This is a genomic window from Variovorax beijingensis, from assembly GCF_007828835.1.
GTDB lineage: Bacteria > Pseudomonadota > Gammaproteobacteria > Burkholderiales > Burkholderiaceae_C > Variovorax > Variovorax beijingensis_A.
The window spans coordinates 341,850-396,893 of sequence record NZ_VIVL01000003.1 but is presented as its reverse complement, the minus strand read 5'-3'; the positions used below and the strand labels follow the sequence as shown (position 1 = coordinate 396,893).

The 55,044-nt window shown below is 68.8% G+C and carries 56 protein-coding genes (2 of these 56 running past the window's edge); 27 read left to right on the top strand and 29 right to left on the bottom strand.

Annotated elements, in window-relative coordinates; all coding sequences use genetic code 11:
* Positions 1-91 carry the end of a glutamate--cysteine ligase gene (gene gshA / locus FB547_RS12400; protein WP_145742607.1) on the top strand. Its footprint begins 1,220 nt before the window's first position, so the window shows 91 of its 1,311 coding nt (coding positions 1,221-1,311); its start codon lies beyond the left edge, outside the window; its stop codon occupies positions 89-91.
* 174 nt (positions 92-265) lie between these two features.
* Positions 266-2,137, top strand: coding sequence for a potassium transporter Kup (locus tag FB547_RS12395; protein ID WP_145742605.1), 1,872 nt, complete (start codon positions 266-268; stop codon positions 2,135-2,137).
* 39 nt (positions 2,138-2,176) lie between these two features.
* Here the strand turns inward: FB547_RS12395 and FB547_RS12390 are convergent, their stop codons facing one another.
* The 3 genes from FB547_RS12390 to FB547_RS12380 all read right to left on the bottom strand — a co-directional run bounded on the left by FB547_RS12390 (position 2,177) and on the right by FB547_RS12380 (position 4,381).
* Positions 2,177-2,944, bottom strand: a complete 768-nt coding sequence (locus FB547_RS12390; RefSeq protein ID WP_145742603.1) for a GntR family transcriptional regulator — start codon at positions 2,942-2,944, stop codon at positions 2,177-2,179.
* A gap of 62 nt (positions 2,945-3,006) precedes the next feature.
* The gene (locus tag FB547_RS12385) at positions 3,007-3,930 is read right to left on the bottom strand and encodes a polysaccharide deacetylase family protein (protein ID WP_145742601.1); all 924 of its coding nucleotides are present in this window, start codon (positions 3,928-3,930) and stop codon (positions 3,007-3,009) included.
* Positions 3,931-3,940: 10 nt separating this feature from the next.
* Positions 3,941-4,381: a nuclear transport factor 2 family protein gene (locus FB547_RS12380; RefSeq protein ID WP_145742599.1), complete on the bottom strand. Its 441-nt coding sequence runs from the start codon at positions 4,379-4,381 to the stop codon at positions 3,941-3,943.
* A 172-nt stretch (positions 4,382-4,553) separates the two neighbouring features.
* Between FB547_RS12380 and FB547_RS12375 the strand changes: the two genes are divergently transcribed.
* Both FB547_RS12375 and gshB read left to right on the top strand, forming a co-directional pair.
* Positions 4,554-5,819, top strand: a complete 1,266-nt coding sequence (locus tag FB547_RS12375; RefSeq protein WP_145742597.1) for a benzoate/H(+) symporter BenE family transporter — start codon at positions 4,554-4,556, stop codon at positions 5,817-5,819.
* The gene (gshB, locus tag FB547_RS12370) at positions 5,816-6,772 is read left to right on the top strand and encodes a glutathione synthase (protein ID WP_145742595.1); all 957 of its coding nucleotides are present in this window, start codon (positions 5,816-5,818) and stop codon (positions 6,770-6,772) included. Before FB547_RS12375 ends, gshB begins: the two co-directional genes overlap by 4 nt.
* Here the strand turns inward: gshB and FB547_RS12365 are convergent.
* The 5 genes from FB547_RS12365 to FB547_RS12345 all read right to left on the bottom strand — a co-directional run bounded on the left by FB547_RS12365 (position 6,732) and on the right by FB547_RS12345 (position 13,949).
* Positions 6,732-8,030, bottom strand: a complete 1,299-nt coding sequence (locus tag FB547_RS12365; RefSeq protein ID WP_145742593.1) for a PepSY-associated TM helix domain-containing protein — start codon at positions 8,028-8,030, stop codon at positions 6,732-6,734. The two genes, gshB and FB547_RS12365, sit on opposite strands and share 41 nt — an antisense overlap.
* Positions 8,030-10,297, bottom strand: coding sequence for a TonB-dependent receptor (locus FB547_RS12360; protein WP_145742591.1), 2,268 nt, complete (start codon positions 10,295-10,297; stop codon positions 8,030-8,032). The genes FB547_RS12365 and FB547_RS12360 overlap by 1 nt, the downstream gene beginning before the upstream one ends.
* Positions 10,298-10,434: 137 nt before the next feature.
* On the bottom strand, positions 10,435-11,202 hold the full coding sequence (locus FB547_RS12355; RefSeq protein ID WP_145742589.1) for a class II glutamine amidotransferase: 768 nt from the start codon (positions 11,200-11,202) through the stop codon (positions 10,435-10,437).
* 50 nt (positions 11,203-11,252) lie between these two features.
* Positions 11,253-12,392: an ABC transporter substrate-binding protein gene (locus tag FB547_RS12350; RefSeq protein WP_145742587.1), complete on the bottom strand. Its 1,140-nt coding sequence runs from the start codon at positions 12,390-12,392 to the stop codon at positions 11,253-11,255.
* A 72-nt stretch (positions 12,393-12,464) separates the two neighbouring features.
* A complete protein-coding gene (locus FB547_RS12345) occupies positions 12,465-13,949 on the bottom strand; it encodes a DHA2 family efflux MFS transporter permease subunit (protein WP_145742585.1) in 1,485 nt (494 codons plus the stop codon).
* Positions 13,950-14,080: 131 nt separating this feature from the next.
* Between FB547_RS12345 and FB547_RS12340 the strand changes: the two genes are divergently transcribed.
* Positions 14,081-15,388: a putative zinc-binding metallopeptidase gene (locus FB547_RS12340; RefSeq protein ID WP_145742583.1), complete on the top strand. Its 1,308-nt coding sequence runs from the start codon at positions 14,081-14,083 to the stop codon at positions 15,386-15,388.
* On the opposite strand, the gene FB547_RS12335 is transcribed toward FB547_RS12340, so the two are convergent.
* The 6 genes from FB547_RS12335 to FB547_RS12310 form a co-directional block, all read right to left on the bottom strand.
* Positions 15,379-15,609: a cysteine-rich CWC family protein gene (locus FB547_RS12335; RefSeq protein ID WP_145742581.1), complete on the bottom strand. Its 231-nt coding sequence runs from the start codon at positions 15,607-15,609 to the stop codon at positions 15,379-15,381. The two genes, FB547_RS12340 and FB547_RS12335, sit on opposite strands and share 10 nt — an antisense overlap.
* 4 nt (positions 15,610-15,613) lie before the next feature.
* Positions 15,614-16,870 carry a 6-phosphofructokinase gene (locus FB547_RS12330; RefSeq protein ID WP_145742579.1) on the bottom strand — a complete coding sequence of 419 codons (1,257 nt, stop codon included), beginning with the start codon at positions 16,868-16,870 and terminating at the stop codon, positions 15,614-15,616.
* A 46-nt stretch (positions 16,871-16,916) separates the two neighbouring features.
* Positions 16,917-18,080: an acyl-CoA dehydrogenase family protein gene (locus FB547_RS12325; RefSeq protein WP_145742577.1), complete on the bottom strand. Its 1,164-nt coding sequence runs from the start codon at positions 18,078-18,080 to the stop codon at positions 16,917-16,919.
* 4 nt (positions 18,081-18,084) lie between these two features.
* Positions 18,085-18,891, bottom strand: coding sequence for an enoyl-CoA hydratase-related protein (locus tag FB547_RS12320; RefSeq protein ID WP_145742575.1), 807 nt, complete (start codon positions 18,889-18,891; stop codon positions 18,085-18,087).
* Entirely contained in the window at positions 18,891-20,069 is a 1,179-nt protein-coding gene (locus FB547_RS12315) for an acetyl-CoA C-acetyltransferase (RefSeq protein WP_145742573.1), read from the bottom strand. The genes FB547_RS12320 and FB547_RS12315 overlap by 1 nt, the downstream gene beginning before the upstream one ends.
* Before the next feature lie 133 nt (positions 20,070-20,202).
* The gene (locus tag FB547_RS12310) at positions 20,203-20,523 is read right to left on the bottom strand and encodes a DUF2917 domain-containing protein (RefSeq protein ID WP_145742571.1); all 321 of its coding nucleotides are present in this window, start codon (positions 20,521-20,523) and stop codon (positions 20,203-20,205) included.
* An 82-nt stretch (positions 20,524-20,605) separates the two neighbouring features.
* Between FB547_RS12310 and FB547_RS12305 the strand changes: the two genes are divergently transcribed.
* Positions 20,606-21,532 (top strand): LysR substrate-binding domain-containing protein, encoded by a 927-nt coding sequence (locus tag FB547_RS12305; RefSeq protein WP_145742569.1) that lies wholly within the window; start codon positions 20,606-20,608, stop codon positions 21,530-21,532.
* Positions 21,533-21,829: 297 nt separating this feature from the next.
* Positions 21,830-22,048: a hypothetical protein gene (locus FB547_RS12300; protein WP_145742567.1), complete on the top strand. Its 219-nt coding sequence runs from the start codon at positions 21,830-21,832 to the stop codon at positions 22,046-22,048.
* Between the two features lie 18 nt (positions 22,049-22,066).
* Here the strand turns inward: FB547_RS12300 and FB547_RS12295 are convergent, their stop codons facing one another.
* From FB547_RS12295 to FB547_RS12280, 4 genes are all read right to left on the bottom strand, one after another.
* Positions 22,067-23,305, bottom strand: coding sequence for an MFS transporter (locus FB547_RS12295; RefSeq protein WP_145742566.1), 1,239 nt, complete (start codon positions 23,303-23,305; stop codon positions 22,067-22,069).
* 110 nt (positions 23,306-23,415) lie between these two features.
* Positions 23,416-25,590 (bottom strand): malate synthase G, encoded by a 2,175-nt coding sequence (locus FB547_RS12290; RefSeq protein ID WP_145742564.1) that lies wholly within the window; start codon positions 25,588-25,590, stop codon positions 23,416-23,418.
* 55 nt (positions 25,591-25,645) lie between these two features.
* A complete protein-coding gene (locus tag FB547_RS12285; protein WP_145742563.1) occupies positions 25,646-26,323 on the bottom strand; it encodes a haloacid dehalogenase type II in 678 nt (225 codons plus the stop codon).
* Between the two features lie 110 nt (positions 26,324-26,433).
* On the bottom strand, positions 26,434-27,174 hold the full coding sequence (locus FB547_RS12280; protein WP_145742561.1) for an IclR family transcriptional regulator: 741 nt from the start codon (positions 27,172-27,174) through the stop codon (positions 26,434-26,436).
* A 117-nt stretch (positions 27,175-27,291) separates the two neighbouring features.
* Here FB547_RS12280 and FB547_RS12275 point away from each other — a divergent pair, with 117 nt between their 5' ends.
* From FB547_RS12275 to FB547_RS12255, 5 genes are all read left to right on the top strand, one after another.
* Entirely contained in the window at positions 27,292-28,230 is a 939-nt protein-coding gene (locus FB547_RS12275) for a hydroxymethylglutaryl-CoA lyase (RefSeq protein WP_145742559.1), read from the top strand.
* Positions 28,223-29,413, top strand: coding sequence for a CaiB/BaiF CoA transferase family protein (locus FB547_RS12270; RefSeq protein WP_145742558.1), 1,191 nt, complete (start codon positions 28,223-28,225; stop codon positions 29,411-29,413). Before FB547_RS12275 ends, FB547_RS12270 begins: the two co-directional genes overlap by 8 nt.
* 36 nt (positions 29,414-29,449) lie before the next feature.
* The gene (locus FB547_RS12265) at positions 29,450-30,421 is read left to right on the top strand and encodes a LysR family transcriptional regulator (RefSeq protein WP_145742556.1); all 972 of its coding nucleotides are present in this window, start codon (positions 29,450-29,452) and stop codon (positions 30,419-30,421) included.
* Between the two features lie 61 nt (positions 30,422-30,482).
* On the top strand, positions 30,483-30,935 hold the full coding sequence (locus tag FB547_RS12260; RefSeq protein ID WP_145742554.1) for a DUF2214 family protein: 453 nt from the start codon (positions 30,483-30,485) through the stop codon (positions 30,933-30,935).
* Between the two features lie 4 nt (positions 30,936-30,939).
* The gene (locus tag FB547_RS12255; RefSeq protein WP_145742552.1) at positions 30,940-32,985 is read left to right on the top strand and encodes a spermidine synthase; all 2,046 of its coding nucleotides are present in this window, start codon (positions 30,940-30,942) and stop codon (positions 32,983-32,985) included.
* A 72-nt stretch (positions 32,986-33,057) separates the two neighbouring features.
* On the opposite strand, the gene FB547_RS12250 is transcribed toward FB547_RS12255, so the two are convergent.
* Complete coding sequence (locus tag FB547_RS12250) at positions 33,058-33,465, bottom strand: hypothetical protein (RefSeq protein WP_145742551.1); 408 nt, start codon at positions 33,463-33,465, stop codon at positions 33,058-33,060.
* Between the two features lie 130 nt (positions 33,466-33,595).
* Between FB547_RS12250 and argS the strand changes: the two genes are divergently transcribed.
* The 7 genes from argS to FB547_RS12215 all read left to right on the top strand — a co-directional run bounded on the left by argS (position 33,596) and on the right by FB547_RS12215 (position 41,770).
* Positions 33,596-35,281, top strand: a complete 1,686-nt coding sequence (argS, locus tag FB547_RS12245) for an arginine--tRNA ligase (protein ID WP_145742550.1) — start codon at positions 33,596-33,598, stop codon at positions 35,279-35,281.
* Positions 35,282-35,289: 8 nt separating this feature from the next.
* Entirely contained in the window at positions 35,290-36,030 is a 741-nt protein-coding gene (locus FB547_RS12240) for an SPOR domain-containing protein (RefSeq protein ID WP_145742548.1), read from the top strand.
* A 144-nt stretch (positions 36,031-36,174) separates the two neighbouring features.
* Entirely contained in the window at positions 36,175-36,822 is a 648-nt protein-coding gene (locus FB547_RS12235; RefSeq protein ID WP_145742546.1) for a thiol:disulfide interchange protein DsbA/DsbL, read from the top strand.
* Between the two features lie 197 nt (positions 36,823-37,019).
* A complete protein-coding gene (gene lptA, locus FB547_RS12230) occupies positions 37,020-37,751 on the top strand; it encodes a lipopolysaccharide transport periplasmic protein LptA (RefSeq protein WP_145742544.1) in 732 nt (243 codons plus the stop codon).
* On the top strand, positions 37,748-38,542 hold the full coding sequence (gene lptB, locus FB547_RS12225) for an LPS export ABC transporter ATP-binding protein (RefSeq protein ID WP_145742542.1): 795 nt from the start codon (positions 37,748-37,750) through the stop codon (positions 38,540-38,542). The genes lptA and lptB overlap by 4 nt, the downstream gene beginning before the upstream one ends.
* Positions 38,543-38,559: 17 nt before the next feature.
* On the top strand, positions 38,560-40,152 hold the full coding sequence (locus FB547_RS12220; protein WP_145742540.1) for an RNA polymerase factor sigma-54: 1,593 nt from the start codon (positions 38,560-38,562) through the stop codon (positions 40,150-40,152).
* Between the two features lie 10 nt (positions 40,153-40,162).
* Entirely contained in the window at positions 40,163-41,770 is a 1,608-nt protein-coding gene (locus FB547_RS12215; RefSeq protein WP_145742538.1) for a phospholipase D family protein, read from the top strand.
* A 10-nt stretch (positions 41,771-41,780) separates the two neighbouring features.
* On the opposite strand, the gene FB547_RS12210 is transcribed toward FB547_RS12215, so the two are convergent.
* From FB547_RS12210 to FB547_RS12195, 4 genes are read right to left on the bottom strand one after another with little or no spacing between them, the layout of a single operon-like run.
* Complete coding sequence (locus FB547_RS12210; protein ID WP_145742537.1) at positions 41,781-42,425, bottom strand: LysE family translocator; 645 nt, start codon at positions 42,423-42,425, stop codon at positions 41,781-41,783.
* Between the two features lie 14 nt (positions 42,426-42,439).
* Complete coding sequence (locus FB547_RS12205) at positions 42,440-43,075, bottom strand: YceI family protein (protein WP_145742535.1); 636 nt, start codon at positions 43,073-43,075, stop codon at positions 42,440-42,442.
* A 41-nt stretch (positions 43,076-43,116) separates the two neighbouring features.
* The gene (locus FB547_RS12200; RefSeq protein WP_145742534.1) at positions 43,117-43,695 is read right to left on the bottom strand and encodes a YceI family protein; all 579 of its coding nucleotides are present in this window, start codon (positions 43,693-43,695) and stop codon (positions 43,117-43,119) included.
* Positions 43,692-44,318 (bottom strand): cytochrome b, encoded by a 627-nt coding sequence (locus FB547_RS12195; protein WP_145742532.1) that lies wholly within the window; start codon positions 44,316-44,318, stop codon positions 43,692-43,694. The genes FB547_RS12200 and FB547_RS12195 overlap by 4 nt, the downstream gene beginning before the upstream one ends.
* Before the next feature lie 184 nt (positions 44,319-44,502).
* On the opposite strand from FB547_RS12195, the gene FB547_RS12190 reads away from it, so the two are divergent.
* From FB547_RS12190 to FB547_RS12170, 5 genes are all read left to right on the top strand, one after another.
* A complete protein-coding gene (locus FB547_RS12190; RefSeq protein WP_145742530.1) occupies positions 44,503-45,741 on the top strand; it encodes a class I SAM-dependent RNA methyltransferase in 1,239 nt (412 codons plus the stop codon).
* Between the two features lie 28 nt (positions 45,742-45,769).
* On the top strand, positions 45,770-46,198 hold the full coding sequence (locus FB547_RS12185) for a putative toxin-antitoxin system toxin component, PIN family (protein ID WP_145742528.1): 429 nt from the start codon (positions 45,770-45,772) through the stop codon (positions 46,196-46,198).
* Between the two features lie 245 nt (positions 46,199-46,443).
* Positions 46,444-46,638, top strand: coding sequence for a hypothetical protein (locus FB547_RS12180; RefSeq protein ID WP_261380269.1), 195 nt, complete (start codon positions 46,444-46,446; stop codon positions 46,636-46,638).
* Positions 46,639-46,722: 84 nt separating this feature from the next.
* Positions 46,723-46,989, top strand: a complete 267-nt coding sequence (locus FB547_RS12175; protein ID WP_145742995.1) for a hypothetical protein — start codon at positions 46,723-46,725, stop codon at positions 46,987-46,989.
* Between the two features lie 26 nt (positions 46,990-47,015).
* Positions 47,016-47,270 carry a hypothetical protein gene (locus tag FB547_RS12170; protein ID WP_145742525.1) on the top strand — a complete coding sequence of 85 codons (255 nt, stop codon included), beginning with the start codon at positions 47,016-47,018 and terminating at the stop codon, positions 47,268-47,270.
* 9 nt (positions 47,271-47,279) lie between these two features.
* On the opposite strand, the gene FB547_RS12165 is transcribed toward FB547_RS12170, so the two are convergent.
* The gene (locus FB547_RS12165) at positions 47,280-48,200 is read right to left on the bottom strand and encodes a hypothetical protein (protein WP_145742523.1); all 921 of its coding nucleotides are present in this window, start codon (positions 48,198-48,200) and stop codon (positions 47,280-47,282) included.
* Positions 48,197-49,924, bottom strand: a complete 1,728-nt coding sequence (locus FB547_RS12160; protein WP_145742521.1) for an FMN-binding glutamate synthase family protein — start codon at positions 49,922-49,924, stop codon at positions 48,197-48,199. Before FB547_RS12160 ends, FB547_RS12165 begins: the two co-directional genes overlap by 4 nt.
* Positions 49,925-49,981: 57 nt before the next feature.
* On the opposite strand from FB547_RS12160, the gene FB547_RS12155 reads away from it, so the two are divergent.
* Together FB547_RS12155 and FB547_RS12150 are read left to right on the top strand one after the other, a co-directional pair.
* Entirely contained in the window at positions 49,982-50,764 is a 783-nt protein-coding gene (locus tag FB547_RS12155) for a UPF0149 family protein (protein WP_145742519.1), read from the top strand.
* Between the two features lie 46 nt (positions 50,765-50,810).
* Positions 50,811-51,998 (top strand): MFS transporter, encoded by a 1,188-nt coding sequence (locus tag FB547_RS12150; protein ID WP_145742993.1) that lies wholly within the window; start codon positions 50,811-50,813, stop codon positions 51,996-51,998.
* Here FB547_RS12150 and FB547_RS12145 read toward each other — a convergent pair.
* From FB547_RS12145 to FB547_RS12130, 4 genes are read right to left on the bottom strand one after another with little or no spacing between them, the layout of a single operon-like run.
* Positions 51,988-52,302 carry a GNAT family N-acetyltransferase gene (locus FB547_RS12145; RefSeq protein ID WP_145742518.1) on the bottom strand — a complete coding sequence of 105 codons (315 nt, stop codon included), beginning with the start codon at positions 52,300-52,302 and terminating at the stop codon, positions 51,988-51,990. The genes FB547_RS12150 and FB547_RS12145 overlap by 11 nt on opposite strands.
* Complete coding sequence (locus FB547_RS12140; protein WP_145742516.1) at positions 52,299-52,793, bottom strand: nuclear transport factor 2 family protein; 495 nt, start codon at positions 52,791-52,793, stop codon at positions 52,299-52,301. The genes FB547_RS12145 and FB547_RS12140 overlap by 4 nt, the downstream gene beginning before the upstream one ends.
* A 1-nt stretch (position 52,794) precedes the next feature.
* The gene (locus tag FB547_RS12135) at positions 52,795-53,349 is read right to left on the bottom strand and encodes a CinA family protein (RefSeq protein ID WP_145742514.1); all 555 of its coding nucleotides are present in this window, start codon (positions 53,347-53,349) and stop codon (positions 52,795-52,797) included.
* The gene (locus tag FB547_RS12130) at positions 53,343-53,870 is read right to left on the bottom strand and encodes a phosphatidylglycerophosphatase A (RefSeq protein ID WP_145742512.1); all 528 of its coding nucleotides are present in this window, start codon (positions 53,868-53,870) and stop codon (positions 53,343-53,345) included. Before FB547_RS12130 ends, FB547_RS12135 begins: the two co-directional genes overlap by 7 nt.
* A 166-nt stretch (positions 53,871-54,036) precedes the next feature.
* On the opposite strand from FB547_RS12130, the gene FB547_RS12125 reads away from it, so the two are divergent.
* Positions 54,037-55,044 carry the 5' portion of an MFS transporter gene (locus FB547_RS12125; RefSeq protein ID WP_145742510.1) on the top strand. Its footprint extends 477 nt past the window's final position, so only the first 1,008 of its 1,485 coding nucleotides appear in the window; its start codon is at positions 54,037-54,039; the stop codon falls past the right edge of the window.

Below are 55,044 nucleotides of genomic sequence, written 5' to 3'. Positions count from 1 at the left end.
CTACATGTATGGCGTGGTGGGCCGCCTGGCCATGGTGGCTGCGAGCTACGAAATGGAAGCCACCGATCCGGACGCCGAAATCTACGAATGATTTTCCCGGGCGGCTTGCGCGGGCCTCGGTCGGCGGCAAAATAGCGGCCCCACAGCAAAGGAAACAAGAGGGCGGAGGGGTGCGCGCGGCGGCTGGAAATTCCATCGCGGCAGCATCTCGGTGCGTGTGACGTCTGGTTACGCGCGAGCAACCTCCCTTTTTCCCATCGACTTCGTGTCACCTCCCAAATCCACTTCCGCCGCCGCCTTGATCATCGGCGCCATCGGTGTCGTCTATGGCGACATCGGCACCAGCGTGCTGTATGCAGTCAAGGAAGTGTTCGGCCACGGCCACCTGCCGTTCACTGTCGAAAACGTCTACGGCATCCTTTCGATGTTCTTCTGGACGCTCACCGTCATCGTGTCGATCAAGTACGTGGTGCTGGTGCTGCGCGCCGACAACGAAGGCGAGGGCGGCCTGGTCGCCATGCTGGCGCTGGCCTCGCGCGCGGTGGCCGACAAGCCCAAGCTGCGCCACGTGCTGCTGCTGGTGGGCATCTTCGGCACCTCGCTCTTCTATGGCGACGGCGTCATCACGCCGGCCATCTCGGTGCTTTCGGCGGTCGAAGGCCTCGAAGTGGTGTCGCCCCACTTCAAGCACTATGTGCTGCCGGTCACGCTGGTGGTGCTGTTCGGCCTCTTCGTGGTGCAAAAGCGCGGCACGGCGGGCATCGGCAAGTTCTTCGGGCCCATCACGCTCGCGTGGTTCCTGGCGATTGCGGTGCTCGGGGTGTCGCAGATCCTGCACCACCCTGAAATCCTCAAGTCGCTGAACCCCTGGTTCGCCCTGAAGTTCATGTGGGACAACCCGGGCACCAGCTTCATCCTGCTGGGCGCCACGGTGCTGTGCGTGACGGGCGCCGAGGCGCTCTACGCCGACCTGGGCCACTTCGGCAAGCGTCCGATCCGCGTGGCCTGGTTCACGGTCGTGATGCCGGCGCTCACGCTCAACTACTTCGGCCAGGGCGCGCTGCTGCTGGAGAACCCCGAGGCCGTGAAGAACCCGTTCTTCATGATGGCGCCCGAATGGGCGCTCGTTCCGCTGGTGCTCCTGGCCACGGCAGCCACGGTCATCGCGTCGCAGGCGCTCATCACGGGCGCCTTCAGCGTCACGCGCCAGGTCATCCAGCTGGGCTACCTGCCGCGCCTGAACATCGAGCACACGAGCGTGCGCACGGCGGGGCAGATCTACATTCCGCTGGTCAACTGGGGGCTGTTCGTGGCCATCGTGCTCGCGGTGGTCATGTTCCGCTCGTCGAGCAGTCTGGCCGCGGCCTACGGCATTGCCGTGACCACCGACATGCTGATCACCACGATCCTGACCTTCTTCGTGATCCGCTACGCCTGGAAGCTGCCGCTGGTGCTGTGCATTGCGTCGACCGCGGTGTTCTTCGTGGTCGACTTCCTGTTCTTCGCGTCGAATCTGCTCAAGCTGTTCGAGGGCGGCTGGTTCCCGCTGGTGATCGGCGGCGCCGTGTTCACCCTGATGATCACCTGGAAGGAAGGCCGCCGCCTGATGGGCGAGGTGCAGCGCGCCGATGCGATCGAACTGAAGGCCTTTCTCGATTCGGTGTTCGAGAGCCCGCCCGCGCGCGTGGACGGCACCGCGGTGTTCCTCACCGCGGAACCCGGCGTGGTGCCCAATGCGCTGCTGCACAACCTCAAGCACAACAAGGTGCTGCACGAGCAGAACATGTTCGTGACCGTGCGCAACCACGAAGTGCCCTGGATCCCGATGGACAAGCGCATCGAGATCGAGGCGCTCGGCCACCATTGCTGGCAGGTCATCGTGCACTATGGCTTCAAGAACGATGTCGACCTGCCGCGGGCGCTCGACAACGCGCGCATGCGCGGCTGCCAGCTCGAGCCGATGACGACGAGCTACTTCCTCTCGCGCGACGTCGTCATTCCCACGCTGGGCAGCGGCATGGCGCCGTGGCGCGAGAAGCTGTTCGCGCAGATGCACCACAACGCGAGCGGCGCTGCCGCGTTCCTGGGGTTGCCGAACAATGCGGTGGTGGAGCTGGGCTCGAAGATCGAGATCTGACCGGCGGCGGCCCGCGCAGCCGCCGGCCCCTGCCCCGCCTCAGCCCAGTCCCAGCATCTGCCCCAGGCTGCGCTGCGAAGCGGGCCTGTCGAGGGCGATGTTCTTCTCGAGCACCAGCAGGTGCTCTTCCATCAGGCGCACGGCCTCGTCCGAATTGCCGCGCGCAATGGCATCGACCACGTCCGCATGCTCGCCATGTTCGCACGATGCATTGCCGGGCGGTTCGTAGAGCGCCACGATCAGCGAGCAGCGCGACATGAGTTCGGTCAGGTAGCGTTCCAGGATCGGATTGCGCGCGAGCTTCGCCACGCGCAAATGAAAGGTGCTGGCCAGGCGCGCCCACTCGGGCTGCGCGTAGCGGTGCATCGCCGCATGCTCTTGCTTCAGGTGGCGCCGCAGTTCGGCGATTTCGGCGCGCGTGGCGTTGCGCACGGCCATGCGCACCAGCGCGGCCTCGAGCGCGCGGCGCGCCTCGAAGATCTGCCGCGTTTCCTCGGGCGAGGGCATGGCCACGATGGCACCGCGGTTCGGACGCAGTTCCACGATGTGGTCGTGTGCGAGCCGCTGGAGCACCTTGCGCACCAGCGCGCGGCTGACGCCGAACAGCTCGCACAGCGACGCCTCCGGCAGCTTGGTGCCGGGCGCGAGGCGCTGGTTGGTCACGCCTTCGAAGACCGAGCGGTAGATGCGTTCCTCGATGTCGCCGTGGTCGTCGTTCTTCGCCGCGGCACCGTCGGTGGGCGGCAGCTTGCGCCGGGCGGGGCGCGGCGCGATGGCGGGCTTGGATGGCGAGGATGAGCGGGGCATGGAGCAGGCGATGGGGGAACCCGCCCATTATCGAACGCGTGCGGCGTGCATCCGGCTGCTCATCAGATGAACTCCGCGGGCCGTTGCGCTGCAAGCTGCTGCACGTGCGATGCGATCCTGCCCGGCGTGGTGAGCCAGATGTCGCCGCGGTCGCGCCCGCGTGCCAGGTGCGTCAGCGCCGTGCGCAGGTGGCGCAGCCGATAGGGCTGCCCGACGATGTAGGGATGCAGCGCGAGGCCCATCACCAGCGGCTGCGCGCGCGACTGTTCGAGCATCTCGTCGAAGTTGTCGACCACCATCGCGCTGAAGTCCCTGGCGTCCATGAGGCGCCCCACGATCATCGGAATGTCGTTGAGCTCCTGCGGATACGGCACCGACCAGATCGAGCCGCCGCCGCGCGTGCGCATGAGCACCGGCTGGTCGTCGTGGCACCAGTTGAGCGTATAGCCGTAGCCGGTCTCGGCCAGCAGGTCGGGCGTCACGGCGCTTTCCGAGATCCACGGCGACAGCCATCCGGCCGGCGCCTGGCCGCTCTCGCGCCGCATGCGTTCGCGGCAGCCTGAGAGCAATGCGCGTTCGTGCGCCTCGTCCCATGCGCCCTGGCGCTCCGCGTTGCTGTGGCCGTGGCCGATCAACTCGTCGCCGCGCGCCACGCAGGCCTGCACCAGTTCCGGGCAATGGTCATAGAGCGCCGTATTGACGAGCGCGCCCGCCGGCAGCGCCAGCGCGTCGAACAGTTCGAGGCAGCGCCAGGCGCCCACGCGGTTGCCGTATTCGCGCCAGCCGTGGTTCAGCACGTCGGGCTGCGGCGAGGCCGGGCCGATGCAGGCGCCCAGGCCGTCGCCGAAGGCGAAATGCTCGATGTTGAAGCCGATGTACACGGCCAGCCGTGCGCCGTTCGGCCACGCGTAGTCGGGCCGGCGTGTGATGGGGCTGTAGTCGAAGCGGCCGTGCGTGGGCAGCCGCTCGGGCCAGCGTGCAGTCATGCGCCCGCCCTCACAGCACCGCCAGCCCGGCGCGCACCAGCAGCCATTCGGCGCTGTCGTTCCACACGTCCATCCGGCTGATGAGGCCGTAGCGCACCACGTAGCGGTCGACGTAGCGATTGCCCTCGAAGGCGGTTCCGTCGGGCCAGGCGCCGTACAGCGTGCCCAGGCTGTAGACCACCGTTTCATCGGGCGTGCCGCCGGCCACCACTTCGGTGCGTTCGATCTTCTTCTTCACCCAGGCGTAGCGCTTCGCATTGAAGGCCGAGGTGTCGCCGGGCGCCCGCATCTCGCGGTTGCCGGTGAAGCGGATGCGGATGTCGGGCGCGGTGAAGCGCGACGCCGATTGCGGGTCGGGAATCATCACGAGACGAAGGAATTCGTCGACCACTTCGGCGGGCGTGGAAGGGCCCGGCAATGGTGGCGCATCGGAGGAGGCAGGCGTGTTCATGGGTTCTCCAGCATGTGGGCCATGGCGGTGCATGGCGGGAAGCACGACGGTGCTGCAGCAATTCTCGTGCCGATTGTCGACGTTAATTTATGAAAATTGTCGACAATCAATGGGCGCGCCGGCGGACCCTGGAGGCTGGGCGGGCCCACGGCGTCCCCGGCACAATCGCCCGATGCGTTTCTTCAAGGATCTGAGCCTATCGGCCTTCACCGCGGGCTTCGTCGCGGTGCTCGTGGGCTTCACGAGCTCGGTGGCCATCGTGTTCCAGGCCGCACAGGCCTTTGGCGCCACGCCCGAAGTCTCGGCTTCGTGGATGTGGGCGCTGGGCATCGGCATGGGCCTGCCTTCCATCGTGCTGTCGCTGTGGTGGCGCAAGCCGGTGATGATCGCCTGGAGCACGCCGGGCGCCGCGGTGCTCGCCGTGGCGGCCGGCAGCTATGGCATGGGCGAGGCGGTCGGTGCCTTCATCGCCTGCGCCGCGCTGGTCGTGCTGGCGGGCGCGACGGGATGGTTCGAGCGCGTGATGAACCGGATCCCGATGGCCATCGCCGCCGCGCTGCTGGCCGGGGTGCTCGCGCGCTTCGGCCTCGACGCGTTCATCGCCGCGAGAACCGCGCTGCCGCTGGTGCTGCTGATGCTCGGCACCTACCTGGTGGCCAAGCGCCTGCTGCCGCGCTATGCAGTGCCGCTCACGCTGCTGGCCGCCTTCGCCTTCGCGGCGGCGCGCGGCGAGATGAGCGTGTCCGCAGTGCAGTTCTCGCTCACCTGGCCGGTGTTCACCATGCCCGTCTTCAGCTGGCAGGCCATCGTGAGCCTGGCGCTGCCGCTCTTCATCGTCACCATGGCCTCGCAGAACCTGCCGGGCGTGGCCACCATCCGCGCCGCAGGCTACGGCGACCTGCCGATCAGCAAGCTCATCACGTTCACCGGGTTGACAACGCTGGTGCTCGCGCCCTTCGGCGCCTTTGCCTTGAACCTGGGCGCGATCACCGCCGCCATCTGCATGGGCCGCGAGGCGCACGAGGACCCGGCGCGCCGCTACACGGCCGCGGTGAGCTGCGGCGCCCTCTACGTGCTGATCGCCTTCTTCGGCGCGGCGGTCACCGGGCTGCTCACGGCCTTTCCGAAAGAACTGGTCGCCGCCATTGCCGGCCTGGCGCTGCTGGGCACCATCGGCAGCGGGCTGGCCGCCGCGGTGCGCGACGAGCCGCACCGCGAGGCCGCGGTCATCACCTTCCTGGTCACGCTCTCGGGCGTGGCCATCGCGGGCATCGGCTCGGCCTTCTGGGGCGTGGTGGCGGGCGCGCTCGCGCTCGCGGTGCAGCAGGCCGGGCGCGCAAAGGCCTGCGCCGGCAAGGGCATCGCCGCTTCCGGCAACATCGCGCCAGACAGCAGCAACATGGCGGCCACCTCTGGCGCCGGAAAGACTCCCAGATGAAAAACATCCTCTTCGTCGCCGATCCGCTCGATCACTTCAAGATCTACAAGGACACCACCTTCTCGATGATGCGCGAGGCCCAGCGCCGCGGACACCGCATCGCGGCCTGCCTGCCGGAAGACCTGCAGTGGGTGTCGGGCGGGCTGGTCACGGCCAACGTGCAGCAGATCACGCTCACCGGTGACAGCAAGGCCTGGTACCGCGAGGACATCCGCGAGTCGAAGGCGCTGAAGGACTTCGACGCGGTGCTCATGCGCAAGGACCCGCCCTTCGACGCCGAGTACATCTACGCCACCCACCTGCTCGAGCAGGCCGAGCGCGAAGGCGCACGCGTGGTCAACAAGCCGCGCGCGCTGCGCGACCACCCCGAGAAGCTCGCGATCATGGAGTTTCCGCAGTTCACCACGCCCACGCTGGTCACGCGCAGCGCGCAGGCCGTGCGCGACTTCCATGCCGAGCACGGCGACATCATCCTCAAGCCGCTCGACGGCATGGGCGGCATGGGCATCTTCCGCGTCAGGCAGGACGCGCTGAACCTCGGTTCCATCGTCGAGACGCTCAACAAGAACGGTGCCGAGACCATCATGGTGCAGCGCTTCGTGCCCGACATCGTGCAGGGCGACAAGCGCATCCTGATCATCGCGGGCGAGCCGGCGCCGTTCGTGCTGGCGCGCATTCCGCAGGGCTCCGAAGTGCGCGGCAACCTGGCGGCCGGCGGCAAGGGCGTGGCGCAGCCGCTCACGCCGCGCAACCGCGAGATCGCCGAGACCGTGGGCCGCGCCCTCGCGCCGCGCGGGCTGCTCCTGATCGGGCTCGACGTGATCGGCGATTCGGTCACCGAAATCAACGTGACCAGCCCGACCTGCTTTCAGGAGATCACCGAGCAGACCGGCTTCGATGTGCCGAAGATGTTCATCGATGCGCTTGAAGCGCATCTGGCCGCACTGCGCTGAGCTCCTTCGGTGCCAGCTCGCGCTGGCGGCGCACCTGCACCAGCCGCGCGCGCCGCTTGCGCCACCAGATCACGATGCCCGTGATCGAAAGGCCCGCCACCGCGAGCCCCATGAGCGACATCAGGATGCGCCCCGGCAGCCCGAGGATGCGGCCGCCATGCAGCGGCAGCTGCAGCTGCGCGAACACGTCGGCCGCGGTGCCGTGCCAGGGCCGGTTGCTGCTGATGACGCGGCCGTCGCGGCCGTCCAGGTAGAGGTTCGACAGGCCCATGCCGTCGCTGCTGTCGTGCGTGGCATGGTCGAAGAACGACACGTTGTAGAAGCCGCCGCGCTGGTTGTAGAACACCCCGCCGAGCGGCGTGGTCCAGCCGCGCCGCCGCGCCTCGGCCTCGGCGTCGGCAACGATCTGGCGAAATCCGATCGTGGGCTCGATGCGCGTGCCCAGCGGTGCGAGCGGCACCAGCGCCGACGGGCCCGGCGTGGTCTTCGAGACCAGCGACAGCATCGGATGGAAGATCTCCTTGTAGAGATTCAGCGAGAACGAGGTGAAGGCGATGACGATGATCAGCGCCCACATCCACAGCCCGCCCGCGCGGTGCAGGTCGAAGTTGAGCCGGTAGCCGCCGGCCGCCCAGCGCACGGCCCAGGCCGGCTTCCAGCGTTTCCACCATTCGCGCGGGCCGCGGTGCTCGGGGTGCGCGGCACGGCGCTGGCGGCGTGGTGTCGTGAGATACAGCGCAACGCAGCTGTCGAGCAGCCACACCAGCGCCACGCCGCCCATGATCCAGTAGCCCAGCCGGTCGGTGCCCCAGACGGCCGGCACGTGCAGCATGTAGTGCAGCTTGCGCAGGAAGGGCATCAGCGTCTCGGGCTTGAGCGAGATGGCGCTCGCGTCGCGGCGGCCGCGCACCTCGGCCGTCACCGGATCGACGAACACCTGGTTGTAGCCGAGCCGGAAGGGCTTGCCGGTGGCGGGGTCGGTGCGCGGCTGCACGAAGTAGCGGGCGGTGTGGCCCTCTTCGAAACCCAGCGGCAGGTACGCGACCCGCGCGCGCGGGTCGTGGGCCTCGACCGCGGCCACCAGGTCGAAGGGATCGCGGAACGGCCCGCGCGAGGCGGTGTCGTAGAGCTTGCGGTTGAGCCAGCCGTCGATCTCGTGGTCCCACGAGATGACGGCGCCCGTCAGCCCCGAGACGACGAGGAACAGGGCCACCGCCAGTCCCGCCCAGCGGTGCACGGCGGTCGCGAAGGCGCGCATCAGAATTCGAGCGTGGCCGACAGGTTGAACGTGCGCGGGGCGCCGAGCACCAGGTAGCCGGAGCCGGGATAGCCGCCGACCGAGGACCAGTAGTTGCGGTCGGCCAGGTTCTCGATGCGCGCGCGCAGGGTGAGCAGCTTGCCGCTCACTTCGGTCACGTAGCGTGCGCCGATGTCCATGCGGGTCCAGCCCGGCACGCGCAGCGTGTTGGCGGCATTGGCGTAGCTCGATCCGCTCGCCACCACGCGGCCGTCGAGCGAGAGGCCCGGCACGCCCGGCACGTCCCACTCGACGCCGATGCTGCCCTGCGCCCTGGGCACGCCGATCACGCGCTTGCCGTCCGTGACGCTGCTGCCCGTGTCCTTCTGCCTGGCGTCCAGCCAGGTCACGCCGCCCAGCAGCCGCAGGCCCTTGCTGACCTGGCCGAAGACGCTGAGCTCGGCGCCCTGGTGGCGGTCCTTGCCATTCGCGGAGAAGTAGTTGCCCTGCACGAAGGCGCGCGGCTTCTCGGTGGAGAAGAAGGCGAGCGTGCCGCCGACCTGGCCGGCGTCGTACTTGATGCCGACCTCCTTCTGCTTGGAGACGTAGGGGCGCAGCTGCTGGCCGGCATTGAGCACCGGCTGGCCGCCGGACTGCGCGGGCGCGGTTTCGCCCTGCGCCAGCCCTTCGATGTAGTTCGCATAGACCGACAGCCGGTCGTTGGCCTTGAACACGAGGCCCGCCAGCGGGCTGGTGCGGCTCTGGTCGTACGAGGTGACGGTGCCGCCGGCGGCGGTCTGGAGGCCGCTGCTCACGACGCGGTAGCTGATGTCGCTGGTCTCGATCGTCTGGTGGCGCGCGCCGAGCGTCAGGCGCAGGCGGTCGTCCATGAAGGACAGCGTGTCGCCGATCGCCAGGCTCTTGAGCGTGGTGGTGCCGTTGAGCGCGGGGTTGGCGAGGTCGTTGCCCAGGTAGGTCAGCGCCGGCGGGAAATAGCTGCGCGGATAGTAGATGCCGGTGTTGAGCGTGCCGCCGGCGCCCAGGCCCATGCCGTAGGCGTTCTTCTTCTCGAGATCGAAATAGGAATAGCCCAGCACCCATTCGTGGCCCACGCTGCCGGTGCGCAGCTTGCCGCGCACGCCGATCTCGGCCGTCTTGACCTTGTCCTCGCGCGTGTTGTCGAAGCGGGTCATCGTGGCCGCTCCCGTGACGCCGTTGGAGACCGTCGGGCCCGCGAGGGAATTGTTCTCGTAGCTGCTGCGCGCGCCGGCGGCGGCCCAGGCCGTGATGTCCGGCGTGATGTCGTACTCGCCGCGCACCGAGCCGAAGGTGTCGCGCTCGTAGGAATAGGTCCAGGGCTGCGCGAAGTTCGTGCTGTTGTCGGGCGCCCTGGGCACCACCGTGACGCCGCTGCCGAGCGTCACGTTGGGACGCGTGTTGCGCAGGCGGTGCTCCTGGTGGCCGATGTCGGCCGAGATGCGTGCGTCGCGGCTGCGCCAGTCCAGGCCCACCGAGAGCACGTCGAGCTTGACGCCTTCGCCGTCCACGCCGGTGCCGCCGTCGCGGTGCGCGGCGTTCAGGCGCACGCCCACGCTCTGGTCGGGGCCGAAGCGGCGCGCGATGTCGGTCGCGGCATAGGCCTGCGAGCCGCTGGCTGTGCCCAGCGTGATCTGCGTGAGCGCATCGTTCGGCGCGCGCTTGGGCAGCAGGTTGATGTTGCCGCCGATGCCGCCGCCCGAGGGCGTGGCGCCGTTCAGGAATGCGCTCGCACCGCGGAACACCTCCACGCGCTCGAACAGTTCGGACGAGATGTACTGCCGCGGCAGCAGGCCGTAGAGCCCGTTGTAGGCGATGTCGTCCGAATTGACGATGAAGCCGCGGATGAAATACGACTCCTGGAAGTTGCCGAAGCCGCGCGCCACGCGCACCGTCGGGTCGTTCTGCAGCACGTCGGCCACGCTCCTGGCCTGCTGGTTCTGGATCAGCTCGTGGGTGTAGCTGGTGCTGGAGAACGGCGTGCTCATCATGTCCTGGTTGCCCAGGATGCCGACGCGGCCGCCGCGCGCCACCTGGCCGCCCGCGTAGGGCTTGGTCAGGCCCTCGGCCGAGGCGTCGGCGCTGGCTTCGACGGTGACGGTGGCCAGCGTGCCGTTCGATGACGGCGAGGCTGCCGGCGCTGCGGGCGCCGGCTGTGCCGGGGTGGTCTGTGCAAGGGCTGCCACGGCGTGAAGCGCGAGCAGCGAGGCGGCCACGGTCGGGCGAAGCCGGAGAAACGGAGCAGCGGACATGGAACGGTTCAATCTGTAATACAAATGAGAACCGTTATTATTCGATAACAAAACCCATGATTTCGAAACTTTCCCGCAATGTTGCGGAAAAGTGTCAGATAAAAGTTGTCAGGCGGGGCGGCTGAGCGGGGCCCGGTTCAGAACGCCGCCAGCTGCCCGTCCACGAACACGTGCAGCTCGCCCGGCGCGAAGGCCGTCCAGCTTTCGTTGGTGGTGAGCGGCGCGGTCACGACCACTGCCACACGGTCGTTTGGCGTGGTGTGCTGGGCGAAGTCGATCTCCAGGTCTTCGTCCGACAGCTGCGCCGTGACGAAAGGATGGCGCCGCTCCACGTACCAGAGATGCGTGGAGGCATGGGCCCAGAGCGCCTGGCCGTTCGACAGCATGAAGTTGAAGGTGCCGTGGCCCGCAAGCTGCGGCGCCAGTTCGCGTAGCGTGAGCGTGAGTTCCTCGATGCTCGGCACGCCCGCATGCGACTTGGCCAGCTCCTGCATGATCCAGCAGAAGGCGTGCTCGCTGTCGGTGTTGCCCACCGGGTGGAAGTTGCCGTGCAGGCGCGGTCGGAAATCCTTCAGGTCGCCGTTGTGGGCGAACACCCAATAGCGGCCCCACAGCTCGCGCACGAAGGGGTGGCAGTTCTGCAGGTTGACGGCGCCCTGCGTGGCCTTGCGGATGTGCGCAATGACGTTGCGGCTCTGGATCGGGTAGCGCCGGATCAGCTCGGCCACCGGCGACTCGCTCGCGGGCATGTGGTCGACGAAGTGGCGCAGCCCGCGGTCCTCGAAGAAGGCGATGCCCCAGCCGTCGGCATGGTGGTCGGTGCGGCCGCCGCGCTGCGCGAAGCCCGTAAAGCTGAAGGTCACGTCCGTGGGCGTGTTGCAGTTCATTCCAAGCAGTTGGCACATGGCGCTATTAGAGCGCGAGCGCCGCCCGCCCGGCGAACCCGTGCGCCCGTTCAGCGCACGAAGCGGCCTTCGGGCGTGACGCGCACCATCTCGATGAAGCGCGAGCCGGCATTGGCGCCGGTCGAGAAGTCGATATCCATGCCGGCCAGGCGCAGCCTGAGGGCGCGCAGCGTCGCATGCAGGCGGGCGCGCGTCAGGTCGCGGCCGGTGCGCTTGAGCGCCTCGATCATCACCAGCGCGTTCAGGTAGCCCTCGAAGCTGCCGTAGCCCACCGGCACCTGCGCGCGCTCGGCCAGGCGGCGGTAGTCGCGCGTGACGGATTCCACCTCGCCCCAGGGATAGGGCATGACCTGCGAGATGGCCAGGCCGCTGGCCTGCAGCTGCACCACCTTGGCCGTGACCTCGCCCGGCACGATCGACATGCCATAGAACATCGGCTTGCTGCCGGACCCGTAGGTCGCCTTGATCACCTCGCCGGCCACGGTGCCGGCCAGGTACATCAGCACCGCCTGGGACTGGCTGTCGGCCAGCGTCTTGCCGGCGGCGGCGGAGGTCGAGCCATCGCCCTTCACCGACACCACCAGCGCGGGCGCCTGCTTGTGCGTGGCCATGGCCGCCTCGATCAGCTTCACCGCCTCGACGCCGCCGGGATTGTCCAGGTGGGCGATCGCGATCTTGTTCACGCCGATGGTCGACAGGTGCTCGACCAGCGCCTGCGCCTCGCGTGCATTGCTGGCGCGCACGAAGTAGGCCGAACCCGCCACGCGTTCGCGTGCGCTGTCGCCCACGCCGTAACCGCCGACGCTGGGCGCGCCGCTTTGCTGCAGCAGCTTGGCCGCGGCGGCCGTGGTGCCCGAGCCCACGCAGCCGAAGAAGGCGAACACGCGATGGTCGTTCAGCAGCTTGCCGTAGTTTTCGACCGCCTTCTCGGGCTTGAGCTCGTCGTCCAGCGCCACCAGCTTGATCTTGCGTCCGCCTACGCCGCCCTGTTCGTTGACGGCGTCGAAGGCCAGCGCGGCGCCGTTGTGCACGACCTTGATCTGCGAGCCGAGCGGACCGCTCAGCACGGCCGAGCTGCCGAGCACGATTTCGGTGTCGGTCACCCCGGCCTCGGCGGCCTGCGCGGAGGAGAGATGGGCCAGGCCCGCTGCGAAAACGGCCGTTCCGGCGACAAAACTTCTGCGTTGCATGAAACCCATCCCATCATTAGCTAACAAATGCTAACAATTAGAAACGATGGGTGCTTAAGTATTACTAAGTGCTTACCCTTGCGGGGCGGGCTGCCGAAGCTGCCAGGCCGCGCAGATGGCCAGCGCGCACAGCCCGGCCAGCATCAGGAAGACCTCGTCGAAGGCCGCCAGCCGCGCGGGGCTGCTGGCAGCATTGGCCAGCGAATCGCCATGCGCCGCCAGGCGCCACTCGAGCACGATGGCGCACAGGCTCACGCCGGCCGCGCCGCCCAGCATGCGCAGGAAGTTGATCGCGCTGGCGCCCTGCGGAATCAGCGGCTTGGCCAGCGGCCGCATCGATCCGAGGTTGAGCGACGGCAGGATGAAACCCAGCCCGATGCGCCCGATGACGGCAAACGCCACCAGCAGCCAGAGCGCGCTGTCGAGCCGCAGCACCACCATCAGCGCGAACGAAGCCGCCAGCAGCACCAGCCCGATGCTCACCAGCATCCAGGTCGGCTGCCGGTCGGCCAGCCGGCCCACGCCGGCAATGGTCAGCGCCAGCACGATGCCCGCCGGCAGCAGGATGGTGCCCACGTGCGATGCAGACAACTGCAGCCCGACCTGCATGTACACCGGCAGCAGGTAGGTCGAGCCGAACAGCGCCGTGCCGTAGATGAAGGCGACCACGCTGCCCATGGCGAACTGGCGGTACTGGAACAGCGCCAGGTTCATCAGCGGTTCGCCGCCGCCGGCTGCGTAGCGGCGCTGCCACCAGACGAAGGCGCCAAAGGCCAGCACCGCGGCCGCCAGCAGCAGGCCGGCCTGCGCCGGCGAATCGCCGCGCAGCTCGACCAGGCCGTTCAGCAGGCAGAGGGTGCCCACCGTGCCCAGCGCGAGGCCGCGCCAGTCGAGCCCGCTGCCGCGCGAGGCCGCCACGCCGCCGGGCGCCGTGGTGGGCACGAACCTGTAGGCCAGCCAGAGCGAGGCCAGGCAGAACGGCACCACCATGAAGAAGATCGAGCGCCAGCCGAACAGGTCGACCAGCACGCCGCCGATGCTCGGGCCGATGGCCGGCGCCAGCACCACGCCCATGCCGAAGATGCCGCTCGCCCGCCCCTGCTCGTGCGGCTCGAAGGCGCGCAGGATGATGATGGCCGGTATGGGCTGCACCACGCCTGCCGCCAGCCCTTCGGCCACGCGCGCCAGCAGCACCAGCGAGAAGTTGTTGGCCAGCCCGCCCGCAATGCCGCCCGCGAGCAGAAGCACCATGGTGCCCGCGTAGGTGCGGCGGTAGCCGTAGCGCGACAGCAGCCAGGGCGTGGTCAGCATCGAGACCGTCATGGCCACCATGAAGCCCGAGCTCACCCACTGCGCGCGCTCCTGGCCCAGCGAGAAATGATGGCTCATGCCCGGGATCGCGACGTTGACGATGGTCGAGGACATGATCGACGCCATCACCCCCACCATCACCGAGAGCAGCAGGTACCAGCGGTAGCGCGGGCCGTAGCGTTCGCGCAGGGTGCCGATGGAAGGCGGGGCCGGCGAAGCGGCTTCGGGCTTGGGAGTGGTGGTCATGGGCGGTGGCCCCGGCTTCTCTTGTTGCGGGTCCGTCGTCCTACAAGCATATCGGGCTTTGCGCGGCGGGTCCGGCGCCTGCGCGTCCCACAATGCACCGCTGCCCCGCACTGCCTTCCCAGAACAATGAAATGAATACGCCAACTGATCCCGCCGGCGCTCCCGAACCGGGCGCGGCCTCCCACCTTGCCTCCGAGCTCGCGGCACCGACGGTGAGCCGCGCCTACCGTTGCCAGTGCGGCCGGCCGGTGTTCCTGCGCAACAGCCAGTGCCTGGCCTGCCGCACGCCGCTCGGCTATGTGATCGAGCGCCTGGGCGTCGTGCCGCTGGCGCCCGTCGAGGCCGAGGACAAGGCCGGCGACAACGACGAGGCCGACGGCGCCGAGCCCGAGCTCTTCACCGTGTTCGGCAATCCGGACGGCAAGAGGTACCGCCGCTGCGCCAACCTCATGACCGCCGCCAGCTGCAACTGGATGGTGCCGGCCCCGCGCGAGGGGGACGAGCCCTCGTTCAACACCGACGGCCTCGCGCCCGGCTTCTGCCTGGCCTGCAGCGTCACCCGCACCATCCCAGATCTTTCGGTGGAAGGCAACGGCGAGCTCTGGCGCAAGCTCGAGCATGCGAAGCGCAGGCTCATCTCGCAGCTGCTGGCACTCGGGCTGCCGGTGGTCAGCCGCCATGCCGATCCGGTGCACGGGCTGGCTTTCGACTTTCTGGGCAACATGCCGGGCGGCCCGCATGTGATGACCGGGCATGAACAGGGCGTGATCACCCTCAACGCCGAAGAGGCCGAGGACGCGGTGCGCGAGCGCATCCGCGCCGAGATGCGCGAGCCCTACCGGACGCTGCTCGGGCATTTCCGCCACGAGGTCGGCCACTACTACTGGGACCTGCTCGTGCAGCCCACGCCCTGGCTCGACGAGTTCCGCGCGCTCTTCGGCGACGAGCGCGCCGACTATGCCGCGGCGCTCCAGCGGCACTACGACCAGGGCCCGCCGCCCGACTGGGCCAACCGCTTCGTGAGCAGCTACGCAAGCATGCACCCCTGGGAAGACTGGGCCGAGACCTGGGCGCACTACCTGCACATGGCCGACACCACCGACACCGCCATGAGCTTTGGCGTGGACGCCACCAACGTCGAACTCACCAGCGACCTGTTCACCACGGACGACCTGTGGCAGCCCGAGCATCCCGGCGCTGCCAGGTTCCTGGATTTCCTCAACGGCTGGGTGCTGCTCACCAACGTGCTCAACGAGCTTTCGCGCAGCATGGGCCAGCCCGACTACTACCCCTTCGTGCTGCCGCGCGTGGCCGTCGGCAAGCTGCAGTTCATCCATTGCGTGATCACGCAGCAGCGCGACCGCACGGGCGACGCAATGGCGCCGGCGCAGATACCGCCGCAGGCCCAGAGCCAGCAGCAGGACGCCGCTCAGTCCTGAAGAGGCTCGGCGGGCACTCCCGCGGCGCAGCGGGCGCACATGCAGGCCTTGCCGCGCGATGCCGGGGGCAGGGCCGCAAACGGTGCCTTGCCGAAGTCGGCCGCCATGCACCAGCAGGGCGGTTGCGGCTGGCCGGTTGCGCGCGCGGTTTCCATCGCGCAGCGGTTCTGTTCGCCACACAGCGGACAGCGCGTGGTGTCGATGACGGTGGCTGTTTCCATCGCGTCAGGCGAGCTCGAAGGCCGGCAGCTTCCTGGGCACGGCCACGTTGCGCAAGGTGGCGTACACCGGCAGGCCGTTGCGGTAGGCGGGATAGTCCTCGCCTTCGATCAGCGGCAGCAGGTAGCGCCGGCACTGGTCTGTGATGCCCCAGCCGTCGTCCGAGATGAAGTCGCGCGGCATCGGCTTTTCGACGTTCGCCACCGCATCGAGCGGGGCGCTGCCGATGCGGTAGGTGTAGGGCGCATCGGAAGTGCGCTCGATGGTCGGCATCACCGCGTTGCGGCCCTCGAGCGCGAGCTCGACCGCGCGCTGCCCCAGCTCATAGGCCTGCCGCACGTCGGTGGCCGAAGCAATGTGCCGCGCCGCGCGCTGCAGGTAGTCGGCCACCGCCCAGTGGAACTTGTGGCCCAGCGCCTCCTTGACCATCTGCGCCACCACCGGCGCCGCGCCGCCGAGCTGCGCATGGCCGAAGGCGTCGCGCGTGCCCTGCTCGGCCAGGAAGCTTCCGTCAGGGTAGTGGCAGCCCTCGGACACCACCACCGAGCAGTAGCCGTGCTGCTTCACCAGTTCGTCCACGCGCGCGAGAAAGCGCGCCTTGTCGAACTCGATCTCGGGGAACAGCACCACCACCGGAATGCCATGGTCGGCCACCAGCCCGCCGGCCGCCGCGATCCAGCCCGCATGGCGGCCCATCACCTCGAGCACGAACACCTTGGTGGAAGTGGCCGCCATCGAGCGCACGTCGAACGAGGCTTCGAGCGTCGACACCGCCACGTACTTGGCCACCGAGCCGAAGCCCGGGCAGCAGTCGGTCAGCGGCAGGTCGTTGTCGATGGTCTTGGGCACGTGGATCGCCTGCAGCGGATAGCCCATCGACTGCGACAGCTGGCTCACCTTGAAGCAGGTGTCGGCCGAGTCGCCGCCGCCGTTGTAGAAGAAGTAGCCGATGCCGTGCGCCTTGAACACCTCGATGAGGCGCTCGTACTCGCGCCGGTTCTTCTCGAGCGACTTGAGCTTGTAGCGGCACGAGCCGAACGCGCCCGAGGGCGTGCTGCGCAGAGCCGCGATGGCTTCGGCCGGCTCGGCGCCGGTGTCGATCAGCTCCTCGGTCAGCGCGCCGATGATGCCGTTGCGCCCGGCGTAGACGTTGCCGATGCGGTCCGGGTGTTTTCGTGCCGTCTCGATCACGCCGCAGGCCGACGCATTGATGACCGAGGTGACGCCGCCCGACTGGGCGTAGAAGGCGTTGAGGATGGGCATGCGGCCATTCTCCCGCAGCCTCAAGTCGGGCGCCAGGGGTTCTGTTTCAGCGCCCGCCGAGGCCCATCGCCCGCGTGATCACCTCTTTCATGATCTCGTTCGTGCCGCCATAGATGCGCTGCACCCGCGCATCGGCATAGGCGCGCGTGACCGGGTACTCCCACATGTAGCCATAGCCGCCGTGCAGCTGCACGCAGGCGTCCATCACCTTGCACTGCAGGTCGGTGGTCCAGTACTTGGCCATGCTGGCGGTAGCGGTATCGAGCTTCTCGGCCATCAGCAGCTCGATGCACTTGTCGACGAACACCTGCGCCACCTGCACCTCGGTCTGCAGCTCGGCGAGCGTGTAGCGCGTGTTCTGGTAGCTGCCCACCGGCTGGCCGAACACCTTGCGCTCCTTCACATAGGCCACCGTCTGGTCGATGGCGGCCTGCGATGCGGCCACCGCGCTGATCGCGATCTGCAGCCGCTCCCACGGCAGCTGCTCCATCAGGCAGACAAAACCGCGGTTCAGCTGCGCCGCATCGCCGAGCAATGCGTCGGCCGGCAGCCGCACGTCGTTGAAGAACAGTTCGGAGGTGTCCTGCGCCTTCAGCCCGAGTTTCTTGAGCCGCTTGCCCTTCTCGAAGCCCGGCATGCCGCGCTCGACCAGGAACAGGCTGGTGCCCTTGGCGCCTGCGGCCGGGTCGGTCTTGGCCACCACGATCACGAGGTCGGCATGCCAGCCGTTGGTGATGAAGGTCTTGCTGCCGTTGAGCAGGTAGCTGCCGTCGGCCTGCTTCAGCGCGCTGGTCTTGACCGCCTGCAGGTCGCTGCCGGCGCCGGGCTCGCTCATCGCGATGGCGCCGACCATCTCGCCGCTCGCAAGCTTTGGGAGGTAGCGCTGCTTCTGCGCCTCGGTGCCGTAGCGCAGGATGTAGGGCGCCACGATCTCGCTGTGCAGCCCGAAGCCGATGCCCGTGAAGCCGCGCGCCCAGAGCTCCTCGAACTGGATCACCGAAAAGAGCAGGTCGGCGCCCGCGCCGCCGTAGGCCTCGGGCAGCGCCATGCAGAGAAAACCGTTCTCGCCGGCCTTGGACCAGACGGCGCGGTCCACGTAGCCCTGTTCTTCCCACGCCTCGTGGAAGGGCGCGATCTCCTTGTCCATGAAGCGGCGGAAGCTGTCGCGGAAGGCCTCGTGGTCGGCGCTGAAAAGCGTGCGTTCGATCATGGCCTCAGCGCCCGGGGAAGCTTGGAGGGCGCTTCTGCAGGAAGGCGCTCACGCCTTCGCGGAACGTGGGACGGTCGATCAGTTCGCGCTGGCGTTCGCTTTCGTAGTGCAGCTGCTCGGCCAGCGTGTGGCGCTCGGCGGCTTCGAAGGCTTCGCGCGCCTCGACCACCGCATGCGCCGGCAGCCGGGCGAGCCGCTGCGCGATCGCGCGTGCTTCTTCCAGCAGCTGTTCGTCGTCGGCGCAGGCCCAGATCAGGCCCCATTGCACGGCGCGAGCGGCGCTCAGGCGCTCGTCGAGCAGCGCCATGCCCATCGCACGCGCCCTGCCGGCGCGCCTCGGAATGGCCCAGGTGCAGCCCAGGTCCGGCACGATGCCGAGCTTGGGCAGAAAAGGCAGGTAGAAGTAGGCGCTGCGCGCGGCAATCGTCACGTCGGCCGCCAGTGCCAGGCCCGCGCCGGCACCGGCTGCGGCGCCGTTGACGGCTGCCACCACCGGCACGGGCAGCGTGCGCAGCGTCTCGATCAGCGGGTTGCTGAGCGACTGCATCCACTCCGCGGTTTGCGCGCCGAGCGACTTGCCTTCTTCGCCGGGTGCCATGGCGCTGAGGTCCGCGCCCACGCAAAAGGCCTTGCCGGCGCCGGTCAGGATCACGGCGCGCACCGCGCGGTCGCCGCGGATGCGCTCGAGCGTGTCGCGCAGTTCGACCTGCAGTTCGCGCGCAATCGGGTTCAGCTTGGCCGGCAGGTTCAGCGTGAGCGTGGCAATGCCGTCGGCCAGCTCGTAAAGCACATAGGGCTGCTGTGCGGTCATCAGAGCCTCTCCACGATGGTGACGTTGGCCATGCCGCCGCCTTCGCACATCGTCTGCAGGCCGTAGCGCTTGCCGCGCCTGCCCAGCGCGTGGACCAGCGTGGCCATGAGCTTGGTGCCCGAGGCGCCCAGCGGATGGCCGAGCGCAATGGCGCCGCCGTTCACGTTGAGCCGCGCCGGGTCGGCGTCCAGCGCCTCCAGCCAGGCGATGGGCACGGGCGCGAAGGCTTCGTTCACTTCATAGAGGTCGATGTCCTGGATGCGCATGCCGGCCTTCTTGAGCGCGCTCAGCGTGGCGGGCAGCGGCGCTTCCAGCATGATCACCGGGTCGTGCCCCATCACGCTCATGTGGTGGATGCGCGCGAGCGGCTTCACGCCCAGCGCCTTGAGGCCGCGTTCGTTCACCACCAGCACGCCGCTCGCGCCGTCGCAGATCTGGCTCGCGGTGGCGGCGGTGCAGCGGCCGCCCTCGGCAATCAGCTTGACGCCCGCGATGCCTTCGAGCGTGGCATCGAAGCGGATGCCTTCGTCCACCGTGTGCTGCTCGCCCGTGCCGCGGCCGTCGGCCTGCAGGATCTCGATGGGCACGATCTCGTCGTCGAACGCGCCCGCGCGCGTGGCGGCCATGGCTCGGCGGTGGCTTTCGAGCGCATAGCGGTCGAGCGCATCCTTGTCGATGCCGTAGTTGGCCGCGATCATCTCGGCGCCGGCGAACTGGCTGAACTCCACGCCGGGGTAGCGCCTCTTCATGGCCGGGCTCATGTAGGTGCCCAGGCCCGCCTTGGCCGGCAGCGCGTTGGGCGTGAACATCGGCACGCGCGTCATGCTCTCGACGCCGCCCGCAATCACCGCATCCATGGCGCCCGACATCACGGCCTGCGCCGCGAAATGCAGCGCCTGCTGCGACGAGCCGCACTGCCGGTCGACCGAGGTGCCCGGCACCGATTCGGGCAGCTTCGACGCCAGCACCGCATTGCGCGCCACGTTGGTTGCCTGCTCGCCCACCTGGCTCACGCAGCCGAGGATCACGTCCTCCACCGCGGCCGGGTCGATGCCGCTCTTCGCCACCAATGCGTCGATCACCTGCGCCGCCAGGTCGGCCGGATGCCAGCCCGCGAGCTTGCCGCCGCGCCGGCCGCCGGCCGTGCGCGCGGCGGCGACGATGTATGCCTCTGCCATGGTCATGTCCCTCTAGAAAAGAAAACAGCGCGGACCATGCGGCGCCCACCGCAAAAAAGCCGCCCGTCACGGCGGCGGCGTTCGGTGCAGGGGAGGTCCATGGCATCGAGGTTCGATGCCGGGGCCGCTCAGGTCAAGCCGGGGACAACCCGAGCGGCAGCAGTCGCCAAGGCGACCGGCGCCGCGCCGGCGCGGGCAGCGGCATGGCCGCGGGCTGCGCGTCCGAGACCGTGATGCACGAGGCCTCCAGCGCCGAGACCAGCACGCGCCGGTGTTCGGTGCTCTCGAAGCGTTCGCCCGGCGCAAGCACGATGTCGCGCGGGTCGCGGTCGAGCGTCACCCAGACCGAGCCGCTGCGGCATTCGATGCCCACGCCGGCGCCATCGGGCACGGCAAAGATGGAACGGGTCGGCAGGCTGACTTGAAAGCGGGAAGAAAGAGGCTGGGTGCTCATGGCAAGCTCCATTGCATTCGTGATACGAATGAATATAGTGAGTTGACCCCGCTCTTACACACGGTCGTTTGGAACTCGTTGCATGCATCCAGAGAATGCGAAAGCCTCCGTGGGCGAACTGCCGCCGCTCGAGCTGCTGCGCAGTTTCGAGGCCGCGGCGCGCCGGCTGAGCTTCACGCTCGCGGCCGGCGAACTGCACCTGACCCAGTCGGCCGTGAGCCGGCAGATCCAGCAGCTCGAAGCCAGCCTGGGCGTGCTGCTGTTCGAGCGCCGGCACCGCGCGCTGGCGCTCACCGAGGCGGGCGGCGTGATGCAGCGGGCCGTGACCGACAGCCTGGAGCGCCTGCGCGACGCCACGGCCCGGGTGCGTGCCAGCTCTGCGCCGCGCCAGGTGGCGATCACCACCACGCCGGGTTTCGCGTCGCTCTGGCTCATTCCGAAGCTGGCGCGCTTCACCGGCAGCCATCCCCAGGTCGACGTGCGCGTGTCGGCCACGCTCGACGTGCTGGACCTGGAGAGCAGCCGTCTCGACCTGGCGGTGCGCTTTGCGCCGATCGGCCGCGGCGCCGGCCCGGCGCTGTTCGAGGAATCGGTGATCCCACTGTGCTCGCCGCAGCTCGCGGCCTCCCTGCGCACGCCCTCGGATTTCGCGAACCTCACGCTGCTGACGGTGGAGTACCCGGACCACAGCGAGGCCCCCACAGCCGATTGGGAACCCTGGCTCAAGGTGATGGGGCTCGATGACCTGCGCATGAAGAGCACGCTGCGCTTCACCCAGTACGCCGATGCGGTGGCCGCCGCGGTGGCGGGGCAGGGCGTGGTGATCGGCCGGCTGCCGCTGCTGCGCGAGCTGGTGCGCGACGGCCGGCTGGTGGCGCCGCTGGGCGAGGGCGCGGCCTCGCATCGCGGCTATTTCATCGAGGCCTCGCGCCGTGCCGCGGGCAATCGCGACGCACAGGAATTCGCGCAATGGCTGCGCGACGAAGCCGAGGCGGCGCAGCGGAGCTGACGGATTTGCGCGAAGCGAGGCGTGGGCTCTGCGCCACAGGCGCACGCGCCGCGCTTGCACACAGCGTGCGTGCTCGCCAGAATCCGCCCTTCGTTTTTCAGCAACAGTTTTTTATCCGCGCCTGGCGACGACCAACCTCCCGGGCGACACAACCACTCAATGAACCGTTTCCTGAACACCTGACCCGCACACCGACCGCCCCGGCCGGATGTGCATCCACGCATCCGCCGAGGCCCATCGACAAAGGCCCCGCGCAGCCATTCGCCGGGGCTTTTGCATTTTTTGGAGTGTGCGCACATGAGTGCTCAACGAAAGGCCCGCGACGACGACAAGCGTCTGGGCCGGTTCTATTTTTCGGTGCCGAACGCGGCACCTCGCAATCCCGTGGTGGCCGCCATCGCGCGAGGCGAATCCAACCAGAAGGCGGGGCGCCATCTGCGCACGCACCGCGCGGAGCGGCGCGCGCAGAAGGTCGCGTTGCAGAAGGCCGCGCGCGGCTTGGCGCGGGAGGGCTGACGATGCGCGAAGACATGCTCAGGGCCGCGCGGATGCGAGGCTCGTGCCTTCGTGTGCACGCGGCAGCAACAGGAACGCCAGCGTGCCCACCGCCAGCATGGCCGTGATCGTGAGGAACACCGCGCGGAACGGCTCCACGCCGTTCGACGCGGCCCACGATGCGGCCACGCCCGTGGTCCACTGCATCAGCGACACGCCGAGGAACATCGCCATGTTGAGCAGCGACAGCGCGCGTCCCGTCATGGCCGCCGGATAGGCGGCGCGCGTGTACGAATACTGCAGCACCGAATAGCCAGAGAGCAGGCCGTAGAGGATCGGCAGGCCGATGTCGACGGCGAGCGAATGCGTGAGTGCCATCAACGCGAACATCACCGCGGCCGCGAACGCGCAGCCCGTGAGCCAGCGGCCGCGCCGCGCGCCGCCCGGGTCGAGGCGGCCGAACATTGCGGGGCTGATCATGCCCGCGATGGTCATCACCAGCGCCACGTTGCCGCTGCTGACCAGCGACAGCCCGTGGCGGTCGTGCAGCACGGGGCCGAGCCAGAGGCCGCGCAGGGTGATGAACGCGGCATACGACACGCAGGCAAAGCACAGCAGGCCCAGCGTGTGCGGCATGGCAAAGAGCGGCAGCAGTTCGCGCACGGCCTTGGCGAGCGTCTGGCGTTCGTGCGGCGCCGCGCGCGGCGGCTCGTGCACGCGCCAGAACACGAAGCCCCACGACAGCACCGCGAAGCCCGCGAGCAAGGCGTAGCCCGCGCGCCAGCTCGCGGCTTCGATCAGCAGCGCGAGCGGCGTGCCGGTGAACAGGATGCCGAGCCCCGCCATGCTCATCACGAGGCCCGACATGGCCGTGAAGCGCGCGGCCTCGAAGTGCCGCGCGATGAACACGGTGCAGGCGAGAAAGGCCGGCGCGCAGCCGACGCCGATCATGGCCTGCCCGAGCAGCAGCGCATGGAAGCTGGGCGCCGCTGCGCACAGCACCGCGCCCGCAATGGCAAGCGGAAAGGCCGTGAGCACCGTGCGCCGCACGCCGTAGATGTCGATCGACACACCCATCGCGAGCTGCGTCGCGCCGAACATGAAATGGAAGGTGCCGGCCCACAAGCCCAGCGCCTGGGCCGTGAGGCCGAAATGCTGTGCGAGCGGCGTGGCCATCATCGCGCCGACGGTGCGAAAGGCCTGGCTCAGCGCGAAAGCGGAGGCCAGCACGATCAGCATCGATGTGGCCGAACGTGCCGAAGCGGGGGAGAGGGTCATGGGAGAGGCGCAGCGCTGGAGACGGAGGCAGCACGGATCCTAACGGCATGCCAAAGAAAAAAACGGCGCCTCGGGCGCCGTCGTTTTCAAGAGCCGATGCACGGCCGCGGTCAGGCCTCGCCCTTCACCTTCAGCCGCCACGCATGCAGCAGCGGCTCGGTGTAGCCGCTGGGCTGCTCGATGCCCTTGAACACCAGGTCCTGCGCCGCCTTGTACGCGGCCGAGGTGTCGAAGTGGCCGGCCATCGGCTGGTACACCGGGTCGCCGGCGTTCTGTTCGTCGACCACCTTGGCCATGCGCTGGAAAGTCTGGTCGACCTGTTCCTTCGTGACCATGCCGTGCAGCAGCCAGTTGGCGATGTGCTGGCTCGAGATGCGCAGCGTGGCGCGGTCTTCCATCAGGCCCACGTTGTGGATGTCGGGCACCTTGGAGCAGCCCACGCCCTGGTCGATCCAGCGCACCACGTAGCCGAGGATGCCCTGCACGTTGTTGTCGATCTCCTGCTGCTTCTCGGCTTTGGTCCAGTTGGCGGCGGGTGCAATGGGCACCTGCAGCAGCGCGTTCAGGATGTTGTCGCGTTCCGCGTCGGCATCGATCTTCTCGAGCTCCTGCTGCACGGCCGTCACGTTCACCTGGTGGTAATGCAGCGCATGCAGCGTGGCGGCGGTGGGCGAGGGCACCCAGGCGGTGTTGGCGCCGGCCTTGGGGTGCGCGATCTTCTGCTCGAGCATGGCGGCCATCAGGTCGGGCATGGCCCACATGCCCTTGCCGATCTGCGCCTTGCCGCGCAGGCCGCACGAGAGGCCGACCAGCACGTTGTTCTTCTCGTAGGCGCCGATCCACGCGCTGGACTTCATGTCGCCCTTGCGGATCATCGGGCCGCCGTGCATGGCGGTGTGCATCTCGTCGCCGGTGCGGTCGAGAAAACCGGTGTTGATGAAGGCCACGCGCGCGGCGGCCTCGGCAATGCAGGCCTTGAGATTCACGCTGGTGCGGCGCTCCTCGTCCATGATGCCGAGCTTCACGGTGTTGGCGGGCAGCCCGAGCAGCTGCTCGACGCGGCCGAACAGCTCGCTCGCAAAGGCCACTTCGGCCGGGCCGTGCATCTTGGGCTTGACGATGTAGATGCTGCCGGTGCGCGAGTTGCCCTTGCGCTTCAGGTCGATCATCGCGATGGTGGTGGTGACCACCGCGTCGAGGATGCCTTCGGGAATTTCCTTGCCGCCCGCGTACAGCACGGCCGGGTTGGTCATCAGGTGGCCCACGTTGCGCAGGAACATCAGCGAGCGGCCGTGCAGCTTCACGGGCTTTCCGTCGGCGCCGGTGTATTCGCGGTCGGGGTTGAGGCCGCGCGTGAAGGTCTTGCCGCCCTTGGCGACTTCTTCCGTCAGCGTGCCCTGCACGATGCCGAGCCAGTTCGAGTACGCGACCACCTTGTCGGCTGCGTCGACCACGGCCACCGAGTCCTCGAGGTCGAGGATGGTCGAGAGCGCGGCTTCGAGCACCAGGTCGCTCACGCCGGCCGCGTCGCCCTTGCCGATGGGCGTGCTGCGGTCGATGCGGATGTCGAGGTGGATGCCGTTGTGCTTGAGCAGCACCGACGACGGCGCAGCCGCATCGCCCTGGTAGCCGACGAACTGCGCGGGGTCGGCCAGGCCGGTGCTGCTGCTCTGCAGCGCGACGACGAGCTTGCCGTCCTTCACGCTGTAGCCGGTGGCCATCTTGTGCGAGCCGTTTTCCAGCGGTGCGGCCTGGTCGAGCACGTTGCGCGCGTATTCGATCACCTTGGTGCCGCGCACGGGGTTGTAGCCCTTGCCTTTTTCGGCGCCACCGGTTTCGGGAATGGCGTCGGTGCCGTAGAGCGCGTCGTACAGCGAACCCCAGCGTGCGTTGGCGGCGTTGAGCGCATAGCGGGCGTTCAGGATGGGCACCACCAGCTGCGGCCCGGCCTGCAGCGCGAGCTCGGAATCGACGTTCGCGGTGGTGGCCTTCACGCCCTGGGGCTGCGGCAGCAGGTAGCCGGTCTTCTCGAGGAAGGCGCGGTAGGCCGGCATGTCGGTGATGGGACCAGGGTTCTTCTTGTGCCAGGCGTCGAGCTCGCTCTGCAGGCGGTCGCGCTCGGCCAGCAGCGCGATGTTCTTCGGCGCGAGGTCATGGACGATGGCGTCGAAGCCTTTCCAGAAAACCTCGCTGGCCACGCCGCTGGCGGGCAGGACCTTGTCCTCGATGAAGCGGTGAAGCTCGGTCGCAACCTGGAGGCCGTGGGTGGTGGTGCGGGCGGTCATGTTTTTCTCTCCTTGAGAACGGTGCAATGCTGAATGAATCGAGGGGCGGTGTCTGTCAGAAGAACCCGAGCACGTCGCGCAGGCTGGTGCCGATGCGTTCGGGCTGCGTGCCGAGTTCTTCGAACGGGAGCTGGTAGCGGTTGACCCAGAGCGTGCGAAAGCCGAACCAGGTGGCGCCGAGCGCGTCCCAGCCGTTGCAGCTGACGAAGGCGATCCGCCCGGGCGGCAGGCCGGTGGCGGCGACGCCGAGCTGGTAGGCATCGGGATGCGTCTTGTACTTGCGGATGCCGTCGACGCTCAGCACGTGGTCGAGCAGGCCGTCGAGCCCGGCGCTGCGCACGGCGGCATCGAGCATGCCGGGGTCGCCGTTCGAGAGGATGCCGGTGGCCACGCCGCGGTTCTTGAGTGCCTGCAGCACTTCGCGGCATTCGGGAAAAGCCGCGAGCGTGCGGTACTGGTCCATGAGCTGCTGCTCGGCGGCTTCGGCCAGGCCGAGGCCCAGCCGCTTGCAGGTGTAGCGCAGCGCGGCGCGCGTGAGTTCGCCGAAGGGGCGGTAGTGCGCGCCGTGGTTGCTGGTGGTGACGAGGCGCGTGTATTCGATCTGCTTGTCGCGCCAGCCCGCGGCCAGCGCCTGCCCCTGGCCGGCGAACAGCCGCTCGGCCGCCTGCGCGACGCTGTAGACGTCGAACAGCGTGCCGTAGGCATCGAAGAGCACTGCGCCGGGTTGATCCATGGCTTGGACTTTATTCGATACTTTGCTGATCAGTAATAACCAGGATCGGGATTTATCAGTGACAAAAATGATGGTAATCGCAGTGCGGCTGCGTTTTTCCCCTTTGTTTGTCAGAGGATTCCGCTGAGCTCGCGGGCGGCGGCGCGCACCGGCTCGATGTGGCGCGCGTCGTAGCGGTGCGCCGGCATCGTCAGCGTGACGGCCGCGGCGAGGCTGCCGTCGGCATGGAACACCGGTGCCGAGATGCCGGCCAGCTCGGCCGTGCGGTCGCCCACCAGCGCGCAGTAGCCCTGGGCGCGGATCGCGTCGTACAGCTTGCGCTCTTTGGCGCCGCGGGGGCGCCCGGCTTCGGGGCCGAAGGCGATCAGCACGCGCGCGCCCGCGCCGCGGTCGTTGGGCAGCAGATCGCCCGCGCGCACGTGGTCGCGCACCACATGCGACGAATCGACCCGGAACTGGCACAGCCGCCCCCAGCTGTCGCCCTGGTCCTGCCGCACGTGGTACGCGGCGCTCTCGCCCGTGGTTGCCGCCAGCGAGCGCAGCACCGGCAGCACGATGCGGTCGAGCGACAGCGACGCCGCATAGAGGCCGTGCAGCCGCGCGATCTCCGCGCCCAGTGCATAGCGGCCATCGTCCTGCCGGCGGATCAGCCGTGCATGTTCGAGCGAGGCCAGGAGCCGCAGCACCGTGCTCTTGTAGAGCTGCGTGCGCTCGGCGAATTGCGCGAGCGTGAGCGCCTCGTCGCCGGGCCGGAACGCCGAGAGCAGGCTCAGGGCGCGGTCGACCGCGGCGGCCCCGCCGGGCGCGGCGTTGAGGTCTGGAACCGATTCGGTTCGGGCTTTGCGAGGCATGGGCGGGCTTGACAGTGAAAGTCGATCGGCAGTTTAATTCTGTTTAACAGAATTTAGTTCTGCAAGATAGAACTGTCAAGCGGTCGATGCCGCGACCGCTCAACGGAGATGAAGCCAATGACACCCCCCGATGTCCTCATCAGCGAGGTCGGCCCGCGCGACGGCCTGCAGTCGGTCAAGGCCACGATGCCGACCGCCGACAAGCTGCGCTGGATCGATGCGCTCCACGCGGCCGGCGTGCGCGAGATCGAGGTCGCCTCCTTCGTGCCCGCCAAATTGCTGCCGCAGATGGCCGACGCCGCCGAGGTGGTGCGCCATGCCGTCACCTTGCCCGGCCTCACCGTGATGGCGCTGGTGCCCAACCGCAAGGGCGCGCAGGCCGCGCTCGAAGCGGGCGTGCACAAGCTCACCATGCCGGTCTCGGCCAGCGTGGCGCACTCGCTCGCCAACGTGCGCAAGACGCCCACCGAAATGGTCGAGGAGGTGCGCGCCATCTCCGAGCTGCGCCGCGCGATCGCGCCGCATGTGAGGCTCGAGGCCGGCATCTCCACCGCCTTCGGCTGCACGCTGCAGGGGCTGGTGCCGGAGGACGACGTGATCCGCCTCGCCGCGCAGTGCATCGAGGCCGGCGCGGAAGAAGCGGGCCTCTCGGACACCGTCGGCTACGCCAACCCGGCGCAGGTGCGCCGGCTCTTCCGGCGCCTGCGCGCCGAGCTCGGCGCGCACGCCGGCGCCGCCCACATGCACAACACGCGCGGCCTCGGCATCGCGAACTGCCTCGCGGCGTGGGACGAGGGCGTGCGCACCTTCGACGCCTCGCTCGGCGGCCTCGGCGGCTGCCCCTATGCGCCCGGCGCCTCGGGCAATGCCGTCACCGAAGACCTCGTCTTCATGTTCGAGGCGATGGGCGTGCGCACCGGCATTGATATTCAAAAACTCATCGCGGCGCGCGCGCCGCTCATGGCCGGCCTGCCCGGAGAACCCGTCTACGGCATGACGCCCGAAGCCGGCCTGCCCAAGGGCTTCGTCCAACAGGAAACCACCCCACATGCCTGAATCCCACCCCCTGCCGTACGCCGGCGTCCGCGTCGTCGAGTTCACCCACATGGTGATGGGCCCCACCTGCGGCCTGCTGCTGGCCGACCTCGGCGCGGAGGTCATCAAGGTCGAGCCCATCGAGGGCGACAGCACGCGCCGCCTGCTCGGCTCGGGCTCGGGCTTCTTCCCGACCTTCAACCGCAACAAGAAGAGCATCGCGCTCGACCTCAAGACGCCCGAAGGCGTGGAGGCCGCGCTGCGCCTCGTCGCCACGGCCGACATCGTGAGCGAGAACTTCAAGCCCGGCACCATGAAGAAGCTGGGCCTGGACTACGACAGCCTGAAGCAGCTCAACCCGCGCCTCATCTACGTGAGTCACAAGGGCTTTCTGCCCGGCCCCTACGACCACCGCACCGCGCTCGACGAAGTGGTGCAGATGATGGGCGGCCTGGCCTACATGACCGGCCGGGCCGGCGACCCGCTGCGCGCGGGCACCAGCGTGAACGACATCATGGGCGGCATGTTCGGCGCCATCGGCGCGATGGCCGCGCTGCGCCAGCGCGAGCTCACCGGCAAGGGCTGCGAGGTGCAGTCCGCGCTGTTCGAGAACAACGTGTTCCTGGTCGCGCAGCACATGATGCAGTTCGCCGCCACCGGCCGTGCGGCCGACCCGATGCCCAGCCGCATCTCGGCCTGGGCCGTGTACGACGTGTTCACCGTGAAGGACGGCGAGCAGATCTTCCTCGCGGCGGTGAGCGACAAGCAGTGGGCGATCTTCTGCAAGGCCTTCGGCCTGGAAGAAATGCTGGCCGATCCGCGCCTCGCGACCAACAACGACCGCGTGCTCGCGCGCGACTGGATGATGCCGATCCTGCGCTCGCACCTGGCCGGCTACAGCGCCGCCGAACTCAGCGCGGTGTTCGAGCAGAACGAGCTGCCCTTCGCGCCCATCACCAAGCCGCAGGAGCTGTTCGACGACCCGCACCTGAACGCCACCGGCGGCCTCACGCCCGTGCGCATGAACGACGGCCACATGGCCAAGGTGCCGCTGATGCCCTTCACGCTCGATGGCGAAAGGCCCGGCATCCGCCTGCAGCCGCCGCGCATTGGCGAGCACACGGGCGAGCTGCTGAGGGAAGTGGGCTACAGCGAGGAGGAGATCGCCGCCTTCGAGGCGCGTCAGGCCGGCATCACCGGATGAGCCCGGGCAAAACCCTGGCGATATAGTTCGGGCGCCATGGACCGCCTGAAGCAACTCGAATCCTTCGTCTCCGTGGCGACCCGCGGCGGCCTCACGGCCGCGGCCAAGGCCGAGGGCGTGGCGCCCGCGATCATGGGGCGGCGGCTCGATGCGCTCGAGGCGCGGCTGGGCGTCAAGCTCCTGGTGCGCACCACGCGGCGCATCACGCTGACGCACGAAGGCAGCGCCTTTCTCGAAGACTGCCAGCGCCTGCTGACCGAATTCGCCAATGCCGAGGCGAGCGTGAGCGCGGGCGGCGTCAAAGCCAGCGGCCATCTGCGCGTGACGGCACCGGCCGGCTTCGGCCGCCGTCACGTGGCGCCGCTGGTGCCGCGCTTCCATGCGCTGCACCCGGAGGTCACGATCTCGCTGAACCTCAGCGACCGCGTGGTCGACGTGCGCGGCGAGAGCTTCGACTGCGCGGTGCGCGTGGGCGACATGCCCGACTCGTCGCTGGTCAGCGTGCGGCTGGCCGACAACCGCCGCCGCTGCGTCGCCACGCCGGAGTTCGTGCGCCGCCATGGCATGCCGCGGCATCCGAACGAGCTGTCGCGCTTCGCCTGCCTCACGCTGTCGAGCGATGCCTCGCAGACGCGCGGCTGGGCATTCCGCGTTCCGCGCGCCGCTCAAAGCCAGGAACAGGAGCGCACCCCGGCCGGCGCCGGCGAGGAGGGCGGCAAAGAGCTGATCTACCTGCGGCCCGAGGGCCCGCTCGATTGTTCCGACGGCCAGGTGCTGCACGACTGGTGCCTGGCCGGCCACGGCATCGCGTGGCGCAGCACCTGGGAGGTGGAAGCCGAGATCGATGCCGGCCTGCTGGTGCCGCTGCTCGACGAATTCGCCGCGCCGCCCAATGGCATCTACGCGGTCTTCGCGGGCACCAAGCACCTGCCGCTGCGGGTGCGGCTGTGGCTTGATTTCCTCAAGGAGCAGTACGGACGGCCTGAATTCTGGGGCGGCAGGGGGTAAAGCGCGCGAGCGGCGGCACAATCTGCAAGCATTTGCAACTCATTGAAGAAGAAAGCCATCGATGACCCTCGAAGCCATCCTCGCCTACCTGCATCTGCTGGCCATCCTCACGATGGTCGTGTTCATCTCGAGCGAAGCGGCCCTGTGCCGCGTGCAGTGGATCAATGCCGCCGTGGTGGAACGGCTCGCCAAGGTCGACATGGTCTACGGCATGGCCGCCATCGCGGTGCTGGCCACCGGCATCGCGCGCACGGTGTGGGGCGTGAAGGGCACGGCGTGGTATTGGACCAACCCGCTGTTGCATGTGAAGCTCGGCTTGTTCATCATCGTCGGCGTGCTCTCGATCTTTCCGACGCTCACCTACTTCCGCTGGCGCAAGGCGCTGCGTGCCAACGGCACGCTGCCGGCGGAAGCCGACATCCGCAAGACGCGCAGGCTGGTGATGGTGCAGGCCCACCTGATCGCGCTGATTCCGCTGGTCGCCGTGTTCCTCGCGCGCGGCTTCGGCAAGTAGGCGCATGGAACGCGCCGGCATCCAGCTCCTGTTTGCCGGCACCATCTTCAGCAGCGCGTTCCTGCTGTTCCTGGTGCAGCCGCTGATCGCCAAGCAGATCCTGCCCTGGTTCGGCGGTTCGGCCGCCGTCTGGTCGACCTGCATGGTGTTCTTCCAGGCCGTGCTGCTCGCCGGCTATGCGTACTCCGACTGGGTCACGCGCCGCCTTCGCGTGCGCGCGCAGGCCGCGCTGCACGTGGGGCTGCTGCTGGCGAGCCTGGCGTTCCTTCCGCTCGTGGTGGCTGCGCGCTGGAAGCCCACGGGCGCCGAAGACCCGGCGTGGCTGATCCTCGGGCTGCTGCTTGCGACCATCGGCCTTCCGTACTTTCTTCTGTCGACCACCGGCCCGCTGGTGCAGTCGTGGGTGGCGCGCACGCCCTGGAGCGCGCGGGTGTACCGCTATTTCTCGCTCTCCAACCTGGCATCGCTGCTGTCGCTGCTGAGCTATCCGGTGCTGATCGAGCCGCGCAGCTCGCTGCTGCAGCAGGCGACGGGATGGTCATGGGGCTACGGCCTGTTCGTGGGGCTTTGCGCCGGCACGACCTTGCTCGTGGCCTGCCGCTGGCCCGCGGCCGTGCCGGTTGCCGCGGCGCCCGGCCTGGGCGCGGCCGCCGACGGCAGCGACAAGCCGCCGCGCTGGTCCGATGGCCTGCTCTGGCTGGTGCTGCCGGCGCTGGCCTCGTGGCTGTTGCTGGCCGTGACCAACCATATCACCCAGAACGTCGCCGCGGTTCCGTTTCTCTGGATCGTGCCGCTGTCGCTGTACCTGTTCACCTTCGTCCTGTGCTTCGAAAGCGACCGCTGGTACCGGCGCGGCGTCTTCCTGCCGCTGGCGGCGGGCGTGCTGCTGCTGTGCGCCTTCGGGCTGCAGCACCACGTCGGCTCGGCCGTGCGCACGGGGCTGCCGATCTATGTCGGCGGCCTGTTCGTGCTGTGCATGTTCCTGCACGGTGAAACCGCCAGGCTGCGGCCGGCGCCGCGCTATCTCACGCGCTTCTACCTGATGCTCGCGCTCGGCGGCGCGCTGGGAGGCGCCACGGTCGGGCTGGTGGCGCCGCATGTGCTGCCGGCGTATTACGAGCTGGGCATCGGCCTGGTGCTGACGGCGCTCGCCGCAGCCGCCGTTCTGCGCCAGCGGATCTGGCTGCGGGTTTCCGGCGTGGCATTGGCGGCCGGCTGCGCGTACTTCCTGATGGCGCAGATCGCGAGCGACAGGTCGGACGCGCGCCACCTGCTGCGCAATTTCCACGGCGCGCTGATCACCTTCGACGTGCGGCGCCTCCATCCCTCGGACAGCGTGCGGGTGCTGTCGCACGGCTCCATCAAGCATGGCGAGCAGTTCCTCGATCCCGCCCGCCGGCGCGAGCCCACCACCTACTACGGCGCCACCTCGGGCATCGGGCGTGCGATGGCCGCCGCGCCGGCCGGACCGCGCCGCGTGGGGCTGATCGGCCTGGGCGCCGGCACGCTCGCAAGCTACGGCCGCAGCGGCGACGCCTACCGCATCTACGAGATCAACCCGCAGGTGTTCGAGCTGGCGGACAGTGAATTCAGCTTCCTGCGCGACAGCCCCGCGCGCATCGAGCGCGTGCTCGGCGATGCGCGGCTGGCGCTGGAGCGCGAGCCGTCGCAGGGCTTCGACCTGCTCGCGGTGGACGCCTTCTCGGGCGATGCGGTGCCGGCCCACCTGCTCACGGCGCAGGCCATGGACGTCTACCTGCGGCACATGAAGCCCGATGGCATCGTGGCCTTCCATGTGACCAACCGTTTCCTCGAGCTGGCACCGGTGGTCGCGCGGATTGCCGGGCTGAAGGGCCTGCATGCCGTGCTCGTGAGCGACGACGCCGAAGCCTCGAGGTGGCTCAATCCGACCGACTGGGTGCTGGTGGCGCGCGATCCGGCCGTGCTGGCGCGCGATCCGGTGCGCGCCGCGGCCTCGCCGATCGTGCTGCGCGCGGGCGTCCGCCCCTGGACCGACGACTTCAACAACCTGCTGAGCGTGCTGAAGTAGCCGGCCTCGCGGCCATGAAAAAGGCCCGCACGCGGCGGGCCCTGTTTGCGCAGGCTGGAGCGCAGTGCTGCTTCAGGCCTTGGCGTCCTTTTCGCACTTCTTCATGAAGCTGCTCTTGGCGGCGCCGGCCAGCGGCTTGCCGTTCTTGTCGACGGCCTTGGCTGCGCAAGCAGGTGCTGCGGCGGCCTTGGCGTCTTTTTCGCACTTCTTGATGAAGCTGCCCTTGGCGGCGCCGGCCAGCGGCTTGCCGTTCTTGTCGATGGCCTTGGATTCGCAGCTTGCGCCGGCGGCGGGGGCTGCTGCGGTGGCGGGCGCCGCGGGGGTGGCCGCCGCAGGAGCGGCGGGGGTGGCAGGCGTAGCGGGCGTGGCCGCGGGAGCGGTGACAGGTGCTGGAGCCTTGGCCGGGGCCTTGTCTTGTGCCTGCGCGGCGCCGAAGGAGAGACAGGCGCCCAGGGCGACCAGGGAAAGGAACTTCTTCATGGTGATATGTCCTTGCAAGGTGGGTTGTGACAGGTGCCCCGCCCCGGGGCCGAGGCTTCTAACGGCCGAAGGCGGCAATCGGATGACGATGGTCAACGGCGCCCGGGTTTGCCCCCGGTAAAATTCGCAGATGCTATTGGTCAAACAGGAGCTGCTCGCGGCGCTCGCGAACACGCTCGAATCCCTCTCGCCCGGCGCTGGCTCCAAAGCCGCGTTCGAGTCGCCCAAGGTGGCTGCCCACGGCGATTTCGCCAGCACGGCCGCCATGCAACTCGCCAAGCCGCTCGGGCGCAAGCCGCGCGAACTGGCCGAGGAGCTCAGTGCCGCGCTGCTCGCCACCCCGGTTTTCGGCCAGTGGGTCGAAGCCATCGAGGTCGCCGGCCCCGGTTTCCTCAACATCCGCCTGAAGACCTCTGCCAAGCAGCAGATCGTGCGCGAAGTGCTGAATGCGGCCGATGCCTTCGGCCGGCAGCCCGCCACCGGCGAAAAGGTGCTGGTCGAGTTCGTCTCGGCCAACCCGACCGGGCCGCTGCACGTCGGCCACGGCCGCCAGGCCGCGCTCGGCGACGCCATCTGCAACCTGCGCGCCTCCCAGGGCGACACCGTCTGGCGCGAGTTCTACTACAACGATGCCGGCGTTCAGATCCAGACGCTGGCCCACAGCACCCAGCTGCGCGCCCGCGGCTTCAAGCCCGGCGACCCCGAATGGCCGAGCGGCGAGAAGGCGCCCGCCTACAACGGCGACTACATCGCCGACATCGCCGAAGACTTCAAGGCGAAGAAGACCGTCAGGTCGGACGACCGCGAATACACCGCCAGCGGCAATATCGACGACCTCGACTCCATCCGCGAATTCGCGGTCGCCTACCTGCGCCGCGAGCAGGACCTGGACCTGCAGGCCTTCCGCGTGCGCTTCGACAACTACTACCTCGAATCGAGCCTCTACACCAGCGGCCGTGTCGAGGCCGCGGTACAAAAGCTCGTGGCCGCCGGCAAGACCTACGAGCAGGACGGCGCGCTGTGGCTCCGGTCGACCGACTACGGCGACGACAAGGACCGCGTGATGAAGAAGCAGGACGGCACGTACACCTACTTCGTGCCCGACGTCGCCTATCACATCGCCAAGTGGGAGCGCGGCTTCCACAAGGTGGTCAACATCCAGGGCACCGACCACCACGGCACCATTGCGCGCGTGCGCGCCGGCCTGCAGGCGGCGGGCGTCGGCATTCCCGAGGGCTACCCCGACTACGTGCTGCACACCATGGTGCGCGTGATGAAGGGCGGCGAAGAGGTCAAGATCAGCAAGCGCGCGGGCAGCTACGTCACGCTGCGCGACCTGATCGAGTGGACCAGCACCGACGCCGTGCGCTTCTTCCTGCTGAGCCGCAAGCCCGACACCGAATACACCTTCGACGTCGACCTGGCCGTGGCCAAGAACAACGACAACCCGGTGTACTACGTGCAGTACGCCCATGCGCGCATCTGCTCGGTGCTGGCGGGCTGGGGCGGCGACGCGGCCGCCCTCAAGGACGTGGACCTGTCGCCGCTCGAAAGCCCGGCCGCGCAGGCGCTCATGCTGCTGCTGGCCAAGTACCCCGCCATGCTCACGGCCGCGGCCAAGGATTTCGCGCCGCACGACGTCACCTTCTACCTGCGCGAACTGGCGGCCAGCTACCACAGCTACTACGACGCGGAGCGCATCCTGGTCGACGAGGAGCCGGTCAAGCTGGCGCGGCTCGCGCTCGTCGCGGCCACCGCGCAGGTGCTGCACAATGGCCTCGCGATTCTCGGCGTCAGTGCGCCGAGCAAGATGTGAACCTCACCATGAAGAAGACAACCAGACAACGCGGCAACATCGTCATCGGGCTCATCGTCGGCCTGGTGCTGGGGTTGGGTGTCGCGCTGGGCATCGCGGTCTACGTGACCAAGGTGCCGATCCCGTTCGTGACCAAGACCCAGCGCGGCGGCGCCGAGCAGGACGAAGCCGAAGCCCGCAAGAACCGCGACTGGGACCCCAACGCGCCGCTGGCAGGCAAGGCCGGCGCGCCCAAGCCACCGCCGGCCGCGGCCGGTCCGGTGGCGCCACCGGCCGGCGGCGACACCGCCGCCGTGGCGCCGGGTGCGGCGCCGCCGCCCGCCCCGCCGGTGCCGGTGGTGGTGGCTCCGAAGCCCGCGCGCCCGGCCCCGGTGCCGGCCGAGGCCAATTCCCTGCCGCCATCGAACGATCCGCTCGGCGACCTGGCCCGCGCGCGCGCCGGCGGCAACAGCGGCAGCACTGCCACGGCTTCCGCCGCGCCCGGCGGCAACAGCGCGGCGGCGGGTGCCGATCCGTTCATGTACTTCGTGCAGGCGGGCGCCTTCCGCACCACCGACGATGCCGAGGCACAGCGAGCCAAGCTGTCGCTGATGGGCGTGGAGGCCCGGGTCACGGAGCGCGAGCAGGCCGGCCGCACGGTCTACCGGGTGCGCGCGGGCCCGTTCAACAAGAAGGACGAGGCCGATCGCCTGAAGGAGCGGCTCGACAGCGGCGGCCTCGAATCGGCGCTCGTGCGCGTGCAGCGTTGAGCTTGCCGGCAGCCGTCACGGATATTCTTTAAGCTTCGCCGCGCGGCATGGGCCGCCGCCAGGATCGTCCTGGGCATGCCGCTTGCGGGAACTCCGCGCGGCGCGCCGGCTCAGTCTGCCGTACCCCACAGGAGAACTCTTTCAATGAAACGTCGTGACTTTTCGCTGGCCGCCACCTCGCTGGGCCTGCTTTCGCTGGCTGGCAACACCGCGCACGCCCAGGCGCGTGCGCCCAAGGCCGGCACCGAGTACCTGGTGCTCGACAAGCGCGTGCCGGTCGACGCGCCGGCGGGCAAGGTCGAGGTGATCGAGTTCTTCTCGTACAACTGCCCGCACTGCAACGACTTCGAGCCGCAGCTGGAAGCCTGGCTCAAGACGGCCCCCAAGGAAGTGGCGTTCCGCCGCGTGCCCGTGCCTTTCGTGGGCAACGACGTCGAAGCCAAGCAGCGCCTGTACTACGCGCTCGAAGCCATGGGCAAGGTCGACGAATTCCAGCCGAAGGTCTTCGACGCCATCCACAAGCAGCGCCAGAACGTGAACGGCGACGCCAACATCATTGCCTGGGCGGGAGCCAACGGCCTGGACGGCGCCAAGTTCAAGGAAGTCTTCACCTCCTTCGGCGTGGCCAGCAAGGCCAAGCGCGCCGCGCAGCTGACCGACGCCTACAAGGTGGCCGGCGTGCCGGCGCTGGCCGTGAACGGGCGCTGGTACGTGGACGGCGAGCTGGCCGGCAACATGACCAAGGCGCTGCAGGTCACCAACTACCTGATCGGCGAAGCCAAGAAAGGCTGACCCCGGACTGCGCGGCACTTCGCGTCCGCTGCGCGCCCACACCCCCTTGCAGGGGGCGGCACCTGCGGCCCGGCAAAGCCGGTTCCGCGGTGTCTCCCGGATGGGATGTCAAGCCCGCATTTGGCGGGCTTTTTCATTTGCGGTTGAAGGCTTGGCGCCATCCGCCGCATACAATGCAGAGCAAGTTTCGTGCCTCTATGACATTGCACTCCTACTCCCACACCACCCCTCTTCTTCGCAGCACCGGCCGCCTGGCCCGTCTCGCTCGCGCGGCTATCGGTGCGCTGCTGCTGGCCGGCCTGGCGTCGGCCGCGCTGGCCGAGACCGCCGACCGCAGCAAGCCGATGAACATCGAATCCGATGCGATGCGCTACGACGACCTCAAGCAGACGAGCGTGTTCACGGGCAACGTGCTGGTCACCAAGGGCACGATCATCATCCGCGGCGCGCGCATCGACGTACGCCAGGATGCCGAGGGCTACCAGTACGGCGTGGTCACGGCGGCGCCCGGCAAGCGGGCCTACTACAAGCAGAAGCGCAATGCGCCCGACGAGTGGATCGAGGGCGAATCCGAGGTCATCGAGTACGACAGCCGCGCCGACAACGTCAAGTTCATCCGCAATGCCGTCATGCGCCGCCTGCTCGGCGCCACGCCGAACGACGAGAGCCAGGGTGCGCTGATCGTCTACGACCAGAGCAACGACACCTACACCGTCAATGGTTCCACCGTGCCGCCGAACACCGCGGTGAACGCGCCGGCGGGCGGACGGGTGAAGACCATCCTGACGCCCAAGAGCGCCACCGCGCCGGCGCCCGGCGCCTCGGCCCCGGCCGGGGGACGGGCCGCACCGGCCGCGCCCCAGCCGGCGCCCGGCGCCGGCCTGCGCTCGACCACCACGCTGGGCGGCGAAGGGGAAGGGCGCAAGTGATCGAAACCGCTGGAACCCAGAACGCCGACGGCACGCCGGGCAGCCGCCTGGTGGTGCGCGGACTGCAGAAAAGCTACGGCAGCCGCAAGGTCGTGCGGGACGTCTCGCTCGACGTGCAAAAGGGCGAGGTTGTCGGGCTGCTCGGCCCCAACGGTGCGGGCAAGACCACGTCGTTCTACATGATCGTGGGCCTGGTGCGGGCCGACGCGGGCGACATCACCATCGACGGCGAGCCCATCGCCCACATGCCGATCCACCGGCGCGCCCGCATGGGCCTGAGCTACCTGCCGCAGGAAGCCTCCATCTTCCGCAAGCTCACGGTCGAGGAAAACGTGCGCGCCGTGCTCGAACTCCAGCGCGAACCCGACGCCAGCGGCAAGCCCGCGCCTTTGACGAAGCAGCGCATCGAGGAGCGGCTCTCGGGGCTGCTGGCCGACCTGCGGGTGGACCATCTTCGCGATTCGCCCGCGCTCGCGCTCTCGGGCGGCGAGCGGCGCCGGGTCGAGATCGCCCGCGCGCTGGCCACGCAGCCGCGCTTCATCCTGCTGGACGAGCCCTTCGCCGGCATCGACCCGATCGCGGTGATCGAGATCCAGCGGATCATCAGCTTCCTGAAGGAGCGCGGCATCGGCGTGCTCATCACCGACCACAACGTGCGTGAGACGCTGGGCATCTGCGATCACGCGTTCATCATCAGCGACGGGCATGTGCTGGCACAAGGCACACCCTCGGAGATCGTCGACAACGCCGAAGTACGCAGGGTGTACCTCGGCGAGCACTTCCGGATGTAAGGGAGGAGTCGGTCTCCATGAAGCAAGGGCTGTCCCTTCGCGTTTCGCAGCACCTGGCGCTCACGCCCCAGCTGCAGCAGTCGATCCGGCTGCTGCAGCTGTCCACGCTCGAACTGAGCCAGGAGGTGGAGCAGATGCTGGACGAGAACCCGTTCCTCGAACGCACCGCGGAAGAAGCGGCGCGCGAGGAGTTCGGGCTCGACGCCATCGACACGCCGGTGCCGCGCGACGAAGCCGGTGAAGCCGCCGAGGGCGAATTCGCCTCGGCCCCGGCCAGCAGCGCAACCACCACTTCGAGCGAAACCTCCTCGGCAGCCGAGGCCGACGTACCCGCCGCCGACGCCACCGAGCGCGAGCCCGACTGGGAAGGCGACGGCACCGTCGACATGGCGCCCGACGACAGCGAATGGGGCAGCGACGCCCCCGCGCGCCAGAACAACCTGGGCGACGACGAACGCGCCGACGCCACCGAGCTCGCGCGCAGCCAGGAGTCGCTGCAGTCCTTCCTGCACCGGCAGGCGCTGAGCCTGCGGCTCAACGAGAACGACAGCGCCGCGCTGCGCTTCCTGATCGAATCGCTCAACGACGACGGCTACCTCGAAGACTCCCTGCCGGCGCTGGCCTCGGGCCTCGCGGGCGACGACAACGACCAGTTCGACGAATTGGTGCACCACTTCCAGGTGGCGCTCGGCCTGCTGCAAAGCCTGGAGCCGGCCGGCGTCGGCGCGCGCGACCTGGGCGAATGCCTGTGCATCCAGCTGCGCGCGCTGGCCAGCGAAAGCGAGACCGAAGAGCAGGCCCTGGTGCGCAAGACCGCCATCGCGATCTGCAAGCAGCCGATGGAGCTGCTCGCGCGGCGCGATTTCAAGCGCCTGGCCACGCTCACGCGCACCAACGAAGAGGTGGTGCGCTCGGCGCTGCAGATCATCTCGCGTCTGGAGCCCAAGCCGGGCCGCCGCTTCGTCGACGTCGAGCGCAACATCGTGATTCCCGACGTGATCGTCACCAAGATCGGCCGCGGCACCAACGCCAAGTTCCGCGTCATGCTCAACCCCGAGGTGATGCCGCGGCTGCGCGTGCACGACATCTATGCCGGCGCGCTCAAGTCGCACAAGGGCGAGGGCAGCCAGGCGCTGTCGCAGCGGCTGCAGGAGGCGCGCTGGTTCATCAAGAACATCCAGCAGCGCTTCGACACCATCCTGCGCGTGAGCAACGCCATCGTCGAGCGGCAGAAGAGCTTCTTCGTGCACGGCGAGCTCGCAATGCGGCCCTTGGTGCTGCGCGAGATCGCCGACGAACTCGGCCTGCACGAATCGACCATCTCGCGCGTGACCACGGCCAAGTACATGGCCACGCCTTTCGGCACGGTCGAGCTCAAGTACTTCTTCGGCTCGGCGCTCGGCACCGAGACCGGCGGCAATGCGTCGAGCACCGCGGTGCGCGCGCTGATCAAGCAGTTCGTGAGCTCCGAGAGCATCAAGAAACCGCTGTCCGACAGCCAGATCTCCGAAATGCTCAAGGAGCAGGGCATCGAGTGCGCACGCCGCACCGTGGCCAAGTATCGCGAGGCCTTGCGCATCGCGCCCGCCAACCTTCGCAAGGCCCTGTAGAAAGCCGCCGATGGCCCGCCGCCTGCTGTCGCGCTGTGGGCTCGCGGTCTTTGCCATGCTGGCGGCGCTGCTCGTCGCCGGCTGCGCCACCCTGCCCGACGAGGCACCGCGCCCGCCCACCAAGGCCATGGCCGCGTCGGCCGACACCGCGCTCGGCAAGATCGCGCTGGCCTCGCAGCCCGACCCGGACCTGAGCGGCTTTCGCCTGATGCCGGGCGGCGACTTCGCCTTCGACACCCGCATCCAGCTCGCGCGGCGCGCCCAGCGCACGCTCGACGTGCAGTACTACCAGATCGAGAACGACGAGACCGGCCGCTACCTGCTGCGCACGCTGCGCGATGCGGCCCGGCGCGGCGTGCGCGTGCGGCTCCTGATGGACGATCTCTACACCTCGGGCGAGGACGAACTGCTGCTCGGCCTGGCCGCCACGCCGAATGTCGAGCTGCGCCTGTTCAACCCGTTTCCGGCCGGGCGCGGGAGCCTGCTCAGGCGCTTCACCGCTTCGCTGTTCGACTTCAGCCGCGTCAACCGGCGCATGCACAACAAGCTCTTCATCGCCGACGGCGCGATGGCGGTGGCGGGCGGGCGCAACATCGGCAACCAGTATTTCAGGCGCACGGCGGGCGAGAATTTCCTCGATCTCGACACCTTCGTGGCTGGTGCGCTGGTCCCGCGGCTGGGCGCGCTGTTCGACCAGTACTGGAACAGCGTCTATGTGCGGCCGGTCCAGTCGGTGGTGGCCAGCGAACTTCCGCAGGGCGAGCTGCAGAAGCGCTTCGAGACCGCCACCGGCCCCGACACCACGCCGCCGCCGCCCAGGCCCGCGCCCAACGACCTGCTCGGCTACAGCCCGATCGCCGAAGACCTGGCTGCCGGCAAACTCGACCTGATCTGGACCCTTGCCGAGGCCTACGCCGATTCGCCCGAGCGCGTGATCGGCAAGACCGCCTCGTACGGCGGCGTGCCGCTGCTCGATGTCGACAGCGTGCGCTACAACGTGGTCGAGCAGATGCGCCGCGCGCGCTCCGAGGTGACCATCGTCTCGCCCTACCTGATTCCAGGCAAGGCGGGGCTCGAAGTGATGCGCGAGATCCGACGGCGCAACGTCAAGATCAGCATCGTCACCAATTCCTTTGCCGCCACCGACGAGCCGCTGGTCCACACCGCCTACCGCCGCTACCGGCCCGAGATGCTCGAGCTCGGCGCCGAGCTCTACGAACTGAGCACCACGCGCACGCGGCGCAGCGTGCGGCTCGGCCTGTTCGGTACTTCGGTGGGGCGGCTGCATGCCAAGTCGGCGGTGATCGACCGGCAGATTCTTTTTGTCGGCTCGATGAACTTCGACCCGCGCTCCGAGACGCACAACACCGAGATCGGCCTGTTCATCCGCAGCCCCGAGATGGCGCAGCAGACGCTCAAGCTCATCGAGGTGCTGAAGCAGCAGGGCGCCTACCGGCTGCGCTTTGCGAAGGACAGCGGCAATTCGCGCATCGAGTGGATCAGCGAGGAGGAAGAAGCCGGCCGGACCACCGTGCTGAACGAGGAGCCCGACTCCGATTTCTGGGGCCGCACCATGCTCGAGATGCTGGCGCCGCTGACGCCCGAGAGCCTGCTGTAGCCCGGGCGGCTCAGCCGCTGCGCACGCCCGACAGCAGCTTGAGGCCCAGCAGCACCATCACGCCGCCGGCCGCGCGGTCGATCCAGGCCTTGTAGCGCAGGTAGGCCGAGCGCGGCGCCGCCGACGAGAGCGCCAGCGCGACGACCGCGTACCAGCCGGTCTCGATGCAGAAGATCACCGCCGGCACCGCGAGCGCCAGTGCCAGCGGCACCTCGCGCGGCAGGAAGGCCGCGAAGATGCTGGCGTAGACCACCGCGGTCTTCGGATTGCTGATCTGCGTGCCCATGCCCAGGAGAAACGCGCGCCGCGCATTGCTGCCCGAGCCCGCGGCCGCGCGTTCGTCCTGCACGGCGGACAGCGGCTCGCGCGCACCGCGCCAGATGCGGATGCCCAGATAGACGAGATAGGCGCCGCCGAGCAGCTTCACCGCCAGGTACAGCGCCGGAACCGCGAGGAACGCCGCCTGCAGCCCGACCAGCGCCGCAATCGCGAACACCACGCCGCCTGCGCCCATGCCCAGCGCCGCGGCCAGGCCATCGGCGCGCGACGACGACACGGCGGTGCGCGCCACCATGACGAAGCTCGGTCCGGGGCTCATGGCCCCGACGACCATAGCGCCCGCGATGCCCAGCAACGGAACCGTGATGCCGCTCATGGCTTTTCCCGGGACTACTGCTGCACGTTGACCGCTTCGACCTGCACCAGCAGCTTCACCTTGTTCTCGAAGCCGAAGTTCAGGCCCCAGGTGATGCCCCAGTCGCTGCGCTGCACGGTCGTCTCGAAGTCGCCGCCGCAGACCTGGCGGTTGATGAGCGGATTCAGGTAGCAGTTGAAGCGCACGGCCCTGAGCGTGACCGGCCTGGTCTGCCCCATCAGCGTGAGCGTGCCCGGCACGTCGACCACCTTGTCGCCATTGAACTCGATGCGGTCCGCCACGAAGCGGCCGGTCGGGAATTCGGCCACGTTGAAGAAATCCTTGCTCTGCACGTGGCGGTTGAGCAGGTCGACGCCGGTGTTGATGGAGCCGATGTCCATCGTGATGTCGACCTTGCCGCTGCTGCCGGTGCCGTCGATCTGCACCGAGCCGTCCTTGGTGCTGAAGCGGCCGCGGTTGGTGGTGGTGCCGTAATGCCCCATCTCGTACATCACGAAGGTGTGCGTGGGGTCGATCACGTAGCTGGCGTTCTTCACCGGGCCGCCCGCGGGCTTGGCGGCCACGGCCGGCGCGGTGTAGTCCTGTGCCAGGGCAGGGGTGGCAAGGGCCGCCGCGGCAGACAGCGCGGCAGCGAGGAGGAGCTTCTTCATGGCAATGGGCGTGCGTGGCGTGGGAACGAAACAGGAAAAATTCAAAGCGGACCGAAGCCCGCGAGCGTGAACTTGAAGCGAACCAGCACCTCGTTGGCGACCACCGAGGTGTCGGTCCACTCGCCGTCGCCCACCTTGTAGTCGAGCCGCTGGATCGTAAAGCTTCCGCTGGCCACCGCGTGGCCGTTGGCCGGCGCAATGCTCACCGGCACCGTGACCTGGCGCGAGATGTTCTTGATGGTGAGCTTGCCCGCCATCTCGAAGCGGCCGTCGCCCAGCGCCTTGATCGCGCTCGACTGGAAGCTGGCCTGCGGAAAATGCGCCGTGTCGAACCACGGCGCCTTGGGCAGTTCGGCATCGCTCATGGGCACGCCGAGCGATGCGCTGCCGGTGTCGATCTGCAATGCGACGCTGCCGCCTTCGGGCTTGCGCGGATCGAAAGCCACCTGGGCATCGAACTTCTTGAACGTGCCCTCCACGGGCACCCCCATCTGCTTGCTCACGAAGGCGATCTGGCTCTTGTCCGGCACCAGCCGGGTGGCCGCGGCCGGCTCGGCGAGCGCGGGCGCAAGAGTGGCCAACGCCAGGGCTGCGAGCAAGGGGCGGGCGGTGCGCTTCATCTGGCGGATTCCTTGCGTGGCGCGGGCCACATGCGTTTCAAGATGCCGTCGCGGTCGATCCAGTGGTGCTTGAGCACCGCCGCCACATGCAGCAGCGCCGCCGCGGCGAGGGTGAAGGCGCTGCCCTTGTGCAGCGGCTTGAGCACGACCTCGGCCCATTCCTTGTCGACCGGCACGAAGTCGGGCAGCGGCAGCAGGCCGAACCACACGACCGGAAAGCCGAGCGCCGAACTGTAGGCCCAGCCGAACAGCGGAACCGCCAGGAACAGCAGGTACATCAGCGCGTGGCTCGCGCGGTAGCCGCTGCGCTGCCAGCGCGGCATGGCCGCCGCCGCAGCGGCCGGCAGCGGCGGCGGCGGATGGCGCAGCCGCCACAGCAGGCGCACGGCCGACAGCAGCAGGATCGTCACGCCGGCCCATTTGTGCCAGTTGTAGAGCTTGATGCGCGCCGGCGACAGCGGCAGGCCGGTCATGTAGAGGCCGACGCCGAGCGAGCCGACGATCATGGCCGCCAGCAGCCAGTGCAGCGCGATCGCGACCGGGCCGTAGCGCAGTTCGCGCAGGCGTGGATCGGCGGGTGCATCGGCCATGGCGGCGGGGTGGGAAGGTGTGTCGATGGACATCGGAAGCAGGACCGGCGGCCTGTGCGCGGAGCATATATCGGAAGCGGCGGAGGCGCCGCGGCCCGATCGGCCGGAGCGACCATGGACGCAGTGGTGGAATTGCTCGTCCGGTCCCCTGTGTGGAGAAGCGGCCCGGCGCGGCGACAATGGCGTTCCCCTGCGGCCGAATGATGGCGAACCTCCTGTGAACGATCTCTCTCTCTTTTTGCCCTGCGCCGCCGGCGTCGAGGAATTCCTCGCGCAGGAAGTCCATGCGCTCACCGGCCGCGTCGGCCAGGACCTGCTCACGCTGCGCGGCGGCGTGCGGGTGCGCGCCGAATGGCGCGACGCGCTCAAGCTCAACCTGCACAGCCGGCTCGCGCAGCGCGTGCTGGTCGAACTGGCGCACGCGCCCTACCGCAGCGAGAACGACCTCTACGCCATCGCGAGCGGCGTGGCCTGGGAGATCTGGTTCACGCCCAGGCAGACCTTCAAGATCGAGACCACGGCGCAGCACAGCCCGCTGCAGAGCCTGAACTTCGCCACCCTGCGCATCAAGGACGCCATTGCCGACCGCTTCCGCGCCAAGGCCGGTGGCGTGCGCCCGAGCATCGAGACCCAGTGGCCCGACTGCCGCGTGTTCGCCCACCTGACCACCGAACACTGCACGCTCTACATCGACACCTCCGGCGAGCCGCTCTTCAAGCGCGGCTGGCGCCAGGACAAGGGCGATGCGCCGCTGAAGGAAACCCTGGCCGCCGCCATGCTGGCCGCCAGCGGCTGGTGGAACCCTGAAACCGGCGCCGTGGCCGCCGAGCCGCTGTACGACCCCTGCTGCGGCAGCGGCACCATCGCCATCGAGGCGGCGCAGATCGCGCGCGGCATTGCGGCCGGGTCGCTCAGGCGTTTCGGCTTCGAGAAGCTGCTGCCGTTCCAGGCCCATGTCTGGGACGCCATCAAGAAGGACGCCGCATCGTCGGCGGTGCCGCGCGATGTCGCCATCTTCGGCTCCGACGTCTCGCACCGCATGGTCGACTTTGCCGAGCGCAATGCGGAGCGCGCCGGTGTCGCCGATGCCATCGAGTTCCGCGGCGGCGACGCGCTGCAGCGCATGCCGCCGGCCGAGGGCGGGGTGATCATGCTGAATCCGCCGTACGGCGAGCGCATCGAGGTCGGCGGCGTGGCGCGCTTCGGCGCCCGTGAAGCCGCGCAGACTTCGGGCGACGCTGGCGGTGAAAGCGGCGGCGGCGGCGAGTTCTTTCCGCAACTCGCCACCCACTGGAAGAAGAACTACGCCGGCTGGACCGCCTGGGTGCTCACGCCCGACCTGAAGCTGCCCAGGCAGATGCGGCTGAAGGAATCGCGCCGCGTGCCGATGTGGAACGGCCCCATCGAGTGCCGCCTGTTCCGCTTCGACATGGTCGCGGGTTCGGCCAGGAAGTAGCTTCGCGCCCCTGCGGGTGCACGCCACCATGACCGTTCCGGAATCCGGCCTCGTCGTCATCGACACCAACATCGCGCTCGACCTGCTGGTCTTCGAAGACCCCGCCTGGCTGCCGCTGATCGCCCTGCTGGCCGCGGGCGAACTGCGCTGGCTCGCAACGGCCGCGATGCGCGCCGAACTCGAGCGCGTGCTCGGCTACCCGCTGATTGCCCGGCGCATGGCGCAGCGCGGCCTGCAAGTGCCCGCCGTGCTGGCGGACTTCGATGCGCGGGTGCGCATGGTCGAAGGCGTTCCATTGCGCGCACCCTGCGTCTGCAGCGACCCCGACGACCAGGTCTTCATCGACCTTGCGGTGGCGCACCGCGCGCTGCTGCTCAGCAAGGACCGCGCGGTGCTGTCGATGAAGAAGCGGCTGGCGCTGCGCGGCGTGGTGGTGCAGGCGGCGCTCGGGGCCTGACTGCACCCACAGTCTCGGCCAGTTGCCGCTGCGCGCCGAGAAGCGCGAAATCCGGCGGCTTGACGACTTCCTTCTCATCGACACCTGCCAGGGGCGGTGTTAGCTTTCCGGCAAGGCGAGGATGGTTGCGGCGAACGGCATCGCAGTTCCTTGCCTTGTGCGGCCCTCATCCAGTGGCGCATTTCTTGGGAAGGGGTGCTCACCGACATGCGCCATGCGCAAGCCATATGGTTTTGGCCTGTTCTATGAAAATCCTCATTCGACTGCTCTGCATTTTGGTCGGAGCGCTGATGCTCAGTTTTCTTGTTGCGAAAGTCGTGCTCGTCCCCATTGGGCAATGGTACGAAATGAGCAAGGCCCAGAGCTTCGATGATGTGTCCGACGCTTTCGTTCTCTCCTTGCTGTGCAAGCGATTTGCGCCATCGCGGGTGGCTGGTTAGGCGACTGGGTATTTCGCAAATGGCGGCAGAAGCAACTTGATCGTCAATAGCCCGAGGCGTGCTCTTGGGAGGGATGTCATCGAAATGGCCAGAAGTTTTAGCCGGTCCAATGAAACCCCGATTCGACTGCTTTGTATTTGGACCGGAGCAATTGCGCTCGGCCTTGTTTTCTACAAGCTCATTGGCCCTGTGGGCCATTGGTATGAGCTCAAATTTGCAAGGAACGACGGTGACTTGGGCCAGGCGTACATGGTCGCGCTCGCCGTTCAATTCCTCGCATTGATAGTGGGCGGCTGGCTCGGCGACTGGGCATTTCGCAAGTGGCGGCAGAAGCGGCCGGATCGCCGGTAGTTCATGTGGCGACTGCTGGCCGAGCCGTGAAAATACTCATTCGACTGCTCTTCATTTTGGCCGGCGCACTTGCGCTCAGTTTTCTTGTTGCGAAAGTCGTGCTCGTTCCCATTGGACAGTGGTACGAAATGAACAGGGCCCAAAGCGAGAGCGATTTGTCGCGAGCCTTCGTCATTGCGCTTGCGGTACAGGCTCTTTGTGTCGTTGTGGGCGGCTGGCTCGGCGACCGCGGATTCCGCACATGGCGGCAGAAGCAGCTTGACCGTCAACAACGCATGTGACGACCGCCGCTAGTTCCGGAGCGCAGCGGCCGGCGCCAGGTGCCAGCGCCCCAGCAGCCGCGCCACCGCCCGCACCCGCTGCGTGTCGCGGCCCCACCGTCGGCTCGCGGGCAGCTTCTGCGCCCATTTCATGCGCCGCGCCGCCTCGGCGATGCGCTCGCGCACTTGTGCGTCCACCTCGGCCAGCGCGGCGTGCCAGTGCTGGCCGGCGGCTTCGGGCGCGGCGGCCTCCAGCATCATGGCCGTGGAGTGCAGGTAGCTGAGCCAGTCGCGCGCCTGGCACTCGGCCAGGGTCATGACCTCGGACGGGTCGTCCTCGAAGTCGATGTAGCCGATCACGCCGTCGGGGCACTGCACCAGGTTGCGGTCGAAGGCCTGGCTCAGGTGCTGGCCGCGCACATGCACCCTGGCGATCGCGGCCAGCCCTTCGCGCCAGACCGCGAGCAGCGCGGCCGGTCCGGCCGCGGCGGCCTGGTCGAGCCGCTCCTGCAGCACGACAGTGCTGCGGCCGCTTTCGCCGAGGTCGGAAATCAGCAGGCCGTCGGGCTGCTGCGCCAGCACCGCCGGCACGCGCAGGCCCGCGGCCGCGAGCTGCCGCAGGCGCCGCGCCTCGGTGGCGATGGCGGCCTCGCCGCCCGGGTTGGGCACCGGCTTGATGATGTCCAGCCGGGCCATGCGCGCGACCGCCGCCATCACGCGGTAGCCCCACTTGCCATGGCGCGGGCCGGCCTTCTTGAGCCACACGCGCTCGCTGCCCAGGCGGTGGCTGGCCACGTTCTTCTGCTGCTTCGGCAGCATGAGTCGCAGGAACTCGGCGTAGTCGCCGGGCGCCGGCCCGACGGGCTGCGCGTCCAGCGGTGCAGGGGCGGAGGCCGCGCCCTTGGCGCTGTGCAGCCGCGCCGAAGAACCACCGCGTCGCAAGGGGTTCATGCGGCCAGCGGAAGGTTCGACACCAGGCCGTGCGGCCCCTGCGTCAGGGGCTGGAAGCTCTCGGCGCTGGCCAGCGGCCAGTAGGTGCGGAACACGTTGTGCTGCTTGTCGAGCGGGCCGAGCAGCGCACCCGGCTGCACCTGCATCACCAGGTTGCTCAACAGGCGCACCTCGGTGTCGGAGATGCGCCGCACGATGTGGTGCGCCGTGATCTGCTGCGGATGGTCGAGGCCGGCGGCCTGTACCAGCTCCTGCAGCGCATGCAGCGTGCTGCGATGGAAGTTGCGCACGCGCTCGGCCTTGGTCGGCACCACCAGCGCCTGCTGGCGCACCGGGTCCTGCGTGGTCACTCCCGTGGGGCAGTGGCCGGTGTGGCAGCTTTGCGCCTGGATGCAGCCCAGGGCCATCATGAAGCCGCGCGCCGCGTTGCACCAGTCGGCGCCCAGCGCCATCATGCGCGCCAGGTCGAAGGCCGTGATCACCTTGCCCGCGCAGCCCAGCTTGATGCGGTGGCGCAGGTTCACGCCGATGAGCGTGTTGTGCACCAGCAGCAGGCCTTCCTGCAGCGGCGCGCCCACGTGGTCGCTGAACTCGACCGGCGCCGCACCCGTGCCGCCCTCGGCGCCGTCGACCACGATGAAGTCGGGCGTGATGCCGGTGGCCTGCATGGCCTTGACGATCGCGAACCACTCCCACGGGTGGCCGAGGCAGAACTTGAAGCCGGTCGGCTTGCCGCCCGAAAGCTCGCGCAGCCTGGCGATGAAATGCATCATCTCGATGGGCGTGGTGAACGCGCTGTGCGATGAGGGCGAGACGCAGTCGATGCCGATCGGCACGCCGCGCGCGGCCGCGATCTCGGGCGTGACCTTGGGCGCGGGCAGCACGCCGCCGTGCCCGGGCTTGGCGCCCTGGCTCAGCTTGATCTCGATCATCTTGACCTGCGGGTCGCGCGCGTTGGCGCTGAAGCGCTCGGCGTTGAACGTGCCGTCCTCGTTGCGGCAGCCGAAGTAGCCCGAGCCGATCTCCCAGATCAGGTCGCCGCCATGCACGCGGTGGTGCTGCGAGATCGAGCCTTCGCCGGTGTCGTGCGCAAAGCCGCCCAGCCTGGCGCCCTGGTTGAGCGCGAGGATCGCGTTGGCCGACAGCGCGCCGAAGCTCATGGCCGAGATGTTGAACACGCTCGCGCTGTATGGCTGCGTGCAGGGATGGTGGGACGACGCCCCGGCCGCGCCCGATGGCGGCGGGTTTGCGTCGGCGGTATGCGGCGTGCCGCCGATCACGATGCGGAAATCGTGGTTCTCGAGCTTCGTGGGCTGCATCGAGTGGTTGATCCACTCGTAGCCCGCGATGGTCACGTCGAGCTGCGTGCCGAAGGGCCGGTTGTCGGGCTCGCCCTTGGCGCGCTGGTATACCAGCGAGCGCTGCGCGCGCGAGAACGGGGCCGCTTCGGAATCGCTCTCGATGAAGTACTGCCGCATTTCCGGCCGGATGAATTCGAGCAGGAAGCGCAGGTGGCCGATGACGGGGTAGTTGCGCAGGATGGCGTGGCGCGCCTGCCGCAGGTCGTGCACGCCGGTGCCCGAAAGCACCGCGAAGACGGCCACGCCCACCCAGGCCAGCCACAGGTGGGGCGACACCAGCACCAGGGCGATGCAGGCCGCCAGGCCGACCACGCACAGGGCGAAGGCGCTGTAGCGCGTCGGAAACGGAATAATCGTGGGCATAAAAAATAGTGTCGACCGGAGGCCTGCTGCATCATAGAGGGCTGCCCCGAACTTGCCATGACCAACAACCACGACACCCCCCAGGCCGCAGCGGCCGCTTCCGCCCCCCTCGGCCCCGACGATTTCGATGCTCTCGACCAGGCGCTCGACGCCATGCGCGAGCACGATGAGGAAATCCCCCAGTGGGAGTTCTGCGAAGGCTTCATGGCCGCGCTGATCTGCACCCGCCGGCCCATCGAGCCCGCCGAATACTGGCCGGTGCTGCTGGGCGAGGGCTTCGTGCCGGCCCAGCACATGGAGTTCGTCTGGAACTGGAAGCGCCGCTGGCTCGAGATCGAAGAGGGCCTGGACGCCGACGTGCAGTCGCTCGACGACGAGCGCAGCTGGCAGCCCGAGGTGCTCGACACCCGCGGCGCCATCGCCTCGCTGCCCGAGGAAGAGCGCGCCGAGGTGGCGGGCGAGGAGATTCCCTCGTTCGCGCAGGTCTGGGCGCTCGGATTCATGTATGCGGTCGAGAACTGGCCCGAGGACTGGGCGACGCCGCGCGACAAGGAAGCCGCCCAGATGCTCGACGACGCGCTCGACAACATCGTTGCGCTGACCGAGGACGACAAGGCCAAGCCCACGCTCTCGATGTTCAGCGACGACGGCCCGCCCAGCGTGAGCCAGCAGCGGCTGGACGATTTCGGCGCCGCCATCTGGGCCGTGTACGACCTGCGCCAACTCTGGAAGAGCCTGGGCCCGAAGGTCGAGACCGTGCGCAAGGAAGCCACGCCCGGCCGCAACGATCCCTGCCCCTGCGGCAGCGGCAAGAAATACAAGAAGTGCCACGGTGCCTGACAGCGGCCCTGCCAGTGCACGGCTGACGCCACGCGCGGCGTGGGTCATGGTGCTGGCGCTGTGCGCCGGGGTGGCGCTGAGCCAGGCCTTCCGCACGGTGGGCGCCATCATGGCGAGCCCGCTGCAGGCCGACTTCAGGCTGTCGGCCCAGGCGCTGGGCATTTTCTCGGGCGCCTTTCATTTCGCCTTTGGCGCGATGCAGCTCTTCATGGGCATCGGCATCGACCTGCATGGCGTGCGGCGCACGGTGCTGGTGGCCTTTCCGGTCGCCATCGCGGGCGCGCTGCTGTCGGCGTTCGCGCCGAGCTACGCGGTGCTGGTGGCGGGGCAGGCGCTGATCGGCATCGGCTGCGCGCCGGCCTTCCTGGTGTGCACCGTGTTCATCGCGCGGCACTTTCCGGCCGCGCGCTTCGCCACCGTCTCCGGCCTGGTGCTGGCCATCGGCGGCCTCGGCATGCTGGCCACCGGCACGCCGCTCGCGTGGCTGGTGCAGGCCTATTCGTGGCGCGCGGGCTTCCTGGTGCTGGCCGTGGCCTCGGCACTGGCGTGGCTCGCGATCTGGCGCTGGGTGCGCGAGCCCGCCTCGGCCGTGCCGCAGGCGAACGAGTCCATTCCCGAGGCCATCCGCCAGTTCGGCGCGCTGCTCGCAATGCCGCACACGCTCGGCATCGTCGTGCTCGGGGCCGTGACCTATGCCGCCTTCATCTCGCTGCGCGGGCTCTGGCTCGGGCCGCTCATGATGGAGCGCCACGGCTACTCGCTGGTGCAGAGCGGCAATGTCGCGATCGCGGTGTCGGTGATCTCGCTGTTCGGTGCGCCGCTGTTCGGCCGCTTCGACCGCGACGGCGCCGCGCGCCGCCGCCGGATCGTGGTCTGCGCGCTCGGCTATGCGGCGCTGTTCGCGCTCATCGCCTTCACGCACTCGGCCTGGCTGGACATCGGTGGCATGGTGCTGATCGGCGTGCTCTCGGGCTTCATCGTCTGGCAGTACGCCGACGTGCGCGTGGCCTATCCGGCCACGCTCACGGGCCGCGCGATGGCGGTCTTCACGATGGCGATGTTCCTTGGCGTCGCGCTCATGCAATGGGGCACCGGCGTGGCGGCCTCGGTGGCCGCGGCGCATGGCGGCGATCCGCTCACGGCCGTGCTGGCCACCATCGCCGCGCTGCTGGTGCTGGGCATCGCGGCCTTCGCGTGGCTGCCCGCGCCGAAGGCGCAAGCCCTCAGATCTTGAAGGCGCGCTGGATGTCCGGCCGCACCAGGTCGGCGTACTCGCGGTGCTTGCGGATGTAGCCCGCGATGAACTGGCACACCGGAATCACGTGCAGCCCCCTGGCGCGCGCCTCGTCGAGCACATGCCGTGCGATGCCCGAGCCCACGCCCTTGCCCTCGTGCTCGGGCAGCACCTCGGTGTGGGTGAACATGATGGCGTCGGTCAGCAGGTTGTATTCGGCGTAGGCCGCGAGCTGGCCCTCGAGTGCGGCTTCGTAGCGGTGCTGGGCTTCGTTGTTGGTGATGACGAGGTTGCTGTTGCTCATGGTTGGCGTGCGAGATAAGTGGCGAGATTGGCGGCGGCGGTGGCGCGCACCTTGTTGCGCAGCATCGGCGTCCAGCCGAGCAGCAGGCCCGGCGCCCCCAGCGCCTGGCGCGACCAGGTCCAGAACGCAAAGCTGTCGCGGTGGGTGGCAATCAGCCCGTCGGGGGTGAAGCCGAAGCGCGCATCGACGCTGTTGTCGACCAGCCGGCCGGTGGCGCTGAAGCGGTAGTGCGCGTCCCAGTGGGCCTGGCCGCTGGTGTCGTCGGCGTGCACGTCGCGCCAGGTCAGCCGCCAGACGTCGGCCCCCTTGGCCTTGGTGGCATTGCAGAGCATGCGCCACATGCCGCCCACCTGTTGCCGGCCGCGCAGCGAGAAGGCCTCGTCGTCGAACGCCGCATCGCTGGCATAGCAGGCGGCCATGGCGGGGGCGTCGAGCCTGGAGAAAGCCTCGTAGAGGCGCTCGATGGTCTGGGCATTGGCTGCTGCTGTCATGTCATGGGGCCTTTGTTGTTGTGCCGGCGTACGGGCCGAGCAGGCCCACCAGCGTCTGCAGAGCGTAGTGCACCGTGGCCGCGCGCACCGCGGCGCGGTCGCCGTCGAAGCGGCGGCGCTCGGTGCGGACCTGCCCGTCGACCGACCAGCCGAACCACACGGTGCCGACCGGCTTCTCGGGGCTGCCGCCGCTGGGGCCGGCCACGCCGGTCACGGCCACTGCCGTGCGCGCTGCCGAGCGCGCGATGGCCCCCTCGGCCATGGCGCGCGCCACGGGCTCGCTGACCGCGCCATGGGCTTCGATCAGCGCGGCATCGACGCCCAGCAGTTCGGTCTTGGCCGCGTTGGAGTAGCTGACGAAGCCGCGCTCGAACCATGCGCTGGAGCCCGCGAGCTCGGTGCATGCGCCGGCGATGAGTCCGCCGGTGCAGCTTTCGGCGGTGGCCAGCATCCAGCCCTTTTCCAGCAGCAGTCCGGCCAGGGCCGCAACGAGCGCGGGTGTGTCCTGGTCGGCAAGAAAATTCGCCGGGGTCGAGGGTTCCATCAAGTTCACCATGCGCGCCAGAGAGCGATGACCAGGAGCGTGCAGAACGCCGCCACGAGGTCGTCGAGGATGATGCCGAAGCCGGCGCGCCACCAGCGCACCTCGGTCGCGTCGCGCTGCTTGAACAGCGCATCGGCCCAGGCCACCGGCCCCGGCTTGGCGGCATCGAAGAAGCGGAACAGGCCGAACGCGATGGCCTGCGCGAAGAGGCCGGCCGGCGTGACGAGCCACAGCACGATCCAGAACGCGACCACCTCGTCCCACACGATGCTGCCCGGGTCGGCCACGCCCATGTCGCGCGCGGTAATGCTGCAGGCCCACCAGCCGACGGGCAGCGAGGCCAGGATGATCCAGCCGATGGCGGCGGGCGTGAACCACAGCTGCATCACGGCAAAGGCGGCCCAGGCCCAGAGCGTGCCGACGGTGCCGGGCGCCACGCGCGGCAGGCCGGAGCCGAAGCCCATGGCGATGAAATGCGCCGGGTGGGACAACAGGAAAGCGATCGAGGGACGGCGGGGCGTGGCTTGCGGCATGGGGCCTGCGGAGGAAGAAGCGGCTTGCATCAGGCCAGAGTGTCGCGCATTCGCGCGGCTGTCCAAGACCCTCTATTTATCAAAGCAATAGCTTGTTTAATTCCGGGGGCGGGCCTAGTATCCAGGCCTTGCCTTGCCACCTGTCGTCCGCCACGGACCGCGCCCTATGCCTGCTGCCTCATCCAACGCCCCTGCTTCGCTCCACCCCGCTTCGCCCGCCGCCGACTGGAGCGAACTGTTCAGCGGACGCAACGGCTGGCGTGCGCTGGCGCTCACGGGCGGCGTTGCGCTGCACGCGGTCAACGTGCACATCGTGACGACCGTGCTGCCGTCGGTGGTGAGCGAGATCGGCGGGCTCGACTGGTATGCCTGGAGCACCACGCTGTTCGTGGTCGGGTCGATCCTCGGCGCCACGCTGTCGGTGCGGCTGCTCGCGCGGCTGGGCCCGCGCGGTGCCTGCCTGGCGGCGCTGGCGGTGTTCGGCGCGGGCTCGATGGCCTGCGCGCTCGCGCCGGCCATGCCCTGGCTGCTCGCGGGCCGCACGGTGCAGGGGCTGGGCGGCGGACTGCTCGCGGCGCTGAGCTACGCGCTGATCCAGCGGGTGTTCGCGCCGCGGCTGTGGCCCCGCGCGGTGGCGCTGGTGTCGGGCATGTGGGGCGTGGCCACGCTCTGCGGACCGGCGGTCGGCGGCCTGTTCGCGCAGGCGGGGCACTGGCGCTGGGCCTTCTGGTCGCTGCTGCCGCTGGCTGCGGTACAGGGGCTGCTGGTGGCGGTGCAGCTGCGGCCCGCGGCCGGCGTGCGGCACGAGCGGCCGGCGGCCATGCCGCGCATCGCGGCGCTGCAGATCGGCTTGCTGGCGGCCTCGGTGCTGGTGATCGCGGCCAGCGAATTCCTGTCGGCAATGGCCTGGCAGGCCGCGGGCGTGGCGCTGGGCCTGGCGCTCGGCGTGGCCGCCACGCGGATCGACCGGCGCGCCGCAGTGCGGCTGCTGCCCGCCGGCGCCTACGCGCTGCGCACGCCGATGGGTGCCATCTATGCGAGCGTGGTGCTGCTGCTGATCGGCACTACCACCGAGATCTTCGTGCCGTACTTCCTGCAGCTGCTGCATGGCCATTCGCCTTTGTCGGCCGGCTATCTCACGGCCGCGATGGCCGGCGGCTGGAGCGTGGGTTCG

Coding starts and splice junctions, on each gene's coding strand:
- FB547_RS12135 (WP_145742514.1), bottom strand. CDS start 53,349: ATGGTGAACTTGATGGAACCCTCGACCCCGGCGAATTTTCTTGCCGAC.
- FB547_RS12285 (WP_145742563.1), bottom strand. CDS start 26,323: ATGGATCAACCCGGCGCAGTGCTCTTCGATGCCTACGGCACGCTGTTC.
- FB547_RS12275 (WP_145742559.1), top strand. CDS start 27,292: ATGACACCCCCCGATGTCCTCATCAGCGAGGTCGGCCCGCGCGACGGC.
- FB547_RS12210 (WP_145742537.1), bottom strand. CDS start 42,425: ATGAGCGGCATCACGGTTCCGTTGCTGGGCATCGCGGGCGCTATGGTC.
- FB547_RS12305 (WP_145742569.1), top strand. CDS start 20,606: ATGCATCCAGAGAATGCGAAAGCCTCCGTGGGCGAACTGCCGCCGCTC.
- FB547_RS12350 (WP_145742587.1), bottom strand. CDS start 12,392: ATGCAACGCAGAAGTTTTGTCGCCGGAACGGCCGTTTTCGCAGCGGGC.
- FB547_RS12155 (WP_145742519.1), top strand. CDS start 49,982: ATGACCAACAACCACGACACCCCCCAGGCCGCAGCGGCCGCTTCCGCC.
- FB547_RS12235 (WP_145742546.1), top strand. CDS start 36,175: ATGAAACGTCGTGACTTTTCGCTGGCCGCCACCTCGCTGGGCCTGCTT.
- FB547_RS12335 (WP_145742581.1), bottom strand. CDS start 15,609: ATGGAAACAGCCACCGTCATCGACACCACGCGCTGTCCGCTGTGTGGC.
- FB547_RS12130 (WP_145742512.1), bottom strand. CDS start 53,870: ATGCCGCAAGCCACGCCCCGCCGTCCCTCGATCGCTTTCCTGTTGTCC.
- FB547_RS12240 (WP_145742548.1), top strand. CDS start 35,290: ATGAAGAAGACAACCAGACAACGCGGCAACATCGTCATCGGGCTCATC.
- FB547_RS12330 (WP_145742579.1), bottom strand. CDS start 16,870: ATGCCCATCCTCAACGCCTTCTACGCCCAGTCGGGCGGCGTCACCTCG.
- FB547_RS12300 (WP_145742567.1), top strand. CDS start 21,830: ATGAGTGCTCAACGAAAGGCCCGCGACGACGACAAGCGTCTGGGCCGG.
- FB547_RS12290 (WP_145742564.1), bottom strand. CDS start 25,590: ATGACCGCCCGCACCACCACCCACGGCCTCCAGGTTGCGACCGAGCTT.
- FB547_RS12140 (WP_145742516.1), bottom strand. CDS start 52,793: ATGACAGCAGCAGCCAATGCCCAGACCATCGAGCGCCTCTACGAGGCT.
- argS (WP_145742550.1), top strand. CDS start 33,596: ATGCTATTGGTCAAACAGGAGCTGCTCGCGGCGCTCGCGAACACGCTC.
- lptA (WP_145742544.1), top strand. CDS start 37,020: ATGACATTGCACTCCTACTCCCACACCACCCCTCTTCTTCGCAGCACC.
- FB547_RS12195 (WP_145742532.1), bottom strand. CDS start 44,318: ATGTCCATCGACACACCTTCCCACCCCGCCGCCATGGCCGATGCACCC.
- FB547_RS12180 (WP_261380269.1), top strand. CDS start 46,444: ATGAAAATCCTCATTCGACTGCTCTGCATTTTGGTCGGAGCGCTGATG.
- FB547_RS12185 (WP_145742528.1), top strand. CDS start 45,770: ATGACCGTTCCGGAATCCGGCCTCGTCGTCATCGACACCAACATCGCG.
- FB547_RS12175 (WP_145742995.1), top strand. CDS start 46,723: ATGGCCAGAAGTTTTAGCCGGTCCAATGAAACCCCGATTCGACTGCTT.
- FB547_RS12215 (WP_145742538.1), top strand. CDS start 40,163: ATGGCCCGCCGCCTGCTGTCGCGCTGTGGGCTCGCGGTCTTTGCCATG.
- FB547_RS12390 (WP_145742603.1), bottom strand. CDS start 2,944: ATGCCCCGCTCATCCTCGCCATCCAAGCCCGCCATCGCGCCGCGCCCC.
- FB547_RS12255 (WP_145742552.1), top strand. CDS start 30,940: ATGGAACGCGCCGGCATCCAGCTCCTGTTTGCCGGCACCATCTTCAGC.
- FB547_RS12165 (WP_145742523.1), bottom strand. CDS start 48,200: ATGAACCCCTTGCGACGCGGTGGTTCTTCGGCGCGGCTGCACAGCGCC.
- FB547_RS12160 (WP_145742521.1), bottom strand. CDS start 49,924: ATGCCCACGATTATTCCGTTTCCGACGCGCTACAGCGCCTTCGCCCTG.
- FB547_RS12385 (WP_145742601.1), bottom strand. CDS start 3,930: ATGACTGCACGCTGGCCCGAGCGGCTGCCCACGCACGGCCGCTTCGAC.
- FB547_RS12365 (WP_145742593.1), bottom strand. CDS start 8,030: ATGCGCGCCTTCGCGACCGCCGTGCACCGCTGGGCGGGACTGGCGGTG.
- FB547_RS12345 (WP_145742585.1), bottom strand. CDS start 13,949: ATGACCACCACTCCCAAGCCCGAAGCCGCTTCGCCGGCCCCGCCTTCC.
- FB547_RS12320 (WP_145742575.1), bottom strand. CDS start 18,891: ATGACCGCACAGCAGCCCTATGTGCTTTACGAGCTGGCCGACGGCATT.
- FB547_RS12360 (WP_145742591.1), bottom strand. CDS start 10,297: ATGTCCGCTGCTCCGTTTCTCCGGCTTCGCCCGACCGTGGCCGCCTCG.
- FB547_RS12380 (WP_145742599.1), bottom strand. CDS start 4,381: ATGAACACGCCTGCCTCCTCCGATGCGCCACCATTGCCGGGCCCTTCC.
- FB547_RS12205 (WP_145742535.1), bottom strand. CDS start 43,075: ATGAAGAAGCTCCTCCTCGCTGCCGCGCTGTCTGCCGCGGCGGCCCTT.
- FB547_RS12220 (WP_145742540.1), top strand. CDS start 38,560: ATGAAGCAAGGGCTGTCCCTTCGCGTTTCGCAGCACCTGGCGCTCACG.
- FB547_RS12355 (WP_145742589.1), bottom strand. CDS start 11,202: ATGTGCCAACTGCTTGGAATGAACTGCAACACGCCCACGGACGTGACC.
- FB547_RS12265 (WP_145742556.1), top strand. CDS start 29,450: ATGGACCGCCTGAAGCAACTCGAATCCTTCGTCTCCGTGGCGACCCGC.
- FB547_RS12340 (WP_145742583.1), top strand. CDS start 14,081: ATGAATACGCCAACTGATCCCGCCGGCGCTCCCGAACCGGGCGCGGCC.
- FB547_RS12375 (WP_145742597.1), top strand. CDS start 4,554: ATGCGTTTCTTCAAGGATCTGAGCCTATCGGCCTTCACCGCGGGCTTC.
- FB547_RS12310 (WP_145742571.1), bottom strand. CDS start 20,523: ATGAGCACCCAGCCTCTTTCTTCCCGCTTTCAAGTCAGCCTGCCGACC.
- FB547_RS12315 (WP_145742573.1), bottom strand. CDS start 20,069: ATGGCAGAGGCATACATCGTCGCCGCCGCGCGCACGGCCGGCGGCCGG.
- FB547_RS12295 (WP_145742566.1), bottom strand. CDS start 23,305: ATGACCCTCTCCCCCGCTTCGGCACGTTCGGCCACATCGATGCTGATC.
- FB547_RS12260 (WP_145742554.1), top strand. CDS start 30,483: ATGACCCTCGAAGCCATCCTCGCCTACCTGCATCTGCTGGCCATCCTC.
- FB547_RS12150 (WP_145742993.1), top strand. CDS start 50,811: ATGGTGCTGGCGCTGTGCGCCGGGGTGGCGCTGAGCCAGGCCTTCCGC.
- FB547_RS12270 (WP_145742558.1), top strand. CDS start 28,223: ATGCCTGAATCCCACCCCCTGCCGTACGCCGGCGTCCGCGTCGTCGAG.
- FB547_RS12250 (WP_145742551.1), bottom strand. CDS start 33,465: ATGAAGAAGTTCCTTTCCCTGGTCGCCCTGGGCGCCTGTCTCTCCTTC.
- gshB (WP_145742595.1), top strand. CDS start 5,816: ATGAAAAACATCCTCTTCGTCGCCGATCCGCTCGATCACTTCAAGATC.
- FB547_RS12325 (WP_145742577.1), bottom strand. CDS start 18,080: ATGATCGAACGCACGCTTTTCAGCGCCGACCACGAGGCCTTCCGCGAC.
- FB547_RS12200 (WP_145742534.1), bottom strand. CDS start 43,695: ATGAAGCGCACCGCCCGCCCCTTGCTCGCAGCCCTGGCGTTGGCCACT.
- FB547_RS12280 (WP_145742561.1), bottom strand. CDS start 27,174: ATGCCTCGCAAAGCCCGAACCGAATCGGTTCCAGACCTCAACGCCGCG.
- FB547_RS12145 (WP_145742518.1), bottom strand. CDS start 52,302: ATGAGCAACAGCAACCTCGTCATCACCAACAACGAAGCCCAGCACCGC.